The organism is Streptomyces sp. SID13726, assembly GCF_010548375.1.
Lineage (GTDB): Bacteria > Actinomycetota > Actinomycetes > Streptomycetales > Streptomycetaceae > Streptomyces.
Map to the genome: position 1 here is coordinate 226,925 of NZ_JAAGLY010000001.1, position 56,868 is coordinate 283,792.

53 protein-coding genes (2 of these 53 only partly in view) are annotated in these 56,868 nt (G+C 72.2%); 29 read left to right on the plus strand and 24 right to left on the minus strand.

All coding sequences use genetic code 11. The features are described 5' to 3' along the window. Positions 1–250, minus strand: partial view of an FAD-linked oxidase C-terminal domain-containing protein gene (locus G3I78_RS51645; protein ID WP_239157571.1) — the 5' portion only. 50 nt of this gene lie to the left of the window's left edge; only the first 250 of its 300 coding nucleotides appear in the window; the start codon lies at positions 248–250; its stop codon lies off the left edge, out of view. Between the two features lie 151 nt (positions 251–401). Next, complete coding sequence (locus G3I78_RS00985) at positions 402–881, minus strand: MarR family transcriptional regulator (protein WP_164420779.1); 480 nt, start codon at positions 879–881, stop codon at positions 402–404. 103 nt (positions 882–984) lie between these two features. Between G3I78_RS00985 and G3I78_RS00990 the strand changes: the two genes are divergently transcribed. Continuing rightward, entirely contained in the window at positions 985–1,500 is a 516-nt protein-coding gene (locus tag G3I78_RS00990) for a YceI family protein (protein WP_164420780.1), read from the plus strand. 4 nt (positions 1,501–1,504) lie between these two features. Here G3I78_RS00990 and G3I78_RS00995 read toward each other — a convergent pair whose 3' ends face one another. Beyond that, positions 1,505–3,175 (minus strand): hypothetical protein, encoded by a 1,671-nt coding sequence (locus tag G3I78_RS00995; protein ID WP_164420781.1) that lies wholly within the window; start codon positions 3,173–3,175, stop codon positions 1,505–1,507. Between the two features lie 266 nt (positions 3,176–3,441). On the opposite strand from G3I78_RS00995, the gene G3I78_RS01000 reads away from it, so the two are divergent. The 4 genes from G3I78_RS01000 to G3I78_RS01015 all read left to right on the plus strand — a co-directional run bounded on the left by G3I78_RS01000 (position 3,442) and on the right by G3I78_RS01015 (position 6,113). Continuing rightward, positions 3,442–3,831 carry a cell division protein SepF gene (locus G3I78_RS01000; protein ID WP_164420782.1) on the plus strand — a complete coding sequence of 130 codons (390 nt, stop codon included), beginning with the start codon at positions 3,442–3,444 and terminating at the stop codon, positions 3,829–3,831. A gap of 82 nt (positions 3,832–3,913) precedes the next feature. After that, positions 3,914–5,143 (plus strand): ATP-binding protein, encoded by a 1,230-nt coding sequence (locus G3I78_RS01005; protein ID WP_164420783.1) that lies wholly within the window; start codon positions 3,914–3,916, stop codon positions 5,141–5,143. Next, positions 5,140–5,466, plus strand: coding sequence for a nucleotide pyrophosphohydrolase (locus G3I78_RS01010; RefSeq protein WP_164420784.1), 327 nt, complete (start codon positions 5,140–5,142; stop codon positions 5,464–5,466). The genes G3I78_RS01005 and G3I78_RS01010 overlap by 4 nt, the downstream gene beginning before the upstream one ends. A gap of 176 nt (positions 5,467–5,642) precedes the next feature. Then, entirely contained in the window at positions 5,643–6,113 is a 471-nt protein-coding gene (locus G3I78_RS01015) for a DUF6099 family protein (RefSeq protein WP_164421322.1), read from the plus strand. Positions 6,114–6,243: 130 nt separating this feature from the next. On the opposite strand, the gene G3I78_RS51020 is transcribed toward G3I78_RS01015, so the two are convergent. Beyond that, positions 6,244–6,405: a hypothetical protein gene (locus G3I78_RS51020; protein WP_203614053.1), complete on the minus strand. Its 162-nt coding sequence runs from the start codon at positions 6,403–6,405 to the stop codon at positions 6,244–6,246. A 165-nt stretch (positions 6,406–6,570) separates the two neighbouring features. On the opposite strand from G3I78_RS51020, the gene G3I78_RS01020 reads away from it, so the two are divergent. The 6 genes from G3I78_RS01020 (at position 6,571) to fxsT (ending at position 18,995) form a co-directional block, all read left to right on the plus strand. Next, a complete protein-coding gene (locus G3I78_RS01020) occupies positions 6,571–7,494 on the plus strand; it encodes an LLM class F420-dependent oxidoreductase (protein ID WP_164420785.1) in 924 nt (307 codons plus the stop codon). A 133-nt stretch (positions 7,495–7,627) separates the two neighbouring features. Further along, on the plus strand, positions 7,628–9,106 hold the full coding sequence (locus tag G3I78_RS01025; protein WP_164420786.1) for a 3' terminal RNA ribose 2'-O-methyltransferase Hen1: 1,479 nt from the start codon (positions 7,628–7,630) through the stop codon (positions 9,104–9,106). Then, positions 9,103–11,646, plus strand: coding sequence for a polynucleotide kinase-phosphatase (locus G3I78_RS01030; RefSeq protein WP_164420787.1), 2,544 nt, complete (start codon positions 9,103–9,105; stop codon positions 11,644–11,646). Before G3I78_RS01025 ends, G3I78_RS01030 begins: the two co-directional genes overlap by 4 nt. Before the next feature lie 236 nt (positions 11,647–11,882). Further along, on the plus strand, positions 11,883–13,367 hold the full coding sequence (locus G3I78_RS01035; protein ID WP_203614054.1) for a hypothetical protein: 1,485 nt from the start codon (positions 11,883–11,885) through the stop codon (positions 13,365–13,367). Next, positions 13,364–14,461 carry an AAA family ATPase gene (locus G3I78_RS01040; protein WP_164420789.1) on the plus strand — a complete coding sequence of 366 codons (1,098 nt, stop codon included), beginning with the start codon at positions 13,364–13,366 and terminating at the stop codon, positions 14,459–14,461. The genes G3I78_RS01035 and G3I78_RS01040 overlap by 4 nt, the downstream gene beginning before the upstream one ends. A gap of 1 nt (position 14,462) precedes the next feature. After that, positions 14,463–18,995: an FxSxx-COOH system tetratricopeptide repeat protein gene (gene fxsT / locus G3I78_RS01045; protein ID WP_164420790.1), complete on the plus strand. Its 4,533-nt coding sequence runs from the start codon at positions 14,463–14,465 to the stop codon at positions 18,993–18,995. 69 nt (positions 18,996–19,064) lie between these two features. On the opposite strand, the gene G3I78_RS01050 is transcribed toward fxsT, so the two are convergent. Then, positions 19,065–20,444, minus strand: a complete 1,380-nt coding sequence (locus G3I78_RS01050; protein ID WP_239157572.1) for a cation:proton antiporter — start codon at positions 20,442–20,444, stop codon at positions 19,065–19,067. A 704-nt stretch (positions 20,445–21,148) separates the two neighbouring features. Between G3I78_RS01050 and G3I78_RS01055 the strand changes: the two genes are divergently transcribed. Further along, positions 21,149–21,370, plus strand: coding sequence for a hypothetical protein (locus G3I78_RS01055; RefSeq protein ID WP_164420791.1), 222 nt, complete (start codon positions 21,149–21,151; stop codon positions 21,368–21,370). A 93-nt stretch (positions 21,371–21,463) separates the two neighbouring features. Further along, entirely contained in the window at positions 21,464–23,221 is a 1,758-nt protein-coding gene (locus tag G3I78_RS01060; protein ID WP_164420792.1) for an HEXXH motif domain-containing protein, read from the plus strand. Positions 23,222–23,344: 123 nt separating this feature from the next. Here G3I78_RS01060 and G3I78_RS01065 read toward each other — a convergent pair whose 3' ends face one another. Genes G3I78_RS01065 through G3I78_RS01070 form a run of 3 tightly spaced genes read right to left on the minus strand, consistent with a single transcriptional unit; the run spans position 23,345 to position 25,403 of the window. Next, a complete protein-coding gene (locus G3I78_RS01065) occupies positions 23,345–24,238 on the minus strand; it encodes an NAD(+)/NADH kinase (RefSeq protein ID WP_164420793.1) in 894 nt (297 codons plus the stop codon). Continuing rightward, entirely contained in the window at positions 24,235–24,369 is a 135-nt protein-coding gene (locus G3I78_RS52750; protein ID WP_275424773.1) for a hypothetical protein, read from the minus strand. The genes G3I78_RS01065 and G3I78_RS52750 overlap by 4 nt, the downstream gene beginning before the upstream one ends. Continuing rightward, entirely contained in the window at positions 24,366–25,403 is a 1,038-nt protein-coding gene (locus G3I78_RS01070; RefSeq protein WP_164420794.1) for an SPFH domain-containing protein, read from the minus strand. The genes G3I78_RS52750 and G3I78_RS01070 overlap by 4 nt, the downstream gene beginning before the upstream one ends. Positions 25,404–25,526: 123 nt before the next feature. Between G3I78_RS01070 and G3I78_RS01075 the strand changes: the two genes are divergently transcribed. Together G3I78_RS01075 and argF are read left to right on the plus strand one after the other, a co-directional pair. Next, complete coding sequence (locus tag G3I78_RS01075; protein WP_164420795.1) at positions 25,527–26,750, plus strand: arginine deiminase; 1,224 nt, start codon at positions 25,527–25,529, stop codon at positions 26,748–26,750. Positions 26,751–26,829: 79 nt separating this feature from the next. Beyond that, on the plus strand, positions 26,830–27,837 hold the full coding sequence (gene argF / locus G3I78_RS01080; RefSeq protein WP_164420796.1) for an ornithine carbamoyltransferase: 1,008 nt from the start codon (positions 26,830–26,832) through the stop codon (positions 27,835–27,837). A 3-nt stretch (positions 27,838–27,840) separates the two neighbouring features. On the opposite strand, the gene G3I78_RS01085 is transcribed toward argF, so the two are convergent. After that, entirely contained in the window at positions 27,841–28,293 is a 453-nt protein-coding gene (locus G3I78_RS01085; RefSeq protein ID WP_164420797.1) for an ATP-binding protein, read from the minus strand. 305 nt (positions 28,294–28,598) lie between these two features. Here G3I78_RS01085 and G3I78_RS01090 point away from each other — a divergent pair, with 305 nt between their 5' ends. Both G3I78_RS01090 and G3I78_RS01095 read left to right on the plus strand, forming a co-directional pair. Next, on the plus strand, positions 28,599–29,426 hold the full coding sequence (locus G3I78_RS01090; RefSeq protein WP_164420798.1) for an enoyl-CoA hydratase family protein: 828 nt from the start codon (positions 28,599–28,601) through the stop codon (positions 29,424–29,426). A gap of 120 nt (positions 29,427–29,546) precedes the next feature. Then, a complete protein-coding gene (locus G3I78_RS01095) occupies positions 29,547–31,796 on the plus strand; it encodes a bifunctional salicylyl-CoA 5-hydroxylase/oxidoreductase (protein WP_164421324.1) in 2,250 nt (749 codons plus the stop codon). Here G3I78_RS01095 and G3I78_RS01100 read toward each other — a convergent pair. From G3I78_RS01100 to G3I78_RS01120, 5 genes are all read right to left on the minus strand, one after another. Beyond that, complete coding sequence (locus tag G3I78_RS01100) at positions 31,780–32,991, minus strand: GTP-binding protein (protein WP_164420799.1); 1,212 nt, start codon at positions 32,989–32,991, stop codon at positions 31,780–31,782. The two genes, G3I78_RS01095 and G3I78_RS01100, sit on opposite strands and share 17 nt — an antisense overlap. Before the next feature lie 2 nt (positions 32,992–32,993). After that, the gene (gene cysD / locus G3I78_RS01105) at positions 32,994–33,905 is read right to left on the minus strand and encodes a sulfate adenylyltransferase subunit CysD (protein WP_164420800.1); all 912 of its coding nucleotides are present in this window, start codon (positions 33,903–33,905) and stop codon (positions 32,994–32,996) included. Continuing rightward, positions 33,902–34,453 (minus strand): adenylyl-sulfate kinase, encoded by a 552-nt coding sequence (cysC, locus tag G3I78_RS01110; RefSeq protein WP_164421325.1) that lies wholly within the window; start codon positions 34,451–34,453, stop codon positions 33,902–33,904. Before cysC ends, cysD begins: the two co-directional genes overlap by 4 nt. 113 nt (positions 34,454–34,566) lie before the next feature. After that, complete coding sequence (locus G3I78_RS01115) at positions 34,567–35,379, minus strand: PaaX family transcriptional regulator C-terminal domain-containing protein (protein ID WP_164420801.1); 813 nt, start codon at positions 35,377–35,379, stop codon at positions 34,567–34,569. Between the two features lie 15 nt (positions 35,380–35,394). Next, positions 35,395–36,987 carry an AMP-binding protein gene (locus G3I78_RS01120; RefSeq protein WP_164421326.1) on the minus strand — a complete coding sequence of 531 codons (1,593 nt, stop codon included), beginning with the start codon at positions 36,985–36,987 and terminating at the stop codon, positions 35,395–35,397. Between the two features lie 137 nt (positions 36,988–37,124). Here G3I78_RS01120 and G3I78_RS01125 point away from each other — a divergent pair, with 137 nt between their 5' ends. Both G3I78_RS01125 and G3I78_RS01130 read left to right on the plus strand, forming a co-directional pair. Next, positions 37,125–38,450, plus strand: coding sequence for an acyl-CoA dehydrogenase (locus G3I78_RS01125; RefSeq protein WP_164420802.1), 1,326 nt, complete (start codon positions 37,125–37,127; stop codon positions 38,448–38,450). After that, a complete protein-coding gene (locus G3I78_RS01130; protein ID WP_164420803.1) occupies positions 38,447–38,845 on the plus strand; it encodes a RidA family protein in 399 nt (132 codons plus the stop codon). The genes G3I78_RS01125 and G3I78_RS01130 overlap by 4 nt, the downstream gene beginning before the upstream one ends. Positions 38,846–38,852: 7 nt before the next feature. On the opposite strand, the gene G3I78_RS01135 is transcribed toward G3I78_RS01130, so the two are convergent. Next, positions 38,853–39,047, minus strand: coding sequence for a DUF5999 family protein (locus G3I78_RS01135; protein ID WP_164420804.1), 195 nt, complete (start codon positions 39,045–39,047; stop codon positions 38,853–38,855). 241 nt (positions 39,048–39,288) lie between these two features. Between G3I78_RS01135 and G3I78_RS01140 the strand changes: the two genes are divergently transcribed. Continuing rightward, positions 39,289–39,717, plus strand: coding sequence for a DUF6299 family protein (locus G3I78_RS01140; RefSeq protein ID WP_164420805.1), 429 nt, complete (start codon positions 39,289–39,291; stop codon positions 39,715–39,717). Positions 39,718–39,781: 64 nt separating this feature from the next. On the opposite strand, the gene G3I78_RS01145 is transcribed toward G3I78_RS01140, so the two are convergent. The 5 genes from G3I78_RS01145 to G3I78_RS01165 form a co-directional block, all read right to left on the minus strand. Continuing rightward, the gene (locus G3I78_RS01145) at positions 39,782–39,988 is read right to left on the minus strand and encodes a hypothetical protein (RefSeq protein WP_203614056.1); all 207 of its coding nucleotides are present in this window, start codon (positions 39,986–39,988) and stop codon (positions 39,782–39,784) included. A gap of 272 nt (positions 39,989–40,260) precedes the next feature. Continuing rightward, positions 40,261–41,358: an ABC transporter ATP-binding protein gene (locus G3I78_RS51650; RefSeq protein WP_164420806.1), complete on the minus strand. Its 1,098-nt coding sequence runs from the start codon at positions 41,356–41,358 to the stop codon at positions 40,261–40,263. Between the two features lie 38 nt (positions 41,359–41,396). Beyond that, a complete protein-coding gene (modB, locus tag G3I78_RS51655; RefSeq protein ID WP_164420807.1) occupies positions 41,397–42,266 on the minus strand; it encodes a molybdate ABC transporter permease subunit in 870 nt (289 codons plus the stop codon). Next, the gene (modA, locus tag G3I78_RS01160; RefSeq protein WP_164420808.1) at positions 42,263–43,093 is read right to left on the minus strand and encodes a molybdate ABC transporter substrate-binding protein; all 831 of its coding nucleotides are present in this window, start codon (positions 43,091–43,093) and stop codon (positions 42,263–42,265) included. Before modA ends, modB begins: the two co-directional genes overlap by 4 nt. A 60-nt stretch (positions 43,094–43,153) precedes the next feature. Further along, entirely contained in the window at positions 43,154–43,540 is a 387-nt protein-coding gene (locus G3I78_RS01165) for a TOBE domain-containing protein (RefSeq protein ID WP_203614060.1), read from the minus strand. 138 nt (positions 43,541–43,678) lie between these two features. On the opposite strand from G3I78_RS01165, the gene G3I78_RS01170 reads away from it, so the two are divergent. The 5 genes from G3I78_RS01170 (at position 43,679) to G3I78_RS01190 (ending at position 48,440) form a co-directional block, all read left to right on the plus strand. Then, entirely contained in the window at positions 43,679–44,149 is a 471-nt protein-coding gene (locus G3I78_RS01170; RefSeq protein ID WP_164420809.1) for a molybdopterin-dependent oxidoreductase, read from the plus strand. Beyond that, the gene (locus tag G3I78_RS53080; protein WP_343243620.1) at positions 44,146–45,477 is read left to right on the plus strand and encodes a methyltransferase domain-containing protein; all 1,332 of its coding nucleotides are present in this window, start codon (positions 44,146–44,148) and stop codon (positions 45,475–45,477) included. Before G3I78_RS01170 ends, G3I78_RS53080 begins: the two co-directional genes overlap by 4 nt. A gap of 41 nt (positions 45,478–45,518) precedes the next feature. Further along, positions 45,519–46,208, plus strand: a complete 690-nt coding sequence (locus G3I78_RS01180) for a M24 family metallopeptidase (protein WP_164420810.1) — start codon at positions 45,519–45,521, stop codon at positions 46,206–46,208. A 45-nt stretch (positions 46,209–46,253) separates the two neighbouring features. After that, entirely contained in the window at positions 46,254–47,174 is a 921-nt protein-coding gene (locus G3I78_RS01185) for a LysR family transcriptional regulator (protein ID WP_164420811.1), read from the plus strand. A 105-nt stretch (positions 47,175–47,279) separates the two neighbouring features. Then, a complete protein-coding gene (locus G3I78_RS01190) occupies positions 47,280–48,440 on the plus strand; it encodes an NAD-dependent formate dehydrogenase (protein ID WP_164420812.1) in 1,161 nt (386 codons plus the stop codon). A 13-nt stretch (positions 48,441–48,453) separates the two neighbouring features. Here the strand turns inward: G3I78_RS01190 and G3I78_RS01195 are convergent, their stop codons facing one another. From G3I78_RS01195 to G3I78_RS01210, 4 genes are all read right to left on the minus strand, one after another. After that, positions 48,454–48,846, minus strand: coding sequence for a helix-turn-helix transcriptional regulator (locus tag G3I78_RS01195; protein ID WP_164420813.1), 393 nt, complete (start codon positions 48,844–48,846; stop codon positions 48,454–48,456). Between the two features lie 113 nt (positions 48,847–48,959). Further along, the gene (locus G3I78_RS01200) at positions 48,960–51,848 is read right to left on the minus strand and encodes a CHAT domain-containing protein (RefSeq protein ID WP_164420814.1); all 2,889 of its coding nucleotides are present in this window, start codon (positions 51,846–51,848) and stop codon (positions 48,960–48,962) included. Between the two features lie 3 nt (positions 51,849–51,851). Further along, a complete protein-coding gene (locus G3I78_RS01205; RefSeq protein ID WP_164420815.1) occupies positions 51,852–53,225 on the minus strand; it encodes a hypothetical protein in 1,374 nt (457 codons plus the stop codon). Then, positions 53,225–54,661: a hypothetical protein gene (locus tag G3I78_RS01210; protein WP_164420816.1), complete on the minus strand. Its 1,437-nt coding sequence runs from the start codon at positions 54,659–54,661 to the stop codon at positions 53,225–53,227. Before G3I78_RS01210 ends, G3I78_RS01205 begins: the two co-directional genes overlap by 1 nt. A gap of 206 nt (positions 54,662–54,867) precedes the next feature. Between G3I78_RS01210 and G3I78_RS01215 the strand changes: the two genes are divergently transcribed. The 4 genes from G3I78_RS01215 to G3I78_RS01230 form a co-directional block, all read left to right on the plus strand. Continuing rightward, the gene (locus G3I78_RS01215; RefSeq protein ID WP_164420817.1) at positions 54,868–55,293 is read left to right on the plus strand and encodes a hypothetical protein; all 426 of its coding nucleotides are present in this window, start codon (positions 54,868–54,870) and stop codon (positions 55,291–55,293) included. Between the two features lie 84 nt (positions 55,294–55,377). Continuing rightward, on the plus strand, positions 55,378–55,821 hold the full coding sequence (locus tag G3I78_RS01220; protein WP_343243621.1) for a hypothetical protein: 444 nt from the start codon (positions 55,378–55,380) through the stop codon (positions 55,819–55,821). Beyond that, positions 55,821–56,678, plus strand: a complete 858-nt coding sequence (locus tag G3I78_RS01225) for a DUF3592 domain-containing protein (RefSeq protein ID WP_164420818.1) — start codon at positions 55,821–55,823, stop codon at positions 56,676–56,678. Before G3I78_RS01220 ends, G3I78_RS01225 begins: the two co-directional genes overlap by 1 nt. Before the next feature lie 10 nt (positions 56,679–56,688). After that, positions 56,689–56,868, plus strand: the 5' end (the start) of a protein-coding gene (locus tag G3I78_RS01230; RefSeq protein ID WP_164420819.1) for a hypothetical protein. The gene runs 1,251 nt beyond the window's last position; the window shows 180 of its 1,431 coding nt (coding positions 1–180); the start codon lies at positions 56,689–56,691; the stop codon falls past the right edge of the window.

Sequence of the window (56,868 nt, forward strand, 5' to 3'; positions counted from 1 at the left end):
CGGTTGGTGGCCTCGGCGAAGGATCCGTCGTCGTGCGGGAAGCGGAAGTGCAGGTCCTTGGGGTCGTACGGCGCCCAGTCGCCACCCAGTCGCCGCCGAGGTGCAGGTTCTCGTCGAGCCGGTACGGCGCCACGACCTTACCGGGGTTCATCCGGTCGAGCGGGTCGAAGACGGCCTTCAACTGCCCGAAGGCGGCGACGAGTCGGTCCCCGAACATCCTCGGCACCGGAGCGTCATGCTCGCGGGCCACGGCGACCGCCTCGGCGGCGGTGTCCGGGGAGGGCGCGGCCGGGACAGCGTACGAGGGGAGTGGGCAGGTCGGAGGTCCCCATGAACCCCTCCTTCGGAGTCGGCCGGAGTCGGCGCGGGCCCCGGCCGGGTACCCGGAACCGCCCCGGCGACTACTCCGGCTTCGCCTCCGCGGCGAGATCGGGCAGCAGCGCGCACAGCGCCTCGCGCTGATCGGCGCCCATGAACCGGGTCAGCGCCTCCCTGACCGTCACGGCGAGGGCGCCGGAGGCCTCCGTCAGCAGGCGGCGGCCCTTCTCGGTGAGGGCCACCTCGACGCCCCGCTTGTCACCGCACACCGACTTGCGGGTGACCAGACCGGCGTGCTGGAGGCAGGCGATCTGGTAGGTGAGGCGGGTCTTGGGGCGGCCGAGCAGCTCCGCGATCTTCGTCATGCGAACCCCCTCCGCGGGACGCGCGCCCAGCAGGCACAGCACCAGGAACTCGTCGTGCGAGACGTCCAGCCGCTCCTTGACGACGGAGCGCAGCTCCTGTTCCACGGCGCCGGTGGCCGCCAGCAGCAGCATCCAGGCGTGCAGTTCGGGCGGCAGGATCCCCTCGGACAGGGAGGGACATTCGGACTGGTCGGCCATGGATTCCAGTGTAGCTGTTGTTCAAATTTGGAGTATGGGTTAGCGTGCTGTCATCCAAATTTGGACTACAGAGGTCCATGCTCGTCCCCAGGAGTGAGAGATCATGACCGTCGCCGTCGAAACCGGAACCTGGCAGCTCGACCGGACCGCCACCACCGTCGCCCTCAAGCACAAGACGATGTGGGGCCTGGTCACCGTGAAGGGCGCCTTCGCCACCGTCGCCGGCCAGGGCGAGGTGCGGCCCGACGGGTCCGCCGTCGGCACCGTGACCCTCGACGCCGCCTCCCTCGACACCAAGAGCGCCAAGCGCGACGAGCACCTGCGCGGCTCCGACTTCTTCGATGTCGAGAACCACCCCGAGATCACCTTCGCGGTGCGCAGCGCCGAGCTGCGCGACGGCGACCAGGTGCACGTGATAGGTCAGCTGACCGTGCGCGGTATCAGCCGCCCGCAGTCCTTCACCGCACACCTCGACGACGCGAGCGCCGACGCCGTCACGCTGCACGCCGAGTTCTCCGTGGACCGCGAGCACTTCGGCCTCGGCTGGAACCAGATGGGCATGATCCGCGGCCTGACCACGGTCACCGCCGCCCTCCGCTTCAAGCGCTCGGCCGCCTGACGCGTCAGCTCGTCGGCAGCTGGACGAAAGCGCTCGACAGTGTCTGCGGCGAGGACGTGAACGCCCGGAGCCGGATCCGCTGACCCGGCTTCGGAAGGGCGTACGTCCCCTCGGGCGGCCGCAGTTCATAGGTGGCCGTCGTGTGCGCGGGGAGCGTGGCCGGGCCCCGCAGGACCGAGAAGTACGGGTACATGCCCTGGCCCCGGGTGAACGTGAAGTGCGGGGTGAGCGCGTCGTCGTCGGTGTTGGTGACGCGCAGGGTCACCCGTGACATCACCCGGGCGTCGTGCCGTACGGCGGCGACCTCCATGCGCAGCGGCGGGGTGCCGGTGGCCGCCAGCAGCGCGCTCGCCAGGGCCGGACTCAGCAGCAGGACGGCCGCGGCGATCCGCGCAGGCCGCCGCACCGCGCCGCCGAGCCGGTCCGCGAACGGCTGCCAGGCCCCGGCGAACTCCGCACTCGGCGCGGTCACCGCCGCCGCCAGCCACAGCGGCGTCATCATCAGGTAGTAGCCGTCCTGCGAACGGGTCGCCAGCCAGAAGGCGCACCACGGCAGCACGGTCGCCCCCGGCCCCAACCGCCGTACGAACAGCACGAACAGCACCAGCAGACCGGCGAGCAGCAGCAGGCTCGCGTGCGAGTACCAGTCGAGCCGGTCGCTGCCGTTCGTGAGATACAGCGACACCCCCACCAGGCCCTGGCCGTGCAGCACCGCGCCCTGGATCAGGGGCAGCGCGATGCCCTTCAGCCACTCCACCGGCTGGCTCACGATGAAGTACGTGTTGATCAGCAGCCATACGGTGGCGGCGACCCCGGCGACCCGCAGCACCACCAGGCCCGCCGGGCGCGCGCCCAACTCGCCGCGCCGTACGCAGTAGATCCCGGCGAGCAGGAACGGCGCCAGGAACCACGGCAGTTGCTGTGCCGCGCAGGCCGCGCCCAGACAGGCCGCCTGCGCCAGCCCGGCCGGACCGAGCCGGCCGCCGCGTCCGATCCGGGGCCAGCGCACCACCACCGGAATCAGCAGGGCCAGCGCCAGGATCGCCGGATAGCCGAGCCGGCCGTACATGGGAAGCATCGAGAAACCCAGGCACACCATGGTCGCCGCCGACCGCCAGGGCGCGGGCAGCAGCCACCACAGCACGACCGTGCCGGCGAGCAGCGCGCCCGTGCTCAGGACGATCGCCGGGAGACCGCCGTGGCCGATCCACAGCAGCGGTGCGGTCAGCAGCGGGGCGAGCGGGGGATAGCCGTACGTGTAGTCGTAGCCGCCCGTCACCGTCGGGGTGAGCGCGATGCCGTTGCCGCCGAACAGCCAGGGCCAGGGACGGCCGTAGACCGGGTTCCCGGCGACGATCTCGCGGGCCGCCTGGGTGGTCAGGACGGACTCGTCGGAGCCGCGGTGGGCCATGGCGAGCGCGCACACCGCCAGCGTGAGTCCGGTCACCAGCACGCACAGGTCGACGCGGGCCAGCGCCCGGCGCCGGCGCACCACCAGGGTCAGCACCCCGCAGCCGAGGATCGACGCGTAGCAGACCGAGATGAGCGCGGCGACGGCCGGCCGGTGCGTGGCCGCCTGCGTCCACACGTCCCGCGTGCCGATGAGCAGGCTGACGGTCGCGAGCAGGGTCAGGACCCGGTGCCACTGCGCGGGGGGTTCCGGCGTGACGGACACCGCCGACTGTGTCCGTCGGCCGGGTGCCGACAGCTGTGATTCCGCTGTATTTGCCAAGAGCACGACATCGGACGCTAATCGGACCTGGTGAGGGCGGTGTCGTCGGAGGCCAAGAGTCCGGTGTGAGGGGAGTAAGACCGTTTCATCGGTGCGGGACGTGACGGACGGGGCGGTCGCGCACCGTGTCGCTGTTGGGCCGAACGGGTGACTTGGCGTAAGAATTGGCCGGTGCAGGCAATTCAGGCGAGTCGGATCGGGGGGAGCCGGTGAACAGGTACGACGTCACCGATGAACAGTGGGAGGGGCTCGCCCAGGTCGTTCCGTTGCGCGGGCGGGACGCCTGGCCGTCGGCGGTCGACCACCGGTCCGTGCCGGAGGCCGAGACCGAGGCCCGGCGCCGTTTCGTGGTCCTCAGGATCAACGTCTTCGCGGACGCCCGCGAGGTCGCCGAGACCCTGATGGCCGGCATCCCGGTCCTCCTCGACCTCACCGGCGCGGAGACGGACGTCGCCAAACGCGTCCTCGACTTCAGCACCGGCGTGGTCTTCGGCCTGGCGAGCGGAATGCACCGCGTCGACCGCAACGTGTTCCTGCTGACCCCGGCGGGGACCGAGGTGACGGGGCTGATGGAGGGGGCCGGAATACCGCGGACGTGACCCTTCGGACCGGTTCGCCCGTTCGTGGGAAGGTCACCGGGGAGGAACGGTTCGCCTTCCGGCGGAGTCCTACGGTCCGGATATGTCTGCCTCTCCCCTCTCCCGCGAAGTCTCCGTACCCCACTCGCGCTCCGCGCCCCACCAGGAATCGTGTACGTCCCTCCCGGCCCCGGAGTTACCCGCGGGCGGCGAGGCCCGTCACGACCGGCCCTGTCTCACCGAACTGCGGCTCGCCGCGTACGGGGTGCACCGGCGGGCCAGGTTCCCGCTCGGCGCGCTGACGCTGTTCGGCGGGGGCAGCGGGACCGGCAAGACGAGCGCGCTCCGGGCGTACGAGGCGCTGGCGCGGCTCGGCGGGGGAGCCGGGCTCGCCGAGGTGTTCCCCGACCCCGTCGCCTGCGTCCCCGACCGGGCCCGGCCCGACGCCCAGCGCCGCCGCGGCTTCCGCATCGGCTGCACCGCCGACGGCCCCGAGGGCCCGGTCCGGCTCGACGTCGCCGTCCAGGCCGAACCCGAACTGCGGGTCGTGGGCGAGCGGTTGACCTCCGGCGGTCTCGTCCTCCTGGAGACCGCCCTGCGCGATCCCTCCCGCCGCTTCGTCCAGGCCGCCTGGCACACCGCGGGCTCCGCCCCTGTCACCCGCGCCCCGCTCCCCGACGACCGCCTCGGCACCCCGCTGCTCCCTCTTCGCGTGGCCGGCAAGACCGACGGACAGCGCCAAGTCCTCGCCGCCGCCGAGCAGATGGTCGTCGCCCTGCGCTCCGTCTTCGCCTGCGACCCGCGGCCCGGCCGGATGCGCCTCCCCGTCCCCACCGGCTCCGGACGCCTACTCGGCGGCTGCGACAACCTCGCCGACGTCCTGTGGCGCACCCGCGCGGAGTGCGGCAGACGCCACGCCCAACTCGTCGCCGCCGTACGGGCCGGCTGCGCGGGCCCCCTCACCGACGTCCTCGCCGAGTCCCTGCCCGCCGGCACGGTCCGCGCCCTGCTCGACCGCGGCGACGGCAGCCGTACGGACGTCGGGCGGCTGGGCGACGGCGAGTTGAGGTACCTCGCCCTCGCACTGGTGCTGCTCACCGGGCCCGGCGTCCTGGAGGTCGACCCGGCGGGCGAGGTCCCCGAGGCGATGCAGACGCTCACCGTGCTCGCCGACAACCTCGACCACGGCCTCGACCCACGGCAGCGGGCCGAACTGCTGCGGCTGGCCGGGCGGATGTGCGAGCGCGGACACATCAGGCTCGTCGGCGCGGTGAGCGACGCCACCTGGGCGGCCGGGGCGGACGGCGTCACAGTGGTACACCTGGAGCCGTGACAGAACCTCTCGACATGGCCGGACTCCAGCGCCGCCTGGCCCGGTTCGCGGCGGCCCGCGACTGGCAGCAGTTCCACACCCCGAAGAACCTCGTCGCCGCGCTCAGCGTGGAGGCCTCCGAACTGGTCGAGATCTTCCAGTGGTTGACGCCCGAGCAGTCCGAGCGGGTCATGGACGACCCCGGGACGGCGCACCGCGTCCGGGACGAGATCGCCGACGTCCTCGCGTATCTGCTCCAGCTCTGCGAGGTGCTCGGCGTCGATCCGCTGACAGCGCTCGACGCGAAGATCGACCGGAACGAGCGAAGGTTTCCGGCGCCGTAAGGAGTGGTTCAGTCCTCTTTCACTCTCCGTGATGAAAAGGTGGTCTGAAACCGATTCGTTGTCCACAGATTTCCGTCTACCTCTGGCTTTTCGTTCCGAGCGACCTCACTCTGGGTAGTGGACAAGGGAGTTCGGGCGGCGTGCCGGGGGTACGCCGGGACAGACGGGGGCAGCCGATGGACGCGGTGCGGCTGATCGTGACGAGCAGGCGTGCCCTGGCCGGCAGCGGCGAGGCGCCTCAGGTCATGGCCGAGGTGTGGCAGGCGCAGGCCCTGGCACAGGCGATAGGGAGCCGCCTCGCGGTCTCCGGACCACCGGAACTCCGCGGCGAGGCACTGGGACTGACCGAGCTGGCGGGCCGCGGCTGCGGTGTCCTCGACCGCCCGGACATCGCCCTCGCGGAACTGCGCGCCGCCCAGCTCACCGACCTCGGCGACGCCCGCCAGGCCCTCCTCTACCTCGGTGGCCTCCTGGGCGAGGTCGGCATAGCCCTCGTCGGCCTCGCATGCGCGGCGGACGACGAGACGACGTACTGGCAGTGCATGGAGGCGATCGACGCGGCGGACGAGTCCCGGGACCGGGTGCTCCAGATGCTGCGAAGACTGGCGGACCGGGGGGAGGGGTTCGCCGAGCGGGAGGCGGGGTGAGGTCGTACGTCGGGTGCGGGCCGGTGGGGGGTGGGCGCAGTCGGAGCAAGTCCAGCTGTACCCACTGCTTTTGAGGGGCGCGGGGAACTGCGCGACCAGCCACAACGGACCCGCACCCGAAAGCCGACCCTCAGCCGGCCTCCTCCTCACCAACCCCCCGCCCCGAAGCCCCGGCCCCCTGAAGATCCGCGTCCAACGCCGACAGATCCGCGTTCAGCGCCGCCATCAGCTCCTCCATCTGCTGGAGCAACCCCTTCGGCTGCCCGGACAGCGGCACGGTTTCTTCGGACATGACGGCCTCCATGGATGACGCGCCGGCGACGACAAGCCGGCTCCGCCCGAGCCAACGATCACCAAAGGGCCCGGTCACTGGCGAGATCACCCCGCACACGCGCCGTCGACGTTTTTTCACCCGACCGGGGACGATCATCGTCAGCCGTGCGTGCAGGATGGAGACATGGATCTCCGCATCTTCACCGAGCCCCAGCAGGGCGCAAGCTACGACACCCTCCTCACCGTCGCGAAGGCCACGGAAGACCTCGGGTTCGACGCGTTCTTCCGCTCCGACCACTACGTCAAGATGGGCGACGGAGACGGCCTCCCCGGCCCCACCGACGCCTGGCTCACCCTCGCCGGCCTCGCCCGCGAGACCAAGCGCATCCGCCTCGGCACCCTGATGACCGCCGCCACCTTCCGGCTGCCCGGCGTTCTCGCCATCCAGGTCGCCCAGGTCGACCAGATGTCCGGCGGCCGGGTCGAACTCGGCCTGGGCGCGGGCTGGTTCGAGGAGGAGCACACGGCGTACGGCATCCCGTTCCCGAAGGAGAAGTTCCCCCGCCTGGAGGAGCAGCTGGCGATCGTCACCGGTCTGTGGGCCACCGAGCCCGGCAAGACCTTCGACTTCCACGGCAAGCACTACGACCTCACGGACTCGCCCGCGCTGCCCAAGCCCGCCCAGCCGAAGATCCCGGTGCTCATCGGCGGCCACGGCGCGACCCGCACCCCGCGCCTCGCCGCCCGCTACGCCGACGAGTTCAACATGCCGTTCGCCTCCGTCGAGGACACCGAGACCCAGTTCGGCCGGGTCCGCGCCGCCGCCCAGGAGGCGGGCCGCGCGGCCGACGCGATCACCTACTCCAACGCCCTCGTCGCCTGCGTCGGCAAGGACGACCAGGAGGTCGCCCGCCGCGCCGCCGCGATCGGCCGCGAGGTCGACGAGCTCAAGGCCAATGGCCTGGCCGGCACCCCCGCCGAGGTGGTCGACAAGATCGGCCGCTACGCCGCCGTGGGCGCGAGCCGCGTCTACCTCCAGATCCTCGACCTCGACGACCTGGACCACCTGGAGCTGATCTCCGCACAGGTCCAGTCGCAGCTGTCGTAATTCGAAGGCGCTGGTCGGAGGCCCTGTGCGAAGCTGAGGGCGTCGTCCTGCCGAGCCCCCGGGATCACCGTCCTCGGGGGCTTTCGCATGTACGGCGTTCCCGTCCCGTCCACCGGCCGGAGAGGCCACGCGCATGTTCCTGACGATCAGTACCACCGGCACCCCCGACCGCCCCGCCACCGACCTCGGCTACCTCCTGCACAAGCATCCCGAGAACGCGCAGGCGTTCTCCACCTCGTACGGGACGGCGCATGTCCTCTACCCCGAGGCGGACGATCAGCGGTGCACGGCGGCGCTGCTCCTCGAGGTCGACGCGGTGGCGCTGGTCAGGCGCGGCAAGGGCAAGGGGCGCGGTGGCGCGCCCGACGCGGCGCTCGGGCAGTACGTCAACGACCGCCCGTACGCGGCCTCCTCGCTGCTCGCGGTGGCGCTGAGCGCGGTCTTCTCCAGCGCGATGCGCGGGGCGTGCAAGGCCAGGCCCGAACTCCCGGAACAGGCAAGGCCGTTGCACATCACCGTGCCCGCGCTCCCGGCCCGCGGCGGCCCCGCGCTCGTACGGAGTCTCTTCGAGCCGCTCGGCTGGACGGTGACCGCCGAACCGGTCGCCCTGGACACCGAGTTCCCGGAGTGGGGCGACTCGCGCTACGTGCGGCTCGAACTGGAGTCGGAGCGGCTGACCGTCGCGGAGGCCCTGCGTCATCTGTACGTCCTGCTGCCCGTCCTCGACGACGCCAAGCACTACTGGGTCGCCCCCGACGAGGTGGACAAGCTGCTCAGGGCCGGTGCGGGCTGGCTGCCCGAGCACCCCGAGCAGAAGCTCATCACCAGCCGTTACCTGTCCCGCCGTTGGTCGCTGACACGCGAGGCGATGGAGCGGCTGGAGCTGGTGCGGCTCGCCGAGACCGACGACAGCGAGGTCGAGGACATCGACAACGCCGTGGCGGCGGAGACCGAGACCGAGGAGAAGCCGACCCCGCTCGCCGTGCAGCGGCGGGACGCGATCATCGCCGCGCTCCGGGCGTCCGGCGCCACCCGCGTCCTCGACCTGGGCTGCGGACAGGGCCAGTTGGTGCAGGCGCTGCTCAAGGACCCGAGGTTCACCGAGATCGTCGGCGTCGACGTCTCGGTGCGGGCGCTCGCCATCGCCGCCCGGCGGCTCAAGCTGGACCGCATGGGGGAGCGGATGTCCTCGCGCGTCCAGCTCTTCCAGGGCTCGCTGGCCTACACCGACAAACGGCTCCAGGGGTACGACGCCGCCGTGCTCAGCGAGGTCGTCGAGCACCTCGACCTGCCGAGGCTGCCCGCCCTGGAGTACGCGGTGTTCGGCGCGGCCCGCCCCCGGACCGTCCTCGTGACCACCCCGAACGTCGAGTACAACGTCCGCTGGGAGTCCCTCCCGGCCGGACACGTCCGGCACGGCGACCACCGCTTCGAGTGGACGCGCGAGGAGTTCCGCGCCTGGGCGCACGAGGTGGCCGAACGGCACGGCTACGACGTGGAGTTCACGCCGGTCGGGCCGGACGACCCCGAGGTCGGACCGCCCACCCAGATGGCCGTGTTCGAGTTGAACGCAGCCGTGACCAGGACCGAGAAGGAGGCGAAGGCCGCATGAGCGGGACACGGACCGAAGGACGGGTACTGCCCGTCACCGACCTCTCCCTCGTCGTCCTCGTCGGCGCCTCCGGCTCCGGCAAGTCCACCTTCGCGCACCGGCACTTCAAGCCCACCGAGGTGATCTCCTCGGACTTCTGCCGGGGCCTGGTCTCCGACGACGAGAACGACCAGGGCGCCACCAAGGACGCCTTCGACGTCCTGCACTACATCGCGGGCAAGCGCCTGGCGGCCGGCCGCCGCACGGTCGTCGACGCGACCAGCGTGCAGTCCGACTCCCGGCGGCAGTTGATCGACCTGGCCAGGCAGTACGACGTGCTGCCCATCGCCATCGTCCTGGACGTCCCCGAGGAGGTGTGCGCCGAACGCAACGCGGGCCGCAGCGACCGCGCCGACATGCCGGTCCGGGTCATCAAGCGGCACATCCGCGAACTCCGCCGCTCCATCCGCCACTTGGAGCGCGAGGGCTTCCGCAAGGTGCACGTCCTGCGCGGGGTCGAGGCCGTCGAGCACGCCACCGTCGTCACCGAGAAGCGCTTCAACGACCTGACCCACCTCACCGGACCCTTCGACATCGTCGGCGACATCCACGGCTGCGCCGCCGAACTGGAGTCCCTGCTCGGCAAGTTGGGCTACACCGACGGCGTCCACCCCGAGGGCCGTACCGCGCTCTTCGTCGGCGACCTCGTCGACCGCGGCCCGGACAGCCCCGGTGTGCTGCGCCGTGTGATGTCGATGGTCAAGTCGGGCAACGCGCTGTGCGTGCCGGGCAACCACGAGAACAAGTACGGCCGTCACCTCAAGGGGCGCAAGGTCCAGCACACCCACGGCCTCGCGGAGACCATCGAGCAGATGGAGACCGAGTCGGACGAGTTCCGGGCCGAGGTACGGGAGTTCATCGACGGACTCGTCAGCCACTACGTCCTCGACGGCGGCCGGCTGGTCGTCTGTCACGCCGGCCTGCCCGAGAAGTACCACGGCCGCACCTCGGGCCGGGTCCGCTCGCACGCGCTGTACGGCGACACCACCGGCGAGACCGACGAGTTCGGGCTGCCCGTGCGCTACCCGTGGGCGGAGGACTACCGCGGCCGGGCCGCCGTGGTCTACGGCCACACCCCGGTACCGGAGGCGACCTGGCTCAACAACACCATCTGCCTGGACACCGGAGCCGTGTTCGGCGGCAAGCTCACCGCGCTGCGCTGGCCGGAGCGCGAGCTGGTCGACGTGGCGGCGGAGCAGGTCTGGTACGAGCCGACCAGGCCGCTGCGGTCCGAGGCCCCCGGCGGGCACGACGGCCGGCCGCTGGACCTCGCCGACGTGCACGGCCGCAGGGCCGTCGAGACCCGGCACCAGGGCCGGGTCGCGGTCCGCGAGGAGAACGCGGCCGCTGCCCTGGAGGTCATGAGCCGCTTCGCGGTGGACCCGAGGCTGCTGCCGTACCTGCCGCCGACGATGGCCCCGACGGCGACGTTGCACGTGGAGGGCTACCTGGAGCACCCGGCTGAGGCGTTCGCGCAGTACGCGGCGGACGGTGTCGAGCGGGTCGTGTGCGAGGAGAAGCACATGGGTTCGCGCGCGGTGGCCCTGGTCTGCCGGGACGCGGAGACGGCCCGCAAGCGCTTCGGCGTGGACGGTCCGACCGGGTCCCTGTACACCCGTACGGGCCGCCCGTTCTTCGACGACGCCTCGGTGACGGAGGAGATCCTCGACCGGGTCCGCACGGCGGTCGGCGAGGCGGGCCTGTGGTCCGAACTCGACACCGACTGGCTGCTGTTGGACGCCGAGCTGATGCCCTGGTCGCTGAAGGCCTCCGGCCTGCTGCGGTCGCAGTACGCCGCGGTGGGCGCCGCGTCCGGCGCGGTGTTCCCGGACGCGCTGTCCGCGCTGAAGGGCGCGGCGGACCGCGGGGTGGACGTCAACGACCTGCTGGCCCGCCAGCGCGAACGGGCGGACACGGCAGGCGCGTTCACCGACGCGTACCGCCGCTACTGCTGGACCACCGAGGGCCTGGACGGCGTACGCCTGGCACCGTTCCAGATCCTCGCGGTCCAGGGCCGCAGCCTCGCCGCACTTCCGCACGACGGCCAACTGGCCCTGCTGGACCGGCTGGTGGAGCACGACAGTACCGGCCTCCTCCAGACCACCCGCCGGCTCCTGGTCGACACCGCCGACCCGGAGTCCGTCCGGGCGGGCGTCGACTGGTGGCTGGAGATGACCGGCCGAGGCGGCGAGGGCATGGTCGTCAAGCCGCTCGGCGCCCTGGTCCGCGGCCCGGAGGGCCGTCTCGTCCAGCCCGGCGTCAAGTGCCGCGGCCGCGAGTACCTCCGGATCATCTACGGCCCCGAGTACACCCGCCCCGAGAACCTCGACCGCCTGCGCAAGAGGTTCCTCAACCACAAGCGCTCCCTCGCGATCCGCGAGTACGCCCTGGGCCTGGAGGCCCTGGACCGTCTCGCCGAGGGCGAGCCGCTGTGGCGGGTGCACGAAGCGGTGTTCGGGGTGCTGGCCCTGGAGTCCGAGCCGGTGGACCCACGGCTGTGAACCGGACTTCCACAGCGCTGTAGCGATCAATTCCGGTCAGGGTTGTTCCCCCAGGGACGATCCTGGCCGGACGACGCGCTTCCGATCCCATGAGTCCCTGGTTAACCGCTGGTTGCCGTGCTAACTTCGCTGGTCGGTCAGGCAGGTGTACCGGCTCAGGGGGAAAGTCGGTGACGACAGGCGCGGGGGTCGGTGGACCCGAGGGCGGATCCGGGCGCGCGCACGTCCCGTTACTGATGCTGGAGCTGACCAACTCCCTCAGCGCGCTCGGCTGCATGGAGGACCCCCAGAGCCGGCTCCGCTTCGGCGACATCCTCGGCGAACTGCTGGGCCGTCAGATCGACCTGCGCGGCGTGAAGTTGCGCGAGGACGTAGTCGTTCTGGTCCGTTCCGCACTGAACGTCACGGACGGGCAGCGCGTACTGGTCGAGGTGGTGCGCATCCTCGAGGGAGAGGCCGCCGGCGACCAACTGGAGCAGTTGCTGGCCCAGTACCTCGCGCCCGCCAAGTCCGTGTCCCTGAAGGGCGGCCCGCTCAGCGACGGCGACGAGAGCGGCGCCCGCGCGGTCCTCGCGATGGGCGAACTGCCCGCCCCGCAGCTGCGCGACGACCTGGTCGAGGAACTCAACGGGCTCAGCCTCCCCATCGGGCTCTCGCCGGAGCGGCTGTTCACCTACGTCCTCGACTGCGCCGTACAGGCGGACCACCTGCCGCCGGCCGTCCTCCTCCTCGACTGCGCGGCCCCGCTCGCCGCACCGGGCCACGGCACCGCCCTCGCGAACTGGGCCCAGGACTGGGCCCGGCGCAACGGCCTCGGCGAGCAGCTGGCGGCCCGCCGCACGGCGCGCGCCGAGACGCCGTACGACCCGGACGTCCCACGGTGCGTGATCATCGCGGTCGAACCGGCCCGCGACGGCACCGACGACATCGTCGTACGCCAGTGGTTCAACAGCGTGCCGGGACACTGGAGCCCGCTGCCGGGGGAGCCCGTCACCACCACCCTGGACGAACTCGGACCGGCGGTCGAGGGCGCGCTGCGCCAGAACGCCAGGCTCTGGCACGCCCCGCCCGGGCCGAACGCCTCGGGCCGTCAGCAACCGCCCCTGTACATCGAGTTCGTGCTGCCCTACGAACTGCTCAACCACGACGTGGCCGGCCTGACGTACCGGATCGGCGACGGGGAGCCGATGCCGCTCAGTCTCAAGTACGGGGTGCATCTGCGCAGTCTGGAGCGGATGCGGGCAGACGACCCGCTCTGGCGCGACCAGTGGCTCGAACGCTGGAACACCCTGCGTGCGCACGGCGTCCTGGCGCACGGCTGGCCCGATCCCGACATCGAGAGCGTCGTGATGTGGCAGCGCAGGCTCGCCGGGGAAGCCATGCATACGGCGGTCGTTCTCGACTCGCCCACGGACGCGGTCTCCCAGGCGGCGCTCAAGGCCGCCATCGCGGAAGGGATAGGACTCGCGGTCTGGGACCGGGCCGGCGTCTTCGCGGAGGCGGGCCGACAGAAGATGAGTGCCGTGTTCGCCTCCGTCCAGAAACCCGTCCAGATCCCCATGGCCGTCCACCGACTGCGCCAGAAGGCCGAGAGCCAGAACCAGGGACCGGCCGAACTCCATCTCAAGGACATCGGCTTCCTCTGGGACGATCCCACCCGCCCCGTCGACTTCCAGCCCGCCGATCCCGGCGATCTCACGAACAAGGAGGCACCTGCATGAGTGCCCAGGAGCAGACTGAGCCCAACGGCTGGCGGGTCTTCCACGGCACGGGCAACGCCCCGGACACCCCTCCCGACCTGCACGAGGCACCGCCGTGGCGCCGATTCGGCGGTGCGCCGTCGCTGCCCGTGCCCGCGGCCGACCCCGAGGCGGCCCGCCGTCGTCTCGGTCCCGGTGACGTCAGCCTGTGCCTGCGCGAGGAGGACGTCGACGTCGTCAACGCCGCGCTGCTGCTGCGCAGGCCGCTGCTGATCACCGGCCCGCCCGGCGTCGGCAAGTCCACCCTCGCCTATCTGATCTCCCGTGAACTCGGGCTGGGCCGGGTCCTGGAGTGGAACATCGTCAGCCGCACCGAACTGCGGAGCGGCCTCTACACCCACGACGCCATGGGGCGCGCCCAGGCCATCGCCGCCTGGCGGGCCGGACTGCGCAGCGCGGCGGCCCTGGAGACCGACGAGGCACCGGTCGCCGAGGCCCCCGGGGTCAACACCGCGCCTTCCTCAAATCATCGTCAACATCCCCCGGTCATAGGCGACTTCATCACCCTGGGACCGCTCGGCACCGCTCTGCTGCCCTACGATCGACCCCGGGTGCTTCTTGTCGACGAGCTCGACAAGAGCGACATCGACCTGCCGAACGACCTGCTGCACGTCCTGGAGAACGGAAGCTATGAAGTCCCGGAGCTGGTACGCGACGCCGCGGACACCGCGCGCGTGCGCACCGACGACCCGGGCTGCCACGCCGAGATCCGTGACGGACGGGTCGAGTGCCGGGAGTTCCCGGTCGTGGTGATCACCAGTAACGGGGAGCGAGAATTTCCCGCGGCCTTCAGACGGCGCTGTCTGCCCCTGGAGATGCGCACGCCCACCAGGGAGCAACTTCTGGCCATGGTCGAGGGACACCTCGGGATCCGGCCGCATGGCACGGAAGTGCTGGTGGACGAGTTCGTACAAAGGGTGCAGGCCGGTGGTACCCATTCGCTCGACCAGCTACTGAACGCTGTCCAGATGACTACGGCGGGTGGTTTCCAGGCGGAAGGTGACGGGCGTACGCTCGTGGAAATGCTCCTGCGCGACCTCGCGAAGGGCCGCTGAATTGAAGGGCACTCCCAAGGAGCACGCATCCGGGCTCGGCGACGGATTCCCCGTTTCGGGGTCGTCGCCTCCTTCGGCGTTCCCGCGGACCGCCGAAGAGCACAGCGAGCAGGGAGCGTCCGTCCAGGCTGCCCCGGAGGAGGCCGCGGCGCGCTGGCAGGAGGTCGCCGACGCGGTCTGGCTCGCCGCCCACTGGGACCGCCACGGCGGCCCGGCGGGCAGCACGCCGGCCCAGGGCACGGAACAGGACGGCTCCGGATCGTCCGCGGAGACACGGCCCGGCGCGGACCTCCGGGACCCGGCCGACGTACGACGTCCCCGTACGCCCGCTCCCACCGACACCCCGGACGCCTCCGACGCCGTACGACCGCAGGGGCCGGCCCTCGCCGAAGAGGGCGGGCTCGCCGCGCGGTCGCCCTCGCCCGCGGACCGGGCCCCGAGCCGGTCCGGCGAACCGGCACACGGGCCGCGGTTGTTACCCGATGCCCAGGGCGACATCACCCTGTACGTCGGTCAGCCGCTGCTGCCCGACGAGTCCGGACCGCGGCCCGGCCCTGGCCGCACCACCGCGCTTCTCGCGCGCGCCCTGCACGACCTTGCGCGCCGCATCCCTTCCCGCGACACCCTGGAACTGGACGAGGAGACCACCGCCGAGCAGGGAGTCGTGGACGGCATGTGGATGCCCTTTCTCCGGCCCGCCCGTACCTCCGCCTTCGACCTGGTCCTGCTCACCGACGACGCGCCCACCATGCGGATCTGGCAGGAGACCGCCGACCGGCTCGCCCGGGCCGCGGAGCACAGCGGTGCCTTCCGGGGCGTACGCACCGTCCAGGTGAACGTGCCGCGCACCGGTGACGCGACCCTGCGCCGGCCCGCGGGTCCGGCCGCCGCCGACCCCGCCGAACTGCTCGACGGCCGCGGCGGACGCGTCTTCCTGGTGGTCACCGACGGGCTCGCCCACGGCTGGGCCTCCCCGGCAGCCGACGACCTGCTCAGCCGCCTCGCGCACGCCGGACCCACCGCCGTGGTCCACCTCCTGCCACCGCACCTTCGGCACCGCTCCTCGCTCTACCCGTACCAGGCGGTCCTGGAGGCCGGCGGCTTCGGTGCCACCAACGACGCCCTCGGGCACTGGACACCGGACCCGCTGCGCCCCCTGCCGGAGGGCGGCGACGACTCCGTACCGGTGCCCGTGCTGTCCATGAAGCCCGGCTCGCTGGCCGCCTGGGCCGACCTGGTCACCGGGGAACGCGGAGTTCGCCGCACCCTGCCCGTGCTGCTGGCCGGCACCCTGACCAAGGGCGGCCCCGCGCCCGGTCTGCGGGCCCCGCGTTTTCCGCGCGCCGCCAAGGCCGCCGTGCGCCGCTTCTTCACCCTTGCCACCCCGGCCGCGCGCAGGCTCGCCACCCAACTCGCCGCGATCCCCTTCGACTTCGACCTCGTCGAGCAGCTGCGCCGCCGCACCATGCCGGAGACCGGCCCCGACCATCTCGCCGAGATCCTGATGGGCGGGCTGATCGACTGGGACGGCGGCGGCGAGGGCCGGCCCGAGTTCGCCGACGGGGTACGCGAGGAACTGCTCGCGACGACGACCCGCAGTCAACTGGCGCACACCATCAGGGTGGTGGGGGAGTTGCCCGCCGCGGGGACGCGCGGTGTCGCGCTGCGCGCCGCCCTGCGCGACCCGCTGGGTGCCCGGCTGCCCGATCCGGAGGAGCGGGGCTGGGCACGCAGTGAGCTCGCGGTGATGCACGCGCTGTCGGGCCCCTACTCCGAACGTGCGAAGCGCATAGAACCAAGTCTGGCCAGGCCCGGGATCGCTGCGGCCGAACGAGTGGGCTCCGGTTTGTCCCCAGGTACACCCACTGAGGTGAACCCTGTGGACGTCGGCGCGTCACCCGGCGACCCAGCGGCGAGTGATCCAGCGTCGAACGAACCCGACTCGTCTGGAGAACCCGTGCCGCTGCTGACCGATGCCCAACAAGATGCCCTGGAGGCTGAGCCGCTCATGCCGAGCACCACGACTGCGACGCCCGCCCTACTGGTGAACGTTCCGCTGCGGAACACCTCGTTCGTCGGCCGGCAGGCGCTGCTGAGGGCCGTGGAGGAGCAGCTGGGTGCCCAGGACACGGCAGCCGTACTGCCGCACGCGCTGCACGGACTGGGTGGTGTCGGCAAGTCCCAGCTGGCGCTGGAGTACATCTACACCCACCAGTACGACTACCGGGTGATCTGCTGGATCCCGGCCGAGCGTGAGAGCCTCATCCTGGCCGCGCTCTCCTCCCTCGCGGCCCAGCTGGGTGTGGCCCCGACCGGTGCGGACAGCCTGGGCGCGCCCGCCGCCAACACCGCCGTACCCGCCGTCATGGAGGCACTGCGCTCCGGAGCGCCGTACGACAAGTGGCTGCTCGTCTTCGACAACGCCGAAGATGTCGAGGCGGTGCGCAACTACTTCCCGACCAACGGTCCTGGCAAGGTCATCGTCACCTCCCGCAACCGGGCTTGGGAGCGGGTGGCGACCCCGCTGCCGGTGAACGTCTTCGAGCGTCAGGAATCCGTCGAGCTGCTGCAGAAGCGCTCGCCCGACCTGAGCGGGGAGGACGCCGAACGGCTCGCCGAGGCCCTGGGCGACCTGCCGCTCGCGGTCGAGCAGGCCGGTGCCTGGCGGGCCGTCACCGGCATGCTCGTCGACGAGTACCTCGACCTCCTCGACCAGCGCAGCCCCGAGATCCTCGAACTCGACCCCAACCCCGACTACCCGGTCTCCGTCGCCGCCGCCTGGGACATCTCGCTGGGGCGGATCCTGGAGAACAACCCGGGCGCCCGCCAACTGCTCGACATCTGCGCCAGCATGGCGCCCGAGCCCATCCCGCGCTCCATGCTGCGCGGCAGCCGGGGCGTCAGCATTACGCCCGAGGTCGACCCGCTGCTGCGCGAGTCGATCAAGCTGAACCGCGCGGTCCGCGACCTCAGCCAGTTCTCCCTGGTCAAGGTGGACCCCAGGTCCGACACCCTGCAGATGCACCGCCTGCTCCAGACCGTGCTTCTGGCCAAACTGAACGACGAACAACGCGAGAGCATGCGGGACGCGGCACACCAGCTGCTGTCCGCCGCCAAACCCGGCCCCGCGGGATCCCCGCTGGAGTGGCGCGCCTACCAGGCGCTGCTGCCGCACGTCATGGCCTCGCAGGCGGTCACCAGCACCGACACCTATGTGCGCGAACTGGTCTACGACACCGCGAACTTCCTCTACTTCTGGGGCGACCACGAAGGTGCCGCGTCCTTCGCCCGACAGGCGTGGAACGCCTGGCTCGCCACCTCGGGCGAGGAGAACATCCACGTCATCCGCATGGCGAAGACCTTCTCGTTCCTGCTGCGACAGATCGGCCAGATCGACGAGTCGATCCCGCTCGTGGAGAACGCGCTGGAGGTCTCCCGCCGGATCGACGTCGACCCGGAGGACCTGATCGACTCCCTGTGCGAGCTGGCCGACGGCCGTCGCTACCAGGGCCGGTTCGAAGAAGCCCGGAACCTGGGCAAGGAGGCCACTGAACTGGCCCGTTCCCTCTTCGGCGCCGACGACCCCACGACACTCCGCGGCACCCACAGCTGGGGCGTCGACCTCAGGCTCTGCGGGCAGTTCCACGAGGCACTGCCGCTGGACCAGGAGAACGCGCGGCAGCGGGAGTTGCTGTTCGGGCCGAGCAGCTTCCTCACCCTCAACTCCCTCAACGGCCTCACCATCGACATGCGGGAGAACGGCGACTACCCGGGGTCGCGCGACTCCCAGGAGGACGTCTACGTCAGGGCCCGTGCCGCGTTCGGTGAGGAACACCCCCTCACCCTGCGCATCGCGCGAAATCTGGCCGTGTGCCGGCGCCGGGACGGGGCGCTCGAAGAGGCGGCCAAGCTCGCCGAGGAGACGCTTCAGCGCTTCATCACGCGTTACGGCCCGGACCACTTCGACGCGCTGTCCACGGCCACCAACGTCTCCGTCGACCAGCGGCTGGCCGGGGACCACGAGGGCTCCCGCCGGCTCGCCGAGGCGACTCTGCGCCGATACGAGCAGCGGCTCGGCGAGAACCACGCCTACACCCTGCTGACCAAGGCCAACCTGGCCGCCACGCACCGGGCGCTCGGCGCCCCGGAGCGGGCGCGAGAGCTGGAGGACGACGCCGCCCACCGACTGATCGACGCGGTGGGACCGCTGCACATCACCACGCTGACCGTAGGGATCGGCCAGGCCAATACGGCCTACGCCCTCCTCGACTTCGAGCGGGCACACGAGATCGACGCGGCCAACCTGCCGCTTCTGACCGAGGCCGCGGGCGAGGACCACCCCCTCACCCTGTCCTGCACCGCCAACCTCGCTCTCGACCTGCGGGGCCTGGGCCGCGGGGCGGAGGCGGACGAGCTCCAGCGCAAGGCGGTGGAGGGTTTCACCCGGGTCCTCAGGTCGGACCACCCCTGGCTGCTCGCCGCCCGTCAGGGCCGCAGCCGTATCGAGTGCGACATGGCCCCGATGCCGCTGTAGGCGTCCGGACCGGAACGTGCCGCGCCCCCTGCCTGAGCGTCAGGCAGGGGGCGCGGCACGTTCCGTGGCTCAGCCCGCGTCGGCAGGGGCGCCGTCCTGGACCTGCGGTACGGCGGGACGGGCGGCGGCGGGTTCGTCCCGGACTCGCCGCTGCTCCCGCTCGGTCTGCCGCCGGACCAGGCTCAGCAGCGGCTGGGTGAACAGCGTCGTGGCCAGTGCCATGAACACCAGGACCGTGTACAGCGGCTTGCTCAACAGGCCTGCTTGGAAGCCCGCGTTGAGGGCGATCAGCTCGGTCAGGCCGCGGGTGCTCATCAGGACACCCACGGTCCGGGCGTCGTGGCGGTCCAGGCCGGTCAGCCCGGCGGCCAGCGTGCTACTGCCGATCTTGGTGACGACCGCGAGCACGGTCACCACCAGCAGGACGACCCAGCCGAGCGAGCCCATGCTGTCGAGCGCGACCGACTGCCCCGAGACCACGAAGAAGAACGGCAGCAGCAGCGAACCGACGTCGTTGAGCGGGCGCAACAGGTCCGGGTCGAGCGTGCCGCCCTTCTCGCGCGGTACCACGGCACCCGCCAGCAGCGCGCCGAAGATGACGTGCAGTCCGATGGACTGGGTGACCCATGCCGATCCTAGGGCGAAGCCGATGAGCAGCGCCATCCGCAGCGAGGGCTCCATCCGGGTGTGCCACAGCAGCCTGCGCAGCAGCGGCCGGGCCACCAGGATCATCGCCGCCACGAAGCCCACGGTGATCAGCACCCGCGCCTGCCAGCCGATGGCGTGGTCGCCGCTCCCGCTGTCGAGGAGAGCCCCGGCCAGCACGGTCCAGCCGACCACGTCGAGCAGTCCGGCGGCGGACACCGCGACGATCCCGGGCACCGTGCGGGACAGGTTGTTCTCCCGCACTATGGCCGTCAGTACGGGGACCGCGGTGATCGACAGGGCCACGCCCGCGAACACCACCATGGCGGGGGAGAGGTCCCGTGGCATGCCCAGCTGGTGCAACTGGTCCCGGAACAGCACCGCGCAGCCGCTGCCCACGGCCATCGGCACCACGAACGCGGCGAGCGCCACGGTCACCGCGGTACGCGCCCGCGCGCCCAGGATCTTCAGATCGAGTTCGTAGCCCACCGCGAACAGGAAGACGACGAGGGAGAACTGGGCGAACCCGGTCAGCGCCGGGCCGATCTCGGAGGGGAACAGCGCCCGGTACGCGTCCGGCGACACACTCCCGAGCAGCGAGGGACCGAGCGCTATGCCCGCCGTCAGCTGTCCCACGATGTACGGCTGTTTCAGCAGCCTGGCCAGCCAGCCCGCCGCGTGTGCGGCGACCAGGATCAGGGCCGAGGCGCCAACGAAGTGCATCACCATCGCGTCAGGGCTCACGGTGTCCCCCTGTGTCCAGTTGTCGAGGCCGTCGTACGGCCGAAGGGAGGGTCTTCGCATGTGTGCTCGACCCCAACCTCCTTATGGTACTGGCAACTTGACGGCGCAACGGAAGTCGTACACAAGACTTCACCCGTGTCACGGGGAGCACGGGACGGGGGTCGTCGCCGTCCGACGCCCCCCCTGACGCGCCGCCCATCCGGAGGAACTGTTTCCGGCCGTACCGGCTCGTATCGCGGCCCTCAGGGAAGCGGGACGTACTCTCCAGTATCCGTCGATACGGCTGCGCGGTCCCGAACCCGGCGCGGATCTCCCGGCCCTCGCGCCGGCGCCGCGCGGCGCCGCCGGGCCGTGTCCTGCCTGGCAGCTTCAGCGCGCGGCGGATGCCCTGCCCGTCGGCTCGCCGACGGTCGATCCCGTCGAACGGCAGTCCGTGGTGGCCGCGTCGCCCTCGCGTGCCACCGCGACACTGCCCCGTCACACCAAGGCTCGTACGGATGCCACAGGCATGGTCGCCCGGCCCGACAGATCCCGGCGGACGGTCCGGTGCGAACCGCTCGCCGTCGGAGCGGCCATGAGCGGCTGTCTTGAACCGGAGGCCGAACTCGACGTGGCTCTGCGTGATTTCACCGTCTCTGTGAGGTGTCCGGGCGATCAAAAATGATCGAGTGGCGTGATCGTACGGTTTTCGACCCGGGCAGGAATGGCCATGATGGATAGGGACGCGGGGCATCGCGTGCCACCGTGCGAGAAGGGGGAGCATCTTGGACCGGCCGCCCGCGCACCACGCCGAGGTCACCGACCGTGAGCCGGCTGCCGACATGGCCACGCACGTCTGGGAATCCGATCTGGCGGACGTCGCGGCGCTGCCCTTGGCCGCCGTGGACGGCCTGTCTCCATTGCCTCCCGCCACCCGCCTCCTCAAGGAGGTGCTGCGCGCTCGCGGTGGCATCCGAGGTGGTGGTGAGCCCGCTCGCGCCGAGTAGTGCCGCCTGACCTGCGGCGGACCTCGACGGTCGCCCCGAGCGCCGCCGGGGCCTGTCTGCATGCCCGCCCCCGTGACCGGAGGTCCCTCGCCCATGAGCAGCGAACAGCGCCACGCCCCGTTCCGCATGCCGGGTCGGCTCTTCGCGGAGGTGGCCGCGGGCGGCGGCTCCGCCGAGGCCGTGGCGTTCCTCGAACGGGCGGAACGGGCCCGGAGGCTGCTGCTCCTGCGCACCCTGTTGGACGACCTCGGCCCCCTGCCGACACCGCTGACCCCGGCGGCGGAGGCATGGAGTGTCCTCAAGGCGGCGGCCGAGGCGGCACCCGGACCGGTCGACCGACTCCTCCTCGCCCCGGCCACCGGCGGCTGGATCGCCCACATGCTGCGCCGATTGCACGGTACGGCGACGGGTCCGCCGCTGTGGGCGGACGCGGGACACCTGGGCTCCCTGGCGATCTCGGCGTCACTGCTCGCCGGTACGGCGGCCGACCTGCGCGTCCCGCTCACCGACGGTCAGGTGTGCCTGCCGGGTCTGGGCCTGGCCCGGCTGCCGGGGGGACCACCGGGGGTGACGGTGGCTCACGCCCACGTGAGCGATGGCGAGTTGACGTTGGTACCGGCAGAAGAGAGCAGTGATAGGGGAGTCGCGGAGCCGGGCAGACTCGGGAGCGGCCTGTCCGTGACGGTCCGCCCGGTCACCGCACCGCTCGGAACCGGGGGAGCGACCCCCTCTCCGGCGGACCCGCACACCCCCTGGCTCCCCCTCCGTACCCTCACCCACTCCACCTCCACCGGCCCCGTCGCCATCCCCCTCGACGACCTCGACCCTTACCGCGACCTCGACGACCCGCTCCCTCCGGCCCGTCTCGATGACGGTGAAGCGGCGGCCTGGCAGCGGGTGTTCGAGGAGGCCGTGGCGATACTCCAGGGACGGGGCGCTCGGGTCGGGCCCGGGCGGTTCGACCCCGTCGGGATTCGGGCTGTCGTGCCCTGGGGGCGTACTTCCGTGTCGCCTCCCGCGCCGCCGGCCGTCCTGGTCTCCGCCTCCAGTGGAGACGCCTTCGGGGCCATGGTCATCGCCCGCCCCTCCTCCCCGCTCGCACTCGCCGAGACGCTCGTCCACGAGTTCCAGCACAGCAAACTGGCCGCGCTCCTGCACCTGTTCCCGCTGCTCGACGACGACCGGGCGGAGCGCTACTACGCCCCCTGGCGGGCCGACCCGAGGCATCTCACCGGGCTGCTGCACGGCGCGTACGCCTTCACCGGTGTCGCGGGATTCTGGCGGGACCGGCTGGCCGACGCCCAGGACGGGCCGGCCGTCGAGGAGGCGGGGTACCACTTCGCGCTACGACGCCTGCAGAGCCGTCTCGTCGTCCGCACCCTGCTCACCAGTGGACGGCTCACCGCGCAGGGCCACGCCCTGGTGACCGGGCTCGCCGGCACCCTCGACGGCTGGCTGCGTGAAGCCGTCCCTCCGGCCGCGCTCGAACGGGCCCGTACCGCCGCCGCGTTGCACCGCACGGAGTGGCGGCTGCGCAACGTCGTCCCGGTGGCCGCTCCCGTGCCCCGCGCCGACACACCGAGCCTGCGTCCCGACCGAGTCGCCTGGCCGGACGTCCGCACCCACGCCTTCGCCGCCCGTCCCACCGCTCCGCGCACCGCCGACGAACACCTCGCCGCCGGTGACCCGGCCGCCGCGCTGCCCCGCTACGCCGACGCCCTGATCGCCGACCCGGCCGAACCCCACACCCTCGCCGGCTGGATCGTCGCCCAGGCCGTCCTCAACCCGGGTCGCGCGTCCCGCCGGATGCTGGCTCGGCCGGAGCTTCTTCAGCTGTCGCGGAGTGGGTGACGGGTGACGGGTGGCGGGTGACGCGTGATGGGTGACCGAGGGTGCCGGAGGCGGCCGGAGCGCCGGTTCGGTGGTCTCGAACCTCACCCCACCGACCGCAACCTCACCCCACCGACCGCAACCTCACCCCACCAACCGCAACCGCTCCCCACAGACCCCCACCACCACCCGCTGCCCCCACGTCAACTCCACCGCGTCCCCCTCCATCCCGTCCCCGAAGGCGATCAACCGCTCGCACTCCACGGTGAGTCGGAGGCGCGCGGTGGCGGGCAGCTCGCCGGAGACCAGGGACGTGCCGGTGGCCGGGGACGGCCAGGCCTCGCGGACGAACCAGAGGAGGCGGGTCTCCGTCGGCGCCGGCAACCGTAGGCCGCCGCCCCGTTCCTGCCACACCGAGCGGAGCCAGCCCGTGGCTCCGGTCCCCGTGCCCACCAGTACCCCGGACGAAGCCTGGGCCTCGACGACACCCCCGTCGTCCTCCAGGCCCAGGCGGTATCGGGCCGTCTGGTGTCCGGCGGCGCCCAGGTAGATCTCGTTGAGTGCGACGAGTCGCTGGGTGTCGTCGGCGACGGCTTCGACCATGGTGAGTTCGTCGGCCCGGCCGGTGAGGGCCGAGGGGAGCAGGGCGGCGGCGTCCCGGGAGCGGTGGCGAACCAGGACACCCGGGTTGCGGTCGGGGTCGGCGTCGATGCCCAACACCGGCTGGCCGGACAGGTACTTGGCGACGTTCGCCACCAGACCGTCCTGGCCGACGACGACCACCACGTCCTCGGGGGCGAACAGGAAACGGTCCAAGTCGGCCCGCTCCACCCGCGCCTGACGCCAGGTCAGCGGAATCGCGGCCGCCACCTCGGCCAGTGCCTGCCGGGCCCGGTGATGGCGTTCGGCGACCTCCTCGATGGCCCGGCCGCGCGAGGAGAGGAAGAAGGCGGCCTGACCGTGGGTGCCGTGGTGGGCCACCAACTCCTCGTACTCCGTAGTGCGATGGACCAGGACGACCCGGGGCGCGAGGCTCATGCGGCGCGCTCCGGCGAGTGCGGTGGGACGGCGACCGCACCGAGCGCGCGGCCGATCACCGCCGACTCCCGCAGACCTTCACCGGCCCCCGCGGCCCCCCGCTCGTCCACGCCCCTCACGTCCCCCGTCACCCCTGCTCCCGCCCACCCAGCCGCGCCAGCAATCCCGTCAGCACGTCCGGCGAGATCGTCACGCTGTCGATGTGCGGCAGGTTCTCCGCGAGGCGGGTGCCGGTGAGGGCGTTCAGTGTCGGCACCTCCACGTCCGCGTGGGCCCGGAGCCACTCGGTCTGGGCCTGGGCCCGCGCCGCGCCGACCTCGCGTACACCCTCGGCCTCGGCGCGGGCCAGCCGTACGGAACGCGCCGCCTCCGCCTCGGCGAGCTTCACCGTGCGCGCGGCTTCCGCCTCCGCCCGTACCCCGTCCGCCGCCGCGTGCTCCTCCGCCTCGCGTCTGGCGTTCGTACCCCGCTGCTCGACCAACTGCTCCTCGCGGCGGGCGAGTTCGATCTGGCTGGCGAGTTCGTTCTCGGCGATCGTGCGCTCGCGTTCGACGGCGACGGCACGGCGCTCGTAGGTGGCCCGGTCCGCCTCCTGCTGGATCTGCTCACGGGCCGGTGTGCGCAGCGCCCGCTCCACCTCGGGTTCGGGCCGCAGGGCCACCACGCGTACGGCGACCACCTCGATGCCGGTCGCCGGGAGCCGCGGCTCCGCGCCCAGGCCCGCCGCGACCCGCTCCCGTACCGCCGCCACGCCGTCCACCAGGGCCGACGACAACGACGTACGGGCGAGGACGTCCAGCGCGTGCTGCTGGGCCGTCTCCGTCAGCAGGGTGCCGAGCTGTTCCAGCGGGGCGCCGCGCCACACCCCGGTGTCGGGGTCGATGGAGAAGTCCAGCCGGGCGGCGGCGAGCGCCGGGTCGCTGATCCGGTAGGTGACCGTCGCCTGTACGGCCACGTCCTGGAAGTCGGACGTACGGGCATGGAAGGTCATGGCCAACTCGCGGTCGTCGACCGGCACTTCGGAGAGCGCGGCGGTCAGGGCGCGGAACCAGAAGCTGAGCCCGGGTCCGTCGTGCAGCAGGCTGCCGCCGCGGTGGTGGCGGATGTGCGCTGTGGGCGCCCCGCGCAGGTGGCGCCAGCCGAGGCGCCGGGTGATGTCGGCCATCGAGTCCCCTCTTTTCGTCTGTACGACGATAAACGGCGGAACCGTTTATCGTCAAGAGGACGAGAACGGGAAATCTGTACGAACGAAGGGGTCAAGACGCCCGCCGTTGGTCAGGATGGAGGCATGGGATTCCATGTCGACTCCGAAGCCGGGCGGCTGCGCCGCGTCATCCTGCACCGGCCGGATCTCGAGCTCAAAAGGCTCACCCCCAGCAACAAGGACGCGCTCCTCTTCGACGACGTGCTCTGGGTGCGCCGGGCGCGCGCCGAGCACGACGGGTTCGCCGACGTGCTGCGCGACCGTGGCGTCGCCGTCCATCTCTTCGGCGACCTGCTCACCGAGGCCCTGGCGATCCCGGCGGCCCGGTCCCTCGTCCTCGACCGTGTCTTCGACGAGAAGGAGTACGGCCCGCTCGCCACCGACCACCTCAGGGCCTCCTTCGAGACCCTGCCCGCCCCGGAGCTGGCGGAGGCCCTCGTCGGCGGCATGACGAAGCGGGAGTTCCTGGCCGCGCACCCGGAGCCGACCTCCGTGCGCTTCCACGTCATGGACCTCGACGACTTCCTCCTCGCCCCCCTCCCCAACCACCTCTTCACCCGCGACACCTCTGCCTGGATCTACGACGGCGTCTCCGTCAACGCCATGAAGTGGCCCGCCCGGCAGCGCGAGACGGTCCACTTCGAGGCGATCTACCGCCACCACCCGCTCTTCCGCGACGAGACCTTCCACATCTGGTCCGAGGGGCAGGCCGACTACCCGTCCACCATCGAGGGCGGGGACGTCCTCGTCATCGGCAACGGCGCCGTCCTCATCGGCATGAGCGAGCGCACCACGCCCCAGGCCGTCGAGATGCTCGCGCACAAGCTCTTCGCCGAGGGCTCCGCGCAGTCGATCGTGGCCCTGGACATGCCGAAGCGCCGCGCCTTCATGCATCTCGACACGGTGATGACGATGGTCGACGGCGACACCTTCACCCAGTACGCGGGGCTCGGCATGCTGCGGTCGTACACCATCGAGCCGGGCGTCGGCGACAAGGAGCTCAAGGTCACCGACCATCCGCCGGAGCACATGCACCGCGCGATCGCCGCCGCGCTGGGGCTCAGCGAGATCCGGGTGCTGACCGCCACCCAGGACGTGCACGCGGCCGAGCGCGAGCAGTGGGACGACGGCTGCAACGTCCTCGCCGTCGAACCGGGTGTCGTCGTCGCCTACGAGCGCAACGCCACCACCAACACCCATCTGCGCAAGCGGGGCATCGAGGTCATCGAGATCCCGGGCAGCGAGCTGGGGCGGGGGCGGGGCGGGCCGCGCTGCATGAGCTGCCCGGTGGAGAGGGAGGCCGTGTAGGGCCGTATAGGACTGTATAGAAATGCTGAATATCGTATAGACTTCCAGAGTCCTGTTCTCATTCCTCTGGAGCGCCCCCATGGCGACAGTCCCCACCGCCCTCGCCGGGCGCCACTTCCTCAAGGAGCTCGACTTCACGGCCGAGGAGTTCCTCGGCCTGGTCGCGCTGGCCGCCGAGCTGAAGGCCGCCAAGAAGGCCGGGACCGAGGCGCGCCACCTGGGCGGGAAGAACATCGCGCTGATCTTCGAGAAGACCTCGACCCGCACCCGCTGCGCGTTCGAGGTCGCCGCGGCGGACCAGGGGGCCTCGACGACCTACCTGGACCCGTCCGGCTCGCAGATCGGGCACAAGGAGTCCGTACGGGACACCGCGCGCGTGCTCGGTCGTATGTACGACGGGATCGAGTACCGCGGGGACAGCCAGCGGAAGGTCGAGGAGCTGGCCGCGTACGCCGGTGTGCCGGTCTACAACGGGCTCACCGACGACTGGCACCCCACCCAGATGCTGGCCGAGGTGCTCACGATGACCGAGCACACCACGAAGCCGGTCCCGGAGATCGCCTACGCCTACCTCGGCGACGCGCGCTTCAACATGGGCAACTCCTACCTGGTCACCGGCGCGCTGCTCGGCATGGACGTACGGATCGTCGCGCCGAAGAGCTACTGGCCCGCGCAGGACGTCGTCGAGCGGGCCCGTGCGCTCGCCGTCGACAGCGGGGCGCGGATCACCCTCACCGAGTCGCTGGAGGAGGGCGTGCGGGGGGCGGACTTCGTCGCCACCGACGTCTGGGTCTCGATGGGGGAGCCCAAGGAGGTCTGGGAGGAGCGGATCGCCGCGCTGTCGCCGTACGCCGTGACGGCGGACGTCCTGCGGGCGACCGGGAACGCGGACGTCAAGTTCCTGCACTGTCTGCCGGCGTTCCACGACCTCGGTACGAAGGTGGGGCAGGAGATCTTCGAGACCTACGGCCTGGAGTCCCTGGAGGTCACCGATGAGGTGTTCGAGTCAGGGCACTCGGTGGTGTTCGACGAGGCGGAGAACCGGCTGCACACCATCAAGGCCGTGCTGGTCGCGACGCTGGCCTGAGCGTCACGCCGGGTGCCACTGCGGCGGCGCCGCCGGCAGCCGGAACCACACCGCCTTGCCCGTCTCCGTGGGCCGGTGGCCGCAGGACGAGCTGAGCGCCCGGATCAGCAGCAGGCCCCTGCCGTGTTCCTGCCACGGGTCCGGGTCCGTGGTGTCCGGCTGGGTCAGATGGCCCGAGGGCGCCGGGTCCGGGTCGTGCACCTCCACCTGGCAGCCGGTGGGGAGCAGCTCGACCACCAGCTCTATCGGCGTGTCGCCGGCCGTGTGCTCCACGGCGTTCGCCACCAGCTCGGCCGTCAGCAGCTCCGCGGTGTCGCTGTCCGCCCCGTGCTCCAGCTCGGCCAGTGCGGTGCGGACCAGGGCACGCGCCACGGGCACGGCCGCGGCGGAGTGCGGCAGCGCGATGCGCCAGGAGGCGGAGGCTGAGGGGCGATCTTGCAAGGCGGGTCCGTTCATGAGCAGGCTGTCCTGCTTTCAACCTTATGAATGGTACGGCGCCGTCGACAGAGGCGTCCGGCGGGCACCGTACGGGACCTTCGGCCCCGTTGGCAGGCGGCTTACCCGTAGGAACGGCTTTCCTCCCGGCGCTGCTCCCGCCGTTGCCGGTCTGTCGACGAGCCGTGACGGCTGTGACGGGTCCAGGTCACCTTCACCTGCGTCTATCGCGCACTCGTGACGACAGTCAAAGATGGGTGATAGCTTCGTTGGGTAGAGCACAGGTCGGACCTCGCACTTCACCGAGCACGAGGAGGCCGCACCACATGAGTCCCTTCACCGGCTCCGCCGCCCGCACCTCCGACTGGCGGCACCTGCGCGTCGACCTCACCGACGGCGTCGCCACGGTCACCCTCGCCCGCCCTGAGAAACTCAACGCGCTCACCTTCGGCGCCTACGCCGACCTGCGCGACCTGCTCTTCGAACTCTCCCGCGAGCGCTCCGTCCGCGCCCTGGTGCTGGCCGGCGAGGGCCGCGGCTTCTGCTCCGGCGGCGACGTCGACGAGATCATCGGCGCGACCCTCGCCATGGACACCGCCCAGCTCCTCGACTTCAACCGGATGACGGGCCAGGTGGTGCGGGCCGTACGGGAGTGCCCCTTCCCGGTGATCGCGGCGGTCCACGGAGTGGCGGCGGGCGCGGGCGCGGTCCTGGCCCTGGCCGCCGACTTCCGGGTGGCCGACCCCTCGGCCCGCTTCGCCTTCCTGTTCACCCGAGTGGGCCTGTCCGGCGGCGACATGGGCGCGGCCTACCTGCTGCCGAGGGTGGTGGGGCTGGGCCACGCGACCCGGCTCCTGATGCTGGGCGAACCGGTCCGCGCCCCGGAGGCCGAACGCATCGGCCTGATCAGCGAGTTGACGGAGGAGGGTGGATCCGACGGGACTGCTCTTGCTCTCGCCCGCCGTCTGGCCGAGGGCCCGGCCCTGGCCCACGCCCAGACGAAGGCCCTGCTGACGGCGGAGCTGGACATGCCCTTGGCGGCAAGCATCGAGCTGGACGCCTCGACCCAGGCCCTGCTGATGAACGGCGAGGACTACAAGGAGTTCCATACGGCGTTCAAAGAGAAGCGCCCTCCCAAGTGGAAGGGGCGGTAGGTGTCCCGACCTCCAGGGGCGCGAGACTGTGCTGAATCTGCGGCTACCGCCGCGTGGGCGCGACCAGCCACAACGAGCCCGCACCCGCCGACCAGGACCAGCCGCCCCCTACGAGTTGCGATCATCGGCGGCGGCCCCGGCGGCCTCTACGCCGCAGCCCTGCTGAAACGCCTCGACCCCCACAGAGAAGTCACCGTCTGGGAACGCAACGCCCCCGACGACACCTTCGGCTTCGGCGTGGTCCTCTCCGACGAAACCCTCGGCGGCATAGAGCACGCGGACCCGACGGTCTACGAAGCGATGCGGTCCGACTTCGTCCGCTGGGACGACATAGACATCGTCCACCGAGGCACCCGCCACACGTCCGGAGGCCACGGCTTCGCCGCACTCGGCCGCAAACGGCTCCTGGAAATCCTCCACACCCGCTGCCGCACCCTCGGCGTGGACCTCCGCTTCCGCACCGAGGCCCCACCCGACCTCGCCCGGACCCACGACCTCGTCATCGCGGCCGACGGAGTCAACAGCACCACACGCGAGGCCCACACCCATGTGTTCCGCCCCCATGTGGTCTCACACCACTGCCGCTACATCTGGCTCGCCGCCGACTTCCCCTTCGACGCCTTCCGTTTCGAGATCGCCGAGACCGAACACGGCGTGATGCAACTCCACGGCTACCCCTACGCCCCCGACGCCTCCACCGTGATCATCGAGATGCGCGAGGAGGTCTGGAGGTCCGCGGGCTTCGACGAGGCCACCCCGCAGGAGTCGATCGAGAGCTGCGCCAAGATCTTCGCGGAGACACTCCGCGGCCGTCCGCTGCGCTCCAACAAGTCGACCTGGACCACCTTCCGCACGGTGGTCAACGCACACTGGTCGCACGACAACACCGTGCTGCTCGGGGACGCCGCCCACACCGCCCACTTCTCCATCGGCTCCGGTACCAAGCTCGCCGTCGAGGACGCCCTCGCCCTGGCGGCCTGCCTGGAGGAACAGCCGGACCTGGCAACGGCGTTGGCGGCCTACGAGACGGAACGCAAACCCGTCGTCGCCTCCACCCAGCGTGCCGCCCGCGCCAGCCTGGAGTGGTTCGAGAACCTCGGCCTGTACCTCGACCAGCCGCCCCGCCAGTTCGCCTTCAACCTGCTCACCCGCAGCCGCCGCGTCACCCACGACAACCTGCGCCTGCGCGACGCCCGCTTCACCGGCTCCGTGGAGCGCGAGTTCGGCTGCGAACCGGGCACGCCCCCGATGTTCACACCGTTCCGGCTGCGCGAACTGACCCTGCGCAACCGGGTCGTGGTGTCGCCGATGGACATGTACTCCGCCACCGACGGCCTCCCCGACGACTTCCACCTGGTCCACCTCGGCGCCCGCGCCCTCGGCGGCGCCGGACTGGTGATGACCGAGATGGTGTGCGTCTCTCCCGAGGGCCGCATCACACCCGGCTGCACCGGCCTCTACAACGGAACGCAGGCTGACGCCTGGAAGCGGATCACCGACTTCGTGCACGCACGGTCCCCGGGCACCGCGATCGGCGTGCAGCTCGGGCACAGCGGCCGCAAGGGCTCGACCAAGCTGATGTGGGAGGGCATCGACGAACCGCTGCCGGACGGCAACTGGCCGGTCGTGGCCCCGTCCCCGATCCCGTACAAGGCCGACAACCAGACCCCGCGGGAACTCACCCCCGCCCAACTCGCCGACATCCGCGAGCAGTTCACCGCAGCCGCGTGGCGAGCCGCCCGTGCCGGTTTCGACCTGCTCGAACTGCACTGCGCGCACGGCTACCTGCTGTCGAGCTTCCTCTCCCCGCTGACCAACCGGCGCACGGACGGCTACGGCGGCTCGCTCACCGAACGCCTGCGCTTCCCGCTGGAGGTCTTCGACGCCGTCAGGGGAGTCTGGCCGCGGGAACGGCCCATGACTGTCCGCATCTCCGCCACCGACTGGGCCGAGGGCGGCAACACGGCCGAGGACGCGGTCGGGATCGCCCGCGCCTTCGCCGCGCACGGCGCCGACGCGATCGACGTGTCGACCGGGCAGGTCGTGTCCGAGGAGCACCCGGAGTACGGGCGGTCGTACCAGACGCCGTACGCCGACCGGATCCGCCACGAGACCGGCGTCCCGGTGATCGCGGTCGGCGCCATCTCCTCCTGGGACGACGTCAACTCCCTGCTTCTCGCCGGGCGTACGGACCTGTGCGCACTGGCCCGGCCGCACCTCTACGACCCGCACTGGACCCTGCACGCGGCGGCCGAACAGGGCTACGACGGTCCCGGTGTCGCCTGGCCCGACCCCTACCGGGCGGGCAGCCGCCGACCGCAGACCGGACGCACCGACGCCCCCAAGCCCCGGCTCACGCTGGGTGGTTGAGGTCCACCATGCCCGCCGTCAGCGTCGAACCGTCGGCCGGGTCGATCAGGATGAACGCGCCGGTGCGCCGGGAGACCGCGTAGTCGTCGAGGGCGAGCGGCTCGGCGGCACGCAGGGTGATCCGGCCCAGGTCGTTCACGGTCAACTCGCCTGCCCCGCCGAGGTCCTTGACGATCGCCTTCACGGTCCTGGTGGTGTGCCGGACCAGGACCCGGTCCCCGACCCGCAGCGGCCGGTCGGCCAGATGGCAGACGGCCGCCCGGACCTCCCGGGTCAGCGCGGGCACATCGACCCCCGCGGTGATCATGTCGCCGCGCGAGACGTCCCGCTGGTCGGCGAGGCGCACGCCGATCGACTGCGGCGCGTGCGCCTCCCGCTCGGCGGAGCCGAGGACGTCGATGCCGGTGATCTCGGAGGTCTCGCCGGACGGATGCACGGTGACCCGGTCGCCGACCCGCAGCGAACCCGACACCAACTGACCGGCGTAGTGGCGGACTTCGCCGTCCCGGATGACGTACTGGACGGGGAAGCGGGCCGGTGCTTCGGCGGCCCCGTCCCCGACCGGGACGTTCTCCAGGAACTCCAGGAGCGCCGGGCCCGGATACCAGTCCATGTGGACCGAACGCTCCACCACGTTGTCACCGACGAGCGCCGAGACCGGGATCGGGGTGAAGCCGGGCAGCCCCAACTCGGCTGCGTGGCCCGCGAAGTCCTCGACGATCCGGTCGAACTCCCGCTCCTCGTACCCGACCAGGTCCATCTTGTTGACGGCGAGCACGACGTGCGGCACCCGCAGCAGAGCGGCGACGGCCGCATGGCGGCGGGTCTGCTCGACGACTCCGTTGCGGGCGTCGACCAGGATGATCGCCAGCTCGGCGGTGGAGGCGCCGGTGACCATGTTGCGGGTGTACTGCACGTGGCCGGGGGTGTCGGCGAGGATGAACCGCCTGCGCGGGGTGGCGAAGTAGCGGTAGGCCACGTCGATGGTGATGCCCTGCTCACGCTCGGCGCGCAGTCCGTCGGTGAGCAGTGCGAGGTCGGGCACGTCCTGGCCACGGCTCAGGGAGGCCTGCTCGACGGCCTCCAACTGGTCGGCCAGCACCGACTTCGAGTCGTGCAGCAGCCGGCCCACGAGGGTCGACTTTCCGTCGTCGACGGAGCCCGCCGTCGCGAACCGGAGTGTGTCCACGGTCATCTCTAGAAATACCCTTCGCGCTTGCGGTCTTCCATCGCGGCCTCAGACATCTTGTCGTCGGCGCGGGTGGCACCGCGCTCGGTGAGCCGGGAGGCCGCGATCTCGGCGATCACCTTCTCTATGCTGTCGGCCTCTGAGTCGACGGCACCCGTGCAGGACATGTCACCGACCGTGCGATAGCGGACCTGCCGCTTCTCGACGGTCTCGCCGTCCTTGGGCCCGCCCCACTCACCCGCCGTCAGCCACATCCCGTTGCGCCGGAAGACCTCGCGGTGGTGGGCGTAGTAGATCTCCGGCAGCTCGATCTCCTCGCGGGCGATGTACTGCCAGACGTCGAGCTCGGTCCAGTTGCTGAGAGGGAAGACGCGGACGTGTTCGCCGGGTGCGTGGCGGCCGTTGTAGAGGTTCCACAGTTCGGGGCGCTGGCGGCGAGGGTCCCACTGCGAGAACTCGTCCCGCAGCGAGAAGACGCGCTCCTTGGCGCGGGCCTTCTCCTCGTCCCTTCGGCCGCCGCCGAAGACCGCGTCGAACTTCTCCGCCTGGATCTTCTCGGTGAGCGGGAGGGTCTGGAGCGGGTTGCGGGTCCCGTCCGGGCGTTCCTTCAGCACACCGCGGTCGATGTAGTCCTGTACGGAGGCCACATGGAGGCGCAGCCCATGTGCGGCGACCACACGGTCCCGGTATTCAAGGACCTCGGGGAAGTTGTGTCCGGTGTCCACATGGAGGAGGGAGAACGGCACGGACGCGGGCGCGAACGCCTTCAGCGCCAGGTGCAGCATGACGATCGAGTCCTTGCCGCCGGAGAACAGGATCACCGGCCGCTCGAACTCACCCGCCACCTCACGGAAGATGTGCACCGCCTCGGACTCAAGGGCGTCCAGGTGGGACAGGGCGAAGGGCTTCGAGGCGCTCACACCAGCCCCCGCTCCGCCAGCGTGGCGTACACCGTGTCCGCCGACTCCTGGGGTGTCTGGTCCTGGGTCCTGAGCACGAGCGAGGGGTCCTCCGGCGGTTCGTACGGGTCGTCGACCCCGGTGAGCCCGGTCAGCCGACCTGCCGCCTGGCGGGCGTAGAGCCCCTTCACGTCCCGTTCGCTGCACACCTCGACCGGGGTGGCCACATGTACCTCGATGTACGGCGTCCCGCTCGCGTCGTGCCGTTTGCGGACGGCCTCGCGGCTGTCGGCGTAGGGCGCGATCACCGGGACGACGGACAGCACGCCGTTGCGCGCGAGCACCTCGGAGACCAGGCCGATCCGCTGGACGTTGGTGTTGCGGTCCTCGCGGGAGAAACCGAGGCCGGCGGAGAGGAAGCGGCGGATCTCGTCGCCGTCGAGGACCTCCACCCGGTGTCCCTCGGCCTTCAGGCGGTCACCGAGCAGGCGGGCGATGGTCGTCTTGCCCGCGCTCGGCAGTCCCGTCAGCCAGACGGTGGCTCCCTGAGCCCTTGCCGTGGTGGTGATGCGCAACGGTCCTCTTCTTTCTCACGACGACCCAGGGGACGCTAGGTAAGAAACTTGAGAAGAGGGACAGAGGAACCTGAGGGTTGTCTTAGGGGCCTGTGATGTGTCGGGGATCACATTCCGGCGAACGTGGCGCCGGCGTCCCGGAGCCGTTCGTGCAGCCCCCGGAACACCGCGGCGGAGCGCCCGCCGGGCCAGTCCTCGGGGAGCAGCCGGGCGGGCAGCCCGGGGTCGGCGTAGGGGAGGTGGCGCCAGGAGTCGAGGGCGAGGAGGTAGTCGCGGTAGGCCTCCTCGGGCGGGGTGTCGGCCCGGTCCTCCCAGTCGCGCAGCACGCGCGCGTGGCGGTCCAGGAACGCCTCGTGCTCCTTGGCGATCTCGGCCAGGTCCCACCAGCGGGCCACCGCCTCGACGGTCGCCGCGAAGCCGAGGTGCTCACCGCGGAAGAAGTCGACGTACGGGTCGAGGCGCAGCCGCTCCAGGGTGTGCCGGGCCTCCTCGTACAGGCGTGCCGGGGCGATCCAGACCCCGGGGGCCGCGGTGCCGAAGCCGAGGCCGGACAGGCGTGAGCGCAGTACGTGCCGCTTCTGCCGCTCGGATTCCGGGACCGAGAACACGGCGAGCACCCAGCCCTCGTCCTCGGGCGGGGTGCCGGCGTAGATGCGCCGGTCGCCGTCGTCGAGCAGCTGGCGGGCGTCCGGCGACAGCTCGTAGCCGGCCGAGCCCCGTGCCGTGCGGGCCGGCAGGAGCAGCCCGCGCCGCTTGAGGCGGGAGACCGAGGAGCGTACGGAGGGGGCGTCCACGCCGACCGCGGCCAGCAGCCGGATCAGCTCGGCGACGGGCACCGGGCCGGGTGCGAAGCGGCCGTAGGCGCCGTAGAGCGTGACGATGAGAGACCGTGGTGCATGCTGGTCGGACACGTTGATCATCTTAGGTCGTGTGGATCACTGCCGGTCACCACCGGTGCGCAGTCTGAACCGCTGGAGCTTGCCGGTCGCCGTCCGCGGCAGCGCGTCCAGGAAGACGATCTCGCGGGGGCACTTGTAGGGCGCCAACTCGGCCTTGACGAAGGCGCGCAGGGCCTCGGCGTCCCGCTGGGCACCCTCCTTGAGGACGGTGTAGGCGACGACCACCTGGCCGCGCACCTCGTCGGTCCGCCCCACCACGGCCGCCTCGACCACGTCCGGGTGACGCAGCAACGCGTCCTCGACCTCCGGGCCCGCGATGTTGTACCCGGCCGAGATGATCATGTCGTCGGCGCGGGCCACATAGCGGAAGTAACCATCGTTCTCGCGGATGTATGTGTCGCCGGTGACGTTCCAGCCGCCGCGGACGTACTCGCGCTGCCGTGGATCGGCGAGGTAACGGCAGCCGACGGGCCCCTGGACGGCGAGCAGGCCGGGTTCGCCGTCGGGCTGTTCGTGACCCGACTCGTCGACCACGCGCGCGTGCCAGCCGGGTACGGGCACCCCGGTGGTCCCGGGCCTGATCAGGTCGTCGGCCGCGGAGATGAAGATGTGCAGCAGCTCGGTGGCGCCGATGCCGTTGACGATCCGCAGCCCGGTCCGCTCCCGCCAGGCCCGCCAGGTGGCCGCGGGCAGGTTCTCGCCCGCGGAGACACAGCGGCGCAGCGACGAGACGTCGTACGCGTCGAGCTCTTCGAGCATCGCGCGGTAGGCGGTGGGGGCGGTGAACAGGACCGACACCCGGTGCTCGGCGACCGCGGGCAACAGCTGCCGGGGACCGGCCTGTTCGAGCAGCAGGGAGCTGGCGCCCGCGCGCATCGGGAAGACCACCAGACCGCCGAGTCCGAAGGTGAAACCGAGCGGGGGACTGCCGGCGAAGACATCGTCCACATGTGGTTGCAGCACATGCTTCGAGAAGGTGTCGGCTATCGCGAGCACATCCCGGTGGAAGTGCATACAGCCCTTGGGGCGCCCGGTGGTCCCGGAGGTGAAGGCGATCAGCGCCACGTCGTCGGCAGCGGTCGCCACGGCGTCGTACGGCGTCCCGGGCGCCCGGCGGTTAAGGAGGTCGTCCGGGGCGTCGCCGCCGTACGTCGTGATCCTGAGGCCCGGTATCTCGGCCTTGGCGAGGTCGTCGACGGCCCGTATGTCGCACAGGGCGTGCTCTATGCGGGCGATCTCACACATCGTGGCCAGCTCGTGCGGGCGCTGCTGGGCCAGCACCGTCACGGCCACCGCGCCCGCCTTCAGCACCGCCAGCCAGCAGGCCGCGAGCCAGGGCGTGGTCGGGCCGCGCAGCAGGACGCGGTTGCCGGGGACGACCCCGAGGTCACCGGTGAGGAGGTGGGCCAGCCGGTCCACACGGGCGCGGAGTGTGCCGTACGTCCATGTGTCGCCGGACGGGGTGTGGAAGGCCGGGCGGTCGTCGGGCGGTCCCGTCAGCAGCTCGGCGGCACAGTTCACCCGATCGGGGTACCTCAGCTCCGGGAGGTCGAAGCGGAGCTCCGGCCACTGGTCGGGGGGCGGGAGGTGGTCGCGCGCGAAGGTGTCGACATGGGCCGAGACGTTCATGGCGGGTCGCCCCCTTGCCTTGTGGGCCGCCTTGTGGGCGTCGATGGTGGGCTCGCACAAGGAGCGTATCGTGTTGGTGACGACAGTCAACGGCACGCGATACTGTCGTAGGGCCCTGTCGAGAGAGGGGACCGGCAATGCCCGCATTCTCGCTCGAACCGTCACAGATCGCCTGGTGTGCGGAGCTGCGCACCCTCGCCGCGGAACGGCTGCGCCCGCTCGCGGAGAAGGCCGAGCCGGGCCAGGTGAACCGTCCGCTCGTCGCCGAACTGGGCCGACTCGGCCTGCTGGAGCGCCTGTTCACCTCCGGCGCCCTCGATCTCTGCCTGATGCGGGAGTCCCTCGCGTACGGCTGCACGGAGGCCGAGACCGCCCTCGCCCTCCAGGGCCTGGGCGCCCACCCCGTCCACGCCCACGGCACCCCGGCCCAGCGCAAGCGCTGGCTGCCGGCGGTGAGCGAGGGCACGGCGGTGGCCGCGTTCGCGCTGAGCGAGCCGGGGGCGGGGTCGGACGCGGCGGCGCTGGGGCTGCGGGCGGAGGGGGAGGCCGGGGCCGTGGGTGGTTCACCGGGAGCGGGCCCGGGGGGCGTGACACCGGTCGATCCGCCCGGTCCGGCGACGGATGCCGTGGCGTCGGCCGCCGTGGCGTCGGTCGACGTGGCGGGCCCGGAGCCGGAGGCCTCTCCGCCGGGGCGTTCGGCGGTGGGCCGGCCGCACACCGGTGACCCCGTGGCCGAGTCCGACGGCCCCTCCCGCTGGCGGCTCACCGGCGAGAAGTGCTGGATCTCCAACGCGCCCGAGGCCGACTTCTACACCGTGTTCGCGCGGACCACCCCCGGTGCCGGAGCCCGTGGGGTGACCGCCTTCCTCGTGCCCGCCGACCGGCCCGGGCTCACCGGGGCCGCGCTCGACATGCTCTCCCCGCACCCCATCGGCGCCCTCACCTTCGACGCCGTGCCGGTGGGCGCCGACGACGTCCTCGGCGAGGTGGACCGCGGGTTCCGGGTCGCCATGGGGACGCTCAACCTCTTCCGGCCCAGCGTCGGCGCCTTCGCGGTCGGCATGGCACAGGCCGCGCTCGACGCGGCTCTCGCGCACACGGCTCGACGGGACGCGTTCGGCGGCAAGTTGAGGGACCTCCAGACCGTCGCGCACTCGGTCGCCGAGATGGCCCTGCGCGCGGACGCGGCCCGCCTCATGGTCCACGCGGCGGCGACGGCGTACGACGAAGGCGCCCCGGACGTGCCCAAGCGCGTGGCGATGGCGAAGCTGCTCGCCACCGAGACCGCCCAGTACGTCGTCGACACCGCGGTCCAACTGCACGGCGCCCGCGCCCTCCAGCGCGGCCACCTGCTGGAGCACCTGTACCGCGAGGTGCGCGCCCCACGTATCTACGAAGGGGCGAGCGAGGTCCAACGGGGCATCATCGCCAGGGAGTTGTACGCGGACCTGGAGGCCAAGTGAGCGCCGAGCGCATCAACCCGCCCGAACTGTCCCCACCCACCGGCTTCTCGCACGCGGTCGTCGCCACCGGGTCCCGGGTGGTCTTCCTGGCGGGCCAGACGGCGCTGGACGCCGACGGCAAGGTGGTGGGGGAGACCCTCCCCGAGCAGTTCGAGCGTGCGCTCACCAACCTGCTGACCGCCCTGCGCGCCGCCGGGGGCACCCCGGCCGACCTCGCCCGCGTCACCGTCTACGCCACCGACATCGCCGCGTATCGCGCCCACGTCCGTGAACTGGGGGGCATCTGGCGGGAGTTGGCGGGCCGGGACTATCCGGCCATGGCGGTCGTGGAGGTCGTACGGCTGTGGGACGACCAGGCGGCGGTGGAGCTGGACGGGTTCGCCGTACTGCCCTAGCAAGGTGTCAGGCGGCGACGGCCAGCCGGCCGACCGGCACGCGGTGCGGTGCGACGATCCGGCCGTCGGGCAGCAGCTCGCCGGTGTCGTCGAAGACGATCGCGCCGTTGCACAGCAGGTTCCAGCCCTGCTCGGGGTGGGCGACGACGACGTGCGGGGCGTTGCCGTCTGACGCAGGGCACGAAGACTGGTGAGAACACATAGCGCACCTCCACATCGGTGGGACCGTCCCTATGGGGTCCGCATCCGTATGTGTAGACCATGCTCCCGTCGCGAACTCATCGGAACGGGCCGACGGGAAGCGTGACAACACGCGGACAACTCTCGGACGGTTCCACGACGCTCGGTGCGGACTCGCCACCGAAGGAGTGACGATCACGGCTGTCGGCACGCGTTCCCGGTAGCAGTGGAGGCTCTTGCCCCACTCGACCGGGAGATAGCCCATGTCTGTACGCCCCCTCCTCGCCGCCACCGCCGGTGCCGCGCTGTTCCTGCTGGCCGCCCCCACGCTGCCCGCGAGCGCGGACCCGTACGAGACCGTCACCGTCGACCCGGTCGGCCGTATCGCCGACGACGGCACCGTCACGCTCTCCGGCACGTACCGCTGCACCGGTGGCACGGGCCCGGTGTTCGTGAGCTCCTCCGTGGGGCAGCGCTCCCCGTCGGTCCGGCAGGGCATCGGCGGCACCCGCGCGGTCTGCGACGGCGCCGAGCACGTCTGGGAGAACACCGGCAAGCCGACTTCGGGCGCCCTCGAACCGGGCGCGGCCCACGTCGAGGCGACCCTCATGGAGCTCAGCCCCCAGGGCGGCCTGCCGTTGCCCCGCTTCCACGCGGCCGAGCAGCAGGACATCACGCTGACGGAGGCGTGATCGATCCCGGATGCGAAGACGGGATGGGCCGGGCGGCGGCGGACGCGCGCACCGGCCCCTTCCCTCACCGCACCAGTCTCAGCTCCGGAGGCCACAGCACCCCGTCGGCCAACAGCAGGGCAGGGCCGAGATGTTGAGGGCACACGATCAGCGGCGAGCGGCCGTGGCAGCCGATCTCGAAACGGGCGCGGGCACCGCACTCCTCGCCGTCGCGCGGCCCGGAGTGGCGGCTCGCGCAGCGCAGTGCGGGTGTGGTCTCCGCGGCCGTCATCGGATGCCCGGCATGTCATCGCAGGGGCGGTCGAGGGGGGCCAGGGGCTGGGCCAGGGGCACGGGCTCCTCCTTCGGTCCGGCGTTCGCGGGAGGGACCGGCGGCCACCGCCCCGCGCATGGCCTCACGCTAGGAACGGACGGGGCGGACAGCCCGTCCTGAACGCCGTCCGGGTGAGACCGGCAGACGGGGGCGGGGGCCGTTCGGGTGGCTGTGCCGAGTTCATGGGTGCAGGTGCGAGGAGCCCGGCCCGTACCGCCCACACCCCCCCCTCAGACCGGATACGCGTGCGTCTGCGCCGCCTTCACCGCCGCCCATACCTCCGCCCCCGGATGGAGGTCCAGCTCGGCCGCCGCCACCGTCGTGAGGTCGGCCGCGAGCGGGAGTTCGCCCGTGAGGTCGGCCCGGATCTGGTCGCCGTGGGTCTCCAGGCCGGCCACCTGGCAGCGCCAGTGGTTGCGGGCGCTGGACCCGGCCGGGGGTTCGCGATGGAGGGTCACGGCGCTGGGCGGGAAGGCCACGAAGACGGGGCCGGTGAGGTTCTCCGTGGTGGTGAGGGCGGGCCCCGAGTCCAGGCGGACCGTGTGGCCGTCGGCCTCGCCGCGGTAGAGGTTCAGGCCGACCAGCTGGGCGATGTAGTCGGTGCGCGGATGCCGGGCGATGTGGGACGGGGCGCCCTCCTGGACGACCGCGCCGTGCTCCACGACCACCAGACGGTCGGCGAGGACCATCGCGTCCAGCGGGTCGTGGGTGACGAGTACGGCCACCGCCTCGAACTCGGCCAGATGGCGCCGGAGTTGGGACCGGATCTCCAGACGGGTGCGGGCGTCCAGGGCGGCGAGGGGCTCGTCGAGGAGGAGCAGCCGGGGGCTGGTGGCCAACGCACGGGCCAGCGCCACGCGTTGGGCCTGGCCGCCGGACAACTTGCGTGGCTTGACACCGGCGTGGGCCGCGAGCCCCATCCGGTCGAGCCACTCGGCCGCCCGCGCCCGTGCCTCCGCCTTGCTCGCGCCCTGGCACCGCGGGCCGAAGGCGACGTTGTCGAGGGCGGTGAGATGCGGGAAGAGCAGATAGTCCTGGAACACCACGCCCACGGGCCGGGACTCCGGCGGCGTACGCTCCAACTCGGCGCCGTCCAGCCGTAGATGACCGTCGGTGAGCGGGGTCAGACCGGCGAGGGCGCGCAGCGCGGTGGTCTTCCCGGCACCGTTCGGGCCGAGCAGCGCGACGACTTCGCCCGGGGCGACGGACAGGGACACGTCGAGGCGGAAGCCCGTACCGCGGTCCACGACGAGACGGGCGTCGAGACCGTCCGCGCGGGCGCCGGGGCGGGCCTCGGGGGCACTGTCGTGGATCTCTGTTCCGGTCATCCCGCCCTCATCGCCCTCATCGCCCTCATCGCCCTCGGTCATCCCGCCGTCATCCACCGGTCCCGCAACCCCGCCAGCACCGCCACGGACACCGCCAGCAGCACCAGGCTGAGTGCGATCGCCGCCTCCGGGTCGCTCTGGAGGGCCAGATACACGGCCAGCGGCATCGTCTGCGTCCGTCCCGGGAAGTTGCCCGCGAAAGTGATCGTCGCGCCGAACTCGCCGAGCGCCCGCGCCCATGCCAGCACCGCCCCCGCGGCGATGCCCGGCGCGATCAGCGGCAGCGTGACCCGGCGGAACGCGGTGAAGCGGGAGGCGCCCAGGGTCGTCGCCGCCTCCTCGTAGCGCGGGTCGGCGGCCCGCAGGGTGCCCTCCACGCTGATGACGAGGAACGGCATCGCGACGAACGCCTCGGCGATCACGACCCCGGTGGTGGTGAAGGGGAGGGTGATCCCGAACCACGAGTCCAGCGACCTGCCGACGACTCCGTTGCGGCCCAGCGCCATGAGCAGCGCGACACCGCCGACGACCGGCGGCAGCACCAGCGGCAGGGTGACCAGGGCGCGGACCAGGCCACGGCCGGGGAACTCCACGCGCGCCAGCAGCCAGGCCAGCGGCACCCCGAGGACCAGGCTCACCGCGGTCGCGGCCGTGGCGCAGACCAGGGACAGCTGGAGCGCCTGCCAGACATCGGTGCTGGTCAGCTGCTCGGGCATGCTCCGCCAGGGCGCTCGTACGAGAAGCGCGATCAGCGGCACGACCAGGAACGCGAGACCCAGCAGCGCGGGCACCAGCAGGGGCAGCGGAACACCGCGACCGACGCCGGCCGGCCGGACGCGCCGGCGCCGCGGCCCGCCCCGGAGGGTCTCGGTCGCGGCGTCGGACGGGCCCGGCGGAGGAGGGGTCACGGCTTCAGGAACCCGGCCTCGGACAGGACCTTCTGGCCCTCGGCGGACTGCACGAGTGCGATGAACGCCTTGGCGGCGTCGGTGTTCCGCGCGTCCTTGAGCAGGGTGATCGGGTAGTCGTTGATGGCGCCGGCCGACTCGGGGAACTCCACGCCCTCCACCTTGTCACCCGCCGCGTGCACATCGGTCTTGTAGACGACGGCCGCGTCGGCCTCCTTCAGCTCGACCTTCGTCAGCGCGGCCTTGACGTCCTGCTCGTAGGAGACCGGCGTGAGCTTCAGCTTGGCGGCGTCCAGAGCCTTCTGCGCGGCGGCCCCGCACGGCACCGTCTTGTCGCACAGCACGACCTTCAGGTCCTTGTTCGTGAGGTCCTTCAGCGAGGCGACCTTGTCCGGGTTGCCGGGCAGGGTGGCGATCTCCAGCTGGTTGCGCACGAAGGTGGCGGGGGCGCCCGAGGCGTCCCCGGCGTCCGTGACGATCTTCATGGTCTTGGGGCTGGCCGAGGCGAACACGTCCGCCGGGGCGCCGCCGGTGATGCTCGCGGCCAGCGAGTCGCTGCCGCCGAAGCTGAAGGTGACCTTCGTGCCCGGGTGGGCCGTCTCGAACTCCTTGCCCAGCGCCGTGAAGCTCTCCTTCAGGGAGGCGGCCGCGAACACCGTCACCGTGCCGGAGAGCTTGTCCGAGGCGGACGCGGACGCCGAGGAGTCCGACTTCGTGGACGAGGAGTCCGAGTCGGAGGACGAGCAGGCGCTCAGGGCCAGCAGCGCGGCGGCGCCTGCCCCGGCCACCTGCAGGGTACGGCGGTTCCGGCGCGCGGTACGGGTCATCACGGTCCACTCCCTCTTGTCCTCGCGGACATGACATCACTGTCGGCCCCGAAGGGCCCGCTACGGTCTCTCGACGACCACGTTGGTCGACTTGATCACGGCCACCGCCGGAACCCCGGGCTCCAGCTTCAGCTCCTCAGCCGACTCACGGCTGACCATCGCCACCACCCGGAACGGTCCGGCCTGGATCTCCACCTGCGCCGACACGTCCCCGAGGATCACGTCGGTGACGATGCCCCGGAAGCGGTTGCGGGCCGATGAACCCGTGCTCTCCCGCTCCGTCCGGTGCATCCGCCGGGCGTAGGCCGCGAGAGCCGGCCCCGGGATGATCCGGCGGCCCAGCTCGTCGCGTCCGGCGGTGAGTTTCCCGCCGTCCACCAGACGCCTCACGGTGTCGGCGCTGACGCCGAGCAGTGCGGCCGCGTCCCCGATCCGGTAGGTGTGCATACGCTGATGATACTGACGCAGATGCGAGGGAAAAGTCTCCTGTCGCATCGCATGAGCCGGAATCGTGATCTATCAGGTTGGCATGTGCGTTTGTACGGGACGCCGGTCCGGGTACGGTCATCCGGGAGGTGGTAGCCCGTGAGTCAGTCCCTCACAGCCGCCGGTCCGGTGGCGGAGCTCGCCCTCACCGGTGATCTGACCCGTCCGGCCCGGCTGACCGTGCCCGACCTGCTCGCCTGGCCGCAGCACGCGGCCGACGTCAGCTTCGAGTGCGCCACCAGCGGCGTCCAGCGCCACCGCTTCACCGGGCCGCTCCTGCACGACGTCCTCTCGGCCGCGGGCCCCGGCTTCGACCCGGTCCGCCGCAAGGACCGGCTGCGCTTCCTGATCGCGGTCTCCGGCGTGGACGGCCACCACGCCCTGCTCTCCTGGGCGGAGATCGACCCCGACTTCGGCCGCGCCCCCGTCCTCCTCGCGGTCACCATCGACACCGCCCCGCTCGACCGCGCGGGCCCCCAGCTCGTCCTGCCCCAGGACCGCTGCGGCGCGCGGCACATCAGCGGCATCAACTCGATCCGCGTGGACGGCGGTTACCCCGGTTGGACGTGACACCGAGCCGTACGTCGAGGGCGGCGACCCGATGGCCGCCGACCGGCGTCCTGATCGTCCGGCACACCCCGCACGAGGACGCCGTCGACACGGCCCTGCGGGCGGCCGGACTCCCGCTGCGGACCTGCCGCACCTGGGCGGGCGACCCGCTCCCGGACTCCCCGGCCGGACTGACGGCCCTGGTCGTACCGGGCGGGCCGCAGCGGTCGTACGACGATCTCCCGCACCGCTCCGCCGAGTCGGCGCTGGTGCGGGCCGCGCTGGAGGCCGAGGTGCCCGTGCTCGGGGTGGGGCCGGGCGCCGGGTTGCTCGCGGTGGCCGCAGGTGGAGTGGCGGGTGCGGGTGCGGGTGCCGGTGCTGGTGCCGGTGCTAGGGCCGGTGCCTTTGCCGGTCGGGGCTGCGGTGGTGAGGTCGGCTGGGAGGACGTACGGGCGACCCCGGCCGCCTCCGACGACCCGCTGTTCGCCGGACTCCCCGCCCGTCTGCGGGTGCCGTACCGGCCGGCCGGCGCCGTGGACCTCCCGGCCGGCGCGACCGTGCTCGCCTCGGGCCCGCTTCGGCCGGTCGGGGCGTTCCGGATCGGTCGCTCGGCGTGGGGACTCGGGTTCGAGCCGGAGCCGGACAAGACGGCACTCGACTCCCCGGCGGCCACGGTCACCGCGGCGGACCTCGAGGAACTCGCCCGCTTTCGCGACACGTTGTTCGCGCGCTTCGCCGCCCTCGTGGCGACCCGCGCCCAGGCGACCACCACCCGCGCCTTCTTCACCTCCCGCGCCGCCACCTGGGAGGAGCGGTTCGCGGTCGACACCCCCCGGTACGCCGAAGCCGTCTCCCGTATGCAACTGCGGCCGGGGCAGCGGGTGTTGGACGTCGGCTGCGGCAGCGGTCGCGCGATGGACGCCCTGCGGGACGCGGTCGGCGCGAGCGGTGTCGTGCTCGGAGCGGACCTCACGCCCGCGATGCTCACGGCCGCCGCCCGTCTGGGCCGTACGGGCCTGTTGCTGGCCGACGCCTGCCGACTCCCGTTGCCCGCGGGTGCGTTGGACGGCGTCTTCAGCGCGGGCCTCGTCGATCACGTCCCCGAGCCCGCCGCCGCCCTGCGGGAGTGGGCCCGGGTGACCTCCCCGGGCGGAGTCCTGCTGCTCTACCACCCCTCGGGGCGTGCCGAGCGCGCCGCCCGGCACGGCTGCGCACTCGACCCCGCCGACCCGCTGGCCGAGGCGAACCTGCGCCCCGCCCTGGACACCGCCGGCTGGGACCTGACCCGCTACGAGGACGCGGCCCGGCACTTCCTGGCGCGGGCCGTGCGCCGGAAGGGGGCCGGGTAACCCCGTTGCCGGAGAAGATCCCGATGACTACCTTCGGCCGCATGGCGGATGACGAACCCACGCGCGCGGCCAGGCTGCTGGACGCCCAGGCGAAGGCCGAGCGGCTCTTCGCGGAGATCGGCGAGCGCGGGCTGGTCGCGCCCGGCGAGGGGGAACGGGCGGTCAGCGACCGCGTCCGGGACCTGGCCGACGAGTTGTTCGGCACCACCCGGCACTGGCACAAGCGGATCGTGCGCTCCGGGCTGAACACCCTCAAGCCCTACCGCGAGAACCCGCCGGACCGGGTGATCGGCGCGGACGACATCGTCTTCGCCGACTTCGGGCCGATCTTCGAGGAGTACGAGGCCGACTTCGGCCGCACCTTCGTGCTCGGCGACGACCCCGTCAAGCACCGCCTGCGCGACGACCTGCCCAAGATCTTCGCGGCCGGCCGGAGCTTCTTCGAGGCCGACCCGGACATCACCGGCGCCCGGCTCTACGCCGAGGTGGAGCGGCTCGCGAAGGAAGCGGGCTGGCAACTCGGCGGCTGGCACGCCGGACACCTCGTCGGGGAGTTCCCGCACGAGTGGATCGACGGCGCCGACACGGAGTCGTACATCGCCCCCGCCAACGACACCCCGATGCGCCGCACCGACAAGGCCGGACGCCGCTGCCACTGGATCCTGGAGATCCATCTGGTCGACGGCGAAAGGGAGTTCGGCGGCTTCCACGAGGAACTGCTCACCCTCTGACCCGGAGCGGCGAGACCGAGCCACCACCGAGCGACAGGGCGGCCCATGCAACTGCGCCAGCTGGAATACCTCGTCGCCCTCGCCCGCGAGCGCCACTTCGTCCGCGCGGCGGCCGCCTGCTACGTCTCCCAGCCCTCCCTCTCCGCGGCGATCCGCCGTCTCGAACACGAGCTGAAAGTGCCGATCGTGCGGCGGGGCCGACGGTACGAGGGACTGACCCCGGAGGGCGAGGTGGTCCTCGCCTGGGCGCACCGGATGCTCGCCGAACGCGACGCCCTGCGGCAGGAGTTGTCCACCCTGCGCGACGGCCTCACCGGCACGCTCCGCCTCGGGGTCGTGCCCACCGCGATGCCCGTCGCCACCCTCCTGACGACCCCCTTCTGCGACCGCCACCCCCACGCCCGGGTCAGCATCGAGTCGCTGTCCTCGGCCGACATCACTCACGGCCTCGCCGAGTTCGAGCTGGACGCGGCGATGACGTACCTGGAGGACGACGCCCTGCGCCGGCTTCCCCTGTACGAGGAGCGGTACATGCTGCTGACCCCGGCCTGCGGCCCGCTCGGCACGGTCGCCTCCGCCCGCTGGTCGCAGGCCGCCGCCCTGCCGCTCTGCCTGCTCAACTCCCGTATGCGCAACCGCCGGATCATCGACGAGTGCTTCGCCGCCGACGGCGCCGAGGCCGCGCCCGCGATCGAGTCCGACACCGTCGCCGGGCTCTACGCCCATCTGCCCGGCGGGCGTTGGTCCAGCGTGATCTCGCACGCGTGGCTGCACATGTTCGGCGTACCCGAGGGGATGCGGGTCGTACCCCTGGAAGGGCCCGCGCGCGGACCGCGGGTGGGGCTGGTGACCGGCCCGGACGACCCGCCCTCCGTGCTGGCCGGCGCCCTGCTGAAGGTGGCGCGGGAGGCGGGCGTACGGGAGGCGCTGGACGAACTGCTGCGGACATACCTCGACGAGCGCTGATAGCTCTGGGCTATACCGGCATAACAAGGATCGCTTTGACCAGGGCGTTCGGCTCCCGGGATCGTGAACTCCACCTTCCCGCAACGCCAGTTGAGGAGCCGCGACATGGCCAAGGTGCTCTGCGTCCTGTACGACGACCCGACCGACGGACACCCGACGACGTACGCCCGCGACGACCTGCCCGTGATCGACCGCTACCCCGGCGGCCAGACCGCTCCCACCCCCGAGGCGGTCGACTTCACCCCGGGCCACCTCCTGGGCAGTGTCTCCGGCGAACTCGGCCTGCGTTCCTTCCTGGAGAAGGCCGGGCACACCCTCGTCGTCACCTCCGACAAGGACGGCGCCGGGTCGGTCTTCGACCGGGAGCTGGCCGACGCGGACGTGGTGATCTCACAGCCGTTCTGGCCGGCGTACCTCACCCCCGAGCGCATCGCCGCCGCGAAGAACCTCAAGCTGGCGATCACCGCGGGCATCGGCTCCGACCACGTCGACCTCGACGCCGCCGTCGCGGGCGGGGTGACGGTCGCCGAGGTGACGTACTCCAACAGCATCAGCGTCGCCGAACACGTGGTGATGATGACGCTGGGCCTGGTCCGCAACTACCTGCCCTCCCACCAGGTCGTCCTCGACGGCGGCTGGAACATCGCCGACTGCGTGGCGCGGTCGTACGATCTCGAAGGGATGCACGTCGGCACGGTCGCCGCCGGACGCATCGGCCTCGCGGTGCTGCGGCGGCTCAAGCCCTTCGACGTGAAGCTGCACTACACCGACCGCCACCGGCTGCCCGAGGACGTCGAGCGCGAACTGGGCCTGGTCTTCCACGAGAGCGCGGCCGACATGGTCCCGCACTGCGATGTCGTCACCGTCAACGCGCCCCTGCACCCGGAGACGGAGGGCCTGTTCGGCGACGAACTCCTCGGCCGGATGAAGCGCGGCGCCTATCTCATCAACACGGCCCGGGCCCGGATCGCCGACCGGGACGCCGTCGAACGGGCCCTGCTCAGCGGGCAGTTGGCGGGCTACGCCGGTGACGTCTGGTACCCGCAGCCGGCCCCCGCCGACCACCCCTGGCGCACGATGCCGCACCACGGCATGACCCCGCACATCTCCGGATCGTCGCTGTCCGCGCAGGCCCGCTACGCGGCGGGCACCCGGGAGATCCTGGAGTCGTGGCTGGCCGGGCGGCCGATCCGGGACGAGTACCTGATCGTCGACGGCGGCGCCCTCGCGGGGACCGGCGCGCACTCCTACTCGGTCAGCAAGTGACCCGGGGCCCCGCTCAGGCGCGGTCGATGTGCACGTTCGTCGACTTCACCCGGGCGGTGGCCTCCACCCCGACCTCCAGGCCCAGTTCCTCCACGGCCTCCCGCGTCAGCAGCGACACCAGCCGGTGCGGGCCCGCCTGGATCTCGACCTGGGCCGCGACATCGCCGAGCTTCACGGCGGTGACGATGCCGGGGAAGGCGTTGCGGACGGAGGTGTACGACGTCTCCTCCTCACCGCCGGACCTGGCCAGCTCCACCGAGAAGGCGGCCAGGTCCTTGCCGTCGATGAGGCGCCGCCCGCTCTCGTCGCGGTGCGTGGGCACCCGCCCGGCGTCCGCCCACCGCCGGGCGGTGTCGGGGCTCACGCCGAGCAGCCGCGCCGCCTGGCCGATCGTGTAGGACTGCATACGCGCCAAGATAGGCGATCAGCGCGCCCGGAGTGCTTCTGGAGCGCTCCCGGAGCCCTCCCGCCCGGTGCCGTACGGCGGCGGGCTCGGTCATACGACGATGCGGCGGTCGGTCATACGACGATGCAGGCCATGGCGGCCCACAGCAGGGGCGAGTGCTCGATCCGCCCCTCGGCGCGCCAGCGGTCGAGCCGCTCGCGCTGCCAGCCGCCGAGCCGGTGCACCGGGTCGGGGTCCTCGTGGGCGGTGTCGACCGCGACGACCGCCTCCGACAGCGGGCGCACCGACTCGGGCAGTCCCGCCAGCCGGTGGAAGGCGAAGTCGGTCGGCAGGACCCAGCGGGTGGCGGTGACCAGCTCCGCACCGTTGTGGATCATGGCCGTGGCCAGGCCGAACGACTCGGCGAACCGCAGATCCCCGCCGCTCTCGCAGCCGATCAGGGCGACCCGTCGCGGCGCGGGCCAGATCCGCGCCCCCGGCTCCCCGTCGGCCCGCAGGGGCAGCGTGCCCAGCAGCAGGTCCTTGGCCGACAGCGGACGGTGGGCGCGGACCGGCTCGGCCAGGCCGGCGTTCTCCGGGCCGCAGCACAGATGGAGGGTGCCGTCCTCGCTCTGTCCGCCCGCGACCGGCGCGCCGCTGACATGACCGACGTACAGGAGTCTGCGCGCCCCCTTGCGGAGCACGCCGCTCAGCCAGTCCCGGTCCAGGTCGGTGCGGCGGAACGCCTCCACGGGGGCGCCGAGGGGCGGTTCCACGGGGCCCGCGCCGAGCCGGGTCCTGACCAGCTCCACGAGTTCCGGGGCCGAACCGGGCGGGCCCAGGACCGAGCCGAGCGGGGAGTCGGCGCGGAAACCGGGCACGCGTGGGTCCAGGACGAGGACGACCGGGCCGCCGCCGTCCTCGGGGCGGTCCGGGGTGTGCTGCCGTCGCAGCGAGGTCGGCGTGGTGGTCACCACGTCCGCCAGGTCGATCAGCCGTACGTCGTCCTCGCCGACCGCCAGCAGCTCCCACGGGACCTGGGCGACCCGGGGCGAGGGCTGGATCCGGATCAGCGGACGGCCCGCCCGCTCCGCGACCTGCCGGATCTGCGCCGTCAGCCCCTCCGGCCACAGCGCCTCGGCCAGCGTCCGCGCGAGCCGGCGCTCCGCCTCGGGATCGGCCAGCGCGCCCGACGCGAAGACCCGCCGCATCCCCGCCGCGCCCTCGCCCTCACCGGGCAGCGCGGCGGCCAACTCGGCCACCGCCAGGTCGACTTCACCGGCGGGACCTTGCCCGGTGCCGAAGCCCCGCGCGCCACCGGCCCAGGTCCAGGTCATGAACAGGTCGCCCGCGTCGGCCAGCCGGACCTGGACCACCGGACGGCTCGTCAGGTCGTCGGTGAACCAGAACGGGACCTCCTCCTCGTCCACGATCCGCCGCCCGTAACGGAACTCGGCCCCCGCGATGTACTCCTGGAGCGCGATCCGCCCCGTCTCCGCCGAGGTCCGCACCTTCGGCGGCGGCGCGACCCGCAGACCGGCCGAGGAAGCTGCCTCCGCCGCCACGCTCCCCAGCGTCATCGTCCCCTCGCCGGGTTCCCCGTACGACTTCATCGCCGCGTCCGGGAAGACCTGCGCGGGGTCCGTGGTGGAGGGCGTCACCGACTCCGCCGCCCCGCTCAGGGCGAGCGCGGCGCCCGCGCAGCGGTGTTCCACCAGCTCGAAGAGGAGCCCTTGGTCCTGCCGGCGCACAGCGAGACGGAAGGCCAACCGCATGGCCTCGTCCGCCAGTTGGAGCCACTGGCTGCGGGCGTGCGCGGTGACGAAGTCGTGGCGGGCGGCGGCCAGGGCGAGCGCGGCCGGGAGGGCGAGGGACAGCGCGGTGTCCACGGACCGCCTCTCGTGCTCACCGTGGTCCGTCCGGTCGAGGTTGTCCTCCAGGGTCCGCGCGAGCATGAGGTCGACCTGCGCGCAGCGCTCCAGGACACCCCGCTCCTGATAGACGTCACGGGCGCCCTGGGCCAGCCGCTTCATCTCCTCGATGTCGCCCCGGTCGTACGCCTGTTGGGCACCCATCAGCATGGTGTCGGTCGCCGCGACCGAGGCACCGAGCCGGGTGAACCGCTCCAGGCTCGCCGCCATGAGACCGCTCGCGCCCGTGTCGTCGCCGCGCCGGCCCGCGAGAAAGCTGCGCGCCTGCTCGCACACGGCCAGCTCACCGAACCGGCGCTGCTCCTCGAAGAACGCGGACGCCTCGGTGAACAGCCGCTCCGCGAGGTCGAGTTCACCCCGTTCAAGAGCCAGGGAGGCGCGGTGCGCGAGCATCGTCTGCTGCTCACCCGCGTTTCCCAGTGCCCGGAAGGCGTTCTCCGCGCGCGCGAAATGGTCCTCGGCCGCGTCGAACCGCCCCGTGGAGGAGCAGATCACGCCGAGCGCGGTCAGCAGACGGGCCCTGGGCTCCGGCGCGCTCGCCGGAGTGCTGGACAGCAGCAGCGCGGCCTGCTCCTCGGCGGTTCCCCACTCGCCCCGGTCCATCAGCAGGAGCACCCGGTTCAGGCCGAGTTCGGCGCCGCGCAGTCCGTCCGGGTCGTCGAACTCCGGCAGGACGGCGGACGCCTCGTCGAGACAGGCCAGCGCCTCGTCCAGCCGTCCCGTCCGGCGCAGCGCATCGGCCTTGGCGATCAGCGTCCGCAGCACCATCTCCTGCCACATCCGCCGGCCCCGCGGACCCATCGGCGCCGACGCGATGCCGTCGAGCAGCGCCCGGGACCGGTCCACGGCGTCCTCGCCGCCCGCCAGGTCAGAGGCGTCGAGGAGAACGGTCCCAAGGTCGATCAGCACGTGCGCGCGCAGGAACCGTACGTCGGGGGAGTCCTCCAGGGACTCGGCCACCGTGAGCAACTCGTCGTACACGGCACGGGCGGCCTCGAAGTCGGCGGCCCGGTGGTGCTCCTGGGCCTGGGCGAAGGCACCGTCCAGGGGGTCGCCGTAGAGGGGGATCGGTGCGTCGCTCTCGTCCGTCATGCGTCAGTAGTCCTCTTCGGTGGCAGCGGCGGCCAGGGTCTCGGCGAGGAAGGGGGGCATGCGGGTGTCGGGGCCGGTGTGCGGCGGGAGTTGGGCCGCGTCGGTGACTTGCTGGGCCCGCGCCGCTTCGGTCAGCCGCCGCCGGACCAGCTCGCGGACCGCGTCACGGTCGGTCCGGTCACCGGGACCGTGGCCCGGGTCGAAGCCGGGCAGCAGGACGCCGACCTCGATGTGAGGTGTCGCCGTGGCGACCGACAGCTCCGGGCCGGGGCCCAGGTCGAGATCCCCGCGGCCGGTCCACACGTCGTCGCGCCGGTCGAGGGGCACCCGGTTCGGACGGCCACCGTCGACCAGCACCTCCGCCACGAGCGGTACGCCGGAGACGGGCGCCGTGACATGCGCGACCACCTCGACCTCGATCTGCCGTCGCGCACCGAGCGCCCGCGCGGTCCAGGACACCGCGTCCTCGGCGGCGTCGACGAACCCCGGCGGATAGCGCCGCCAGTCATTGGTCCCCGAGCCCCGGGCGATCACCCGGTCACCGGCTGAGCTCGGGGCGCCCGCCGCGAGGGCGTAACCGCCCTGCCGCGCGAACAGCGTGCCGGGGTCGACCGGTGCGGTGGCGAGGCTGGGTCCCTGTTCCTGGTCGAGGGCCGAGCGGAGGCGGCGCAGCGCGGGGCCGTCCAGTCCCGCGGAGTCCGCGGCGTCGTCGATCAGTCGTAGGACGTGGTCCAAGTGGCGTGTGGTCGCGGTGGGTTGGGGTGTCGCTGTACGCCACCACTGGATCAGCGGGTCGAGGGCGGCTTCGTGTTCCTCGATCAGATCGGCCGCGCTGTCGTGGAAGCCGCTGAAGCCGCTGAAGCCGCTGAAGTCATCGACGTCACCGAAGTCGTCGGAGTCGGCGAAGAGTTCCTGGCATTCATGGGTCAGGGCGGCCAACTCCAGCCCCAGCACGCCCGGTTCGAGTTCTCCGATGCCGTCCGTGTACGACGCCGGCCACCAGCGGGCCGCCCAGTGTCCGAAGGCTAGCCGCGCGGCGGAGTGGGCGAGGGCGGTCGGCGGGATCGTCAACTCCCTTACGGGCGAACCCTCCTGGGCCTCCGGTGCTGCCTGTGCTGCCTGTGCCTCCTGTACGGCGACGGCCACCTCCTCGCCGTAGAGCGCCCACAGCCACTGCTGAGCCCGCTCCACGTCATGGACCTCCGCCACCGGCGGCCCGGGCTCCCCGAGCACGGGCCAGACGAGCAGTGCCCCGGCGACCTCCAGCACGGCCCGCGTGAAGTCCGGGCCGGGGGCGGCCTCGTCGTCGTAGGACAGGCGACCGGCGCTCACCCGGACCATGCCGTCGCGCCCGCTCGTCACCCGGATCTCCGCCATCAGGCGCTCCTCGGCTCGGCCGCGTCAACGGAGGCCGCGTCCCCGACGGCCGAGTTCACGACGGCCGAGTTCACGACGGCCGCGTCCACGGCGTTCGCGGACAGCGCGCGCAGCGCCGAGCGGACCCTGGCGCGGTGGTCCATCATCACCGAGCGGGCGACCCCGTCGAGCACCGACCAGGCGGCCGGGAGGTCTTCCAGGGGCGCGTCGCGGACGTCACGGCCGTGCAGTCGTACCCACAGCCGGCGCATGTAGGCGGTCCAGGGGGTGCGGAGGTCCTGGGCGAGGGCGTCCAGACGGCCGCCGTCCGGGTCGGGGCGGGGTGAGACGGTCATGCGGCGGGCGCGCAGGACCGAGGCCTCGCGCCGCCAGCGGGCGTTGACGGCCCGGTGCGCGGCGGTGCGCCCCGGGACGGGATCACCGGTGCCCAGCGGGTCGAGGCCGACCGCGAGGCGGCCCCCGAGGACGACGGTGACGCGCAGGCTCTCGTCGTACAGGCCGAGCGGGGCGCAGCTGCGGCCCGCCTCCCGCCCGACGAGCTCCGGCACGGTGGGCAGCTCCTCGCGCCGGGACGACGACTGGAGCACGACGAAGAGCCGCTCGAACAGGGTGCGGTCCAGGGGAGCGGGCAGTGTGGCCGTCGAGGCGCTCCGGCCGACCTCCGGCCGCGCGGGCACCGGCCGTGCGGTCAGGCCCAGGTGCGCGGGCGGGTCCTCTCCTCCCCAGACACCGCTGGTCCGCGCCCACAGGACCCGGCCGAACAGGCCGCCGTGTCCCGCCTCGACCATGGCCGCGTACGCGGGCGAGTCCGGCATGACCGCGTACCTGGCCGAGTCCGGTTCCGGTGTGCCGCAGGACTCCAGCGCCTCGGCGGCCAGCGCCACGGCCTCCGCCGCGTCCGCTTCCGCCGTCGGCCCGCGGGTGTCCCAGGCGGCGGCCAGTTCCGCGTCGAGCCGGGACCGCAGGGCGGGGTCGGCGAGACAGTCCTTCAGCGCGTCCACCGTGCGGCCGCCGCCCGCGTCCGCCACGTCCTCGACGACCTCCCGGGCCAGCGCGTCCGCCCCGGCCGAGGGCGCCCCGTGCTCGGTGGCCAGCTCGAAGCACCGCTGGAAGTACAGGTCCTGGGGGTTGCCCGCCACGACCCCCAGCGCCCGGCGGACCTTCTTGAGCAGCGTGAACCACTGTGCCGTCGCCGTGAGACGCGCACCGGACTCCCGGATCAGCGCGTCGAGCCGCGCGGCCTCCGCCGGTCCGAGGAAGTCCGTCGCGAGCTCGGGACGCAGCGCGGGCCTCACGACCAGCGGCAGCACGATCAGCTTGACCGTCCGCGTCAGCGGTGCCCCGCCCGGCCCGCTCAGCGAGGCGGGTCCCGGCCCGAGGGCACGCCAGGCCCGGTCGATGACCAGGGCGCGCGGTCGCTGGCTCGGGGGCGGCATGGGGCGAGCGTACGTCCTGCACGAACAGGCGGGCGAACCTGGGATCGGTAGGGGAACCGGCCCACCTAGCGTCCTCATCGTGCACCGCACCGGACACCGGACACCGGACCGGACACCGGATCGTGCACCGCACCGCATCGGACATCGCACCGCACCGGACATCGCACCGCATCGGACACCGGTCGACACCACAAGGAGGAACGGTCATGGGAATCTTCGGGAAGCGTGGCAAGAACCGCGAGGAGCGGGCGGCGGAGATCGCCGGCAAGGTGGCGAGCGGCAAGGGCTTCTACGGCCGGACCACGCGCGCGTTCCTCGGCGCGGAGGACTTCGCCAAGGTCCAGCAGTCGATCGGCGCCTACCAGTCGGGCAACGACGTCCAGCAGCTGCTCGCCGCCGGGGTGCCGACCACACCGGCCGTCGTCGTCTCGATCAGTGACACCGGCCGGCTGGTCAACTACGACCCGGTCGTCGACCTGGTCCTCCAGCCCGCCGGCACCACCGGCACCGTCACCCTCCAGACCCTGGTCTCCAAGCTGCGCATCCCCCGCACCGGCGACCAGGTCCTCCTGATCGCCGACCCCGCGCGACCGGGCGGCTACCTGTACGCCGGGGACGGAGTGGCCCCGTGACGTCGCCCTCGCCGTACGACGCCGACCGGCTTCCTGGTCTCCAGGCCCAGGGGGAGCGGCCGGTCGGGAACCCGGAGTACTGAGGTGGCCGAGGAGATCCGGTGGACGCGGATATCCAGGGCGGGCCTCGGGCAGTACGAGATCGCCGCCCTGATGTGCCTGTGCGGACCGGTCATGCTGGGCTTCGCCCTCTTCACCGGCGCCGAACTCCTCGTCATCGGGATCGTGTTCACGGTGGTCTTCCTGCCCCTGGGCCTGGCGTTCTGGTTCCAGACCGGCGCCGAGCGGGAGCAGAACCGGCGCCTCGACGACGCCGGGGTCCCGGCGAGCGCGGAGGTCACCGACCTGACCGACTTCGACTGGGACGGCGAGACACCCGGTGTGGAGGTCGAACTGCGGGTCAGCGGAACGGGGTTCAGGACCTTCGACACGACCTGGCGGCGCACGCGCGACGTCTCCCTGTGGGTGGGTCAACGCCTCCCGGCCCGAGCGGACCCGTCCAGCGGCCTGTTCCGCGTGGAGATCTGATGATCGGTCACGAAGTGCTGGAGTACTGGTGGTCGGTGCCGGCCTGCCTGGCCCTGCTCGGCTACGGCCGTTCGCTCGCCGGGGTGACCCGGGCCCAGCGGGCGGTGTGGGTGAAGGCGCGGATCGTGGAGGTGGGGCGACCGGCCCACGGCGCCTCCCAGAAGCCGGGGATACCGGTGACCCTCGCCTTCCAGGACCCTTCCACCGGACGGGAGTTCACCCTTGCCCACGCCGGTGAGCACGGTGCCGCGATCGAGGTGGCGTGGGTGGGCCGGGAGGTCGAGGTGCGCTATCCGCCGGGGCAACCGCTCCGGTTCGCCGTCGTGCTCGACGCCGACGGCGAGAAGAGCGGCCGGATGGGCCCCGACTGCGCGGTGATGCTGCTCCTCATCGGGCTGGTGATCCACGCGACCGTCCGCTGGGGACACCCGGCGGCCCTGCTCGGCTTCGGTGCCCTGGCGGCCGCCGCCGCGCTGCGCAGCCCCGACATCCGTCTGGTGCGCGCCCGCAACGCCCTGCTGGACTCGGCCGTCGCCGTCCCGGCACGGGTCGTGGCGGTCACCAAGGACGTCTACGTCGACCCCGACTCCGGCGAGAACGTCAGCCACGCCCCCGTCGTCACCTTCACCACCCGCGACGGCACCGACGTCACCGTCCTGTCCCGCACCGGCATCCGCGACCCCGGCCGCTCCCTCCACCGGGACCTCACCATCCACTACGCCCCCACCGACCCCGCCGTCCACACCCCCGACCTCGCGGCCGACCGCCGTTCCGGCGCGAGGGCCGTCGCCTTCATCGTCGTACTGCTGCTCGCGGGGGTGGCGGCGGCCGTGGTGGGCGCGGTCCGACTGACCTGAAGGAGAGAGCATGCGCGGCCGTACCGGTGTGTTCCTGGGCAACCTGGTGTTCAGCGCGGTGTGCTGGTCGGCGGCGCCGTTCTTCCTCGGAATGGGGTACGCCACCCGGCACGACGGGACCGGTCTGGGCTGGGTCGCGATCGGACTCGGCGCGGTCGGCACCGTCATGATCCCCTTCACGGCCCTCACC

Coding starts and splice junctions, on each gene's coding strand:
- G3I78_RS51650 (WP_164420806.1), bottom strand. CDS start 41,358: ATGACCGGAACAGAGATCCACGACAGTGCCCCCGAGGCCCGCCCCGGC.
- G3I78_RS01065 (WP_164420793.1), bottom strand. CDS start 24,238: ATGAGCCTCGCGCCCCGGGTCGTCCTGGTCCATCGCACTACGGAGTAC.
- G3I78_RS01195 (WP_164420813.1), bottom strand. CDS start 48,846: ATGCAGTCCTACACGATCGGCCAGGCGGCGCGGCTGCTCGGCGTGAGC.
- G3I78_RS01100 (WP_164420799.1), bottom strand. CDS start 32,991: ATGACCGTGGACACACTCCGGTTCGCGACGGCGGGCTCCGTCGACGAC.
- G3I78_RS01165 (WP_203614060.1), bottom strand. CDS start 43,540: ATGCACACCTACCGGATCGGGGACGCGGCCGCACTGCTCGGCGTCAGC.
- G3I78_RS01185 (WP_164420811.1), top strand. CDS start 46,254: ATGCAACTGCGCCAGCTGGAATACCTCGTCGCCCTCGCCCGCGAGCGC.
- G3I78_RS00985 (WP_164420779.1), bottom strand. CDS start 881: ATGGCCGACCAGTCCGAATGTCCCTCCCTGTCCGAGGGGATCCTGCCG.
- G3I78_RS01070 (WP_164420794.1), bottom strand. CDS start 25,403: ATGGCCGACATCACCCGGCGCCTCGGCTGGCGCCACCTGCGCGGGGCG.
- G3I78_RS01025 (WP_164420786.1), top strand. CDS start 7,628: ATGTTCCTGACGATCAGTACCACCGGCACCCCCGACCGCCCCGCCACC.
- G3I78_RS01040 (WP_164420789.1), top strand. CDS start 13,364: ATGAGTGCCCAGGAGCAGACTGAGCCCAACGGCTGGCGGGTCTTCCAC.
- G3I78_RS01180 (WP_164420810.1), top strand. CDS start 45,519: ATGGCGGATGACGAACCCACGCGCGCGGCCAGGCTGCTGGACGCCCAG.
- G3I78_RS00990 (WP_164420780.1), top strand. CDS start 985: ATGACCGTCGCCGTCGAAACCGGAACCTGGCAGCTCGACCGGACCGCC.
- argF (WP_164420796.1), top strand. CDS start 26,830: ATGGCGACAGTCCCCACCGCCCTCGCCGGGCGCCACTTCCTCAAGGAG.
- G3I78_RS01005 (WP_164420783.1), top strand. CDS start 3,914: ATGTCTGCCTCTCCCCTCTCCCGCGAAGTCTCCGTACCCCACTCGCGC.
- G3I78_RS01015 (WP_164421322.1), top strand. CDS start 5,643: ATGGACGCGGTGCGGCTGATCGTGACGAGCAGGCGTGCCCTGGCCGGC.
- G3I78_RS01210 (WP_164420816.1), bottom strand. CDS start 54,661: ATGCCGCCCCCGAGCCAGCGACCGCGCGCCCTGGTCATCGACCGGGCC.
- G3I78_RS01060 (WP_164420792.1), top strand. CDS start 21,464: ATGAGCAGCGAACAGCGCCACGCCCCGTTCCGCATGCCGGGTCGGCTC.
- modA (WP_164420808.1), bottom strand. CDS start 43,093: ATGACCCGTACCGCGCGCCGGAACCGCCGTACCCTGCAGGTGGCCGGG.
- G3I78_RS01125 (WP_164420802.1), top strand. CDS start 37,125: ATGCCCGCATTCTCGCTCGAACCGTCACAGATCGCCTGGTGTGCGGAG.
- G3I78_RS01090 (WP_164420798.1), top strand. CDS start 28,599: ATGAGTCCCTTCACCGGCTCCGCCGCCCGCACCTCCGACTGGCGGCAC.
- G3I78_RS01135 (WP_164420804.1), bottom strand. CDS start 39,047: ATGTGTTCTCACCAGTCTTCGTGCCCTGCGTCAGACGGCAACGCCCCG.
- G3I78_RS01030 (WP_164420787.1), top strand. CDS start 9,103: ATGAGCGGGACACGGACCGAAGGACGGGTACTGCCCGTCACCGACCTC.
- G3I78_RS01120 (WP_164421326.1), bottom strand. CDS start 36,987: ATGAACGTCTCGGCCCATGTCGACACCTTCGCGCGCGACCACCTCCCG.
- G3I78_RS01035 (WP_203614054.1), top strand. CDS start 11,883: ATGCTGGAGCTGACCAACTCCCTCAGCGCGCTCGGCTGCATGGAGGAC.
- G3I78_RS01115 (WP_164420801.1), bottom strand. CDS start 35,379: ATGATCAACGTGTCCGACCAGCATGCACCACGGTCTCTCATCGTCACG.
- G3I78_RS01020 (WP_164420785.1), top strand. CDS start 6,571: ATGGATCTCCGCATCTTCACCGAGCCCCAGCAGGGCGCAAGCTACGAC.
- G3I78_RS01225 (WP_164420818.1), top strand. CDS start 55,821: ATGATCGGTCACGAAGTGCTGGAGTACTGGTGGTCGGTGCCGGCCTGC.
- G3I78_RS01140 (WP_164420805.1), top strand. CDS start 39,289: ATGTCTGTACGCCCCCTCCTCGCCGCCACCGCCGGTGCCGCGCTGTTC.
- G3I78_RS01075 (WP_164420795.1), top strand. CDS start 25,527: ATGGGATTCCATGTCGACTCCGAAGCCGGGCGGCTGCGCCGCGTCATC.
- G3I78_RS01205 (WP_164420815.1), bottom strand. CDS start 53,225: ATGGCGGAGATCCGGGTGACGAGCGGGCGCGACGGCATGGTCCGGGTG.
- G3I78_RS01145 (WP_203614056.1), bottom strand. CDS start 39,988: ATGACGGCCGCGGAGACCACACCCGCACTGCGCTGCGCGAGCCGCCAC.
- G3I78_RS01050 (WP_239157572.1), bottom strand. CDS start 20,444: ATGCGAAGACCCTCCCTTCGGCCGTACGACGGCCTCGACAACTGGACA.
- G3I78_RS01085 (WP_164420797.1), bottom strand. CDS start 28,293: ATGAACGGACCCGCCTTGCAAGATCGCCCCTCAGCCTCCGCCTCCTGG.
- G3I78_RS51020 (WP_203614053.1), bottom strand. CDS start 6,405: ATGTCCGAAGAAACCGTGCCGCTGTCCGGGCAGCCGAAGGGGTTGCTC.
- G3I78_RS01200 (WP_164420814.1), bottom strand. CDS start 51,848: ATGACGGACGAGAGCGACGCACCGATCCCCCTCTACGGCGACCCCCTG.
- G3I78_RS01215 (WP_164420817.1), top strand. CDS start 54,868: ATGGGAATCTTCGGGAAGCGTGGCAAGAACCGCGAGGAGCGGGCGGCG.
- G3I78_RS01190 (WP_164420812.1), top strand. CDS start 47,280: ATGGCCAAGGTGCTCTGCGTCCTGTACGACGACCCGACCGACGGACAC.